The 57,671-nt window shown below is 46.0% G+C and carries 57 protein-coding genes (2 of these 57 cut by a window edge); 29 read left to right on the top strand and 28 right to left on the bottom strand.

Annotated features, from left to right (window positions below):
* On the top strand, positions 1-2,351 hold the 3' portion of the coding sequence (locus ACQSGY_RS22675) for an Ig-like domain-containing protein (protein WP_427180901.1). The gene continues 22 nt to the left of window position 1, outside the view; the window shows 2,351 of its 2,373 coding nt (coding positions 23-2,373); its start codon lies off the left edge, out of view; the stop codon is at positions 2,349-2,351.
* Positions 2,352-2,483: 132 nt separating this feature from the next.
* Here the strand turns inward: ACQSGY_RS22675 and ACQSGY_RS22670 are convergent, their stop codons facing one another.
* The 4 genes from ACQSGY_RS22670 to ACQSGY_RS22655 form a co-directional block, all read right to left on the bottom strand.
* Positions 2,484-3,029 carry a chromate transporter gene (locus tag ACQSGY_RS22670; protein ID WP_188593682.1) on the bottom strand — a complete coding sequence of 182 codons (546 nt, stop codon included), beginning with the start codon at positions 3,027-3,029 and terminating at the stop codon, positions 2,484-2,486.
* A gap of 1 nt (position 3,030) precedes the next feature.
* On the bottom strand, positions 3,031-3,618 hold the full coding sequence (locus ACQSGY_RS22665) for a chromate transporter (RefSeq protein ID WP_188593681.1): 588 nt from the start codon (positions 3,616-3,618) through the stop codon (positions 3,031-3,033).
* A gap of 12 nt (positions 3,619-3,630) precedes the next feature.
* Positions 3,631-4,125: an Lrp/AsnC family transcriptional regulator gene (locus ACQSGY_RS22660; protein ID WP_145406387.1), complete on the bottom strand. Its 495-nt coding sequence runs from the start codon at positions 4,123-4,125 to the stop codon at positions 3,631-3,633.
* A gap of 244 nt (positions 4,126-4,369) precedes the next feature.
* Positions 4,370-4,540, bottom strand: coding sequence for a hypothetical protein (locus ACQSGY_RS22655; RefSeq protein ID WP_188593680.1), 171 nt, complete (start codon positions 4,538-4,540; stop codon positions 4,370-4,372).
* A 170-nt stretch (positions 4,541-4,710) separates the two neighbouring features.
* Here ACQSGY_RS22655 and ACQSGY_RS22650 point away from each other — a divergent pair, with 170 nt between their 5' ends.
* From ACQSGY_RS22650 to ACQSGY_RS22640, 3 genes are all read left to right on the top strand, one after another.
* Positions 4,711-5,049, top strand: coding sequence for a hypothetical protein (locus ACQSGY_RS22650; RefSeq protein WP_427180898.1), 339 nt, complete (start codon positions 4,711-4,713; stop codon positions 5,047-5,049).
* A complete protein-coding gene (locus tag ACQSGY_RS22645) occupies positions 5,046-5,231 on the top strand; it encodes a hypothetical protein (protein WP_427180896.1) in 186 nt (61 codons plus the stop codon). Before ACQSGY_RS22650 ends, ACQSGY_RS22645 begins: the two co-directional genes overlap by 4 nt.
* Before the next feature lie 293 nt (positions 5,232-5,524).
* Positions 5,525-6,223: a copper amine oxidase N-terminal domain-containing protein gene (locus tag ACQSGY_RS22640; RefSeq protein ID WP_427180894.1), complete on the top strand. Its 699-nt coding sequence runs from the start codon at positions 5,525-5,527 to the stop codon at positions 6,221-6,223.
* A 150-nt stretch (positions 6,224-6,373) separates the two neighbouring features.
* On the opposite strand, the gene ACQSGY_RS22635 is transcribed toward ACQSGY_RS22640, so the two are convergent.
* The 4 genes from ACQSGY_RS22635 to ACQSGY_RS22620 all read right to left on the bottom strand — a co-directional run bounded on the left by ACQSGY_RS22635 (position 6,374) and on the right by ACQSGY_RS22620 (position 10,408).
* A complete protein-coding gene (locus ACQSGY_RS22635; protein ID WP_427180892.1) occupies positions 6,374-7,489 on the bottom strand; it encodes a PAS domain-containing sensor histidine kinase in 1,116 nt (371 codons plus the stop codon).
* A complete protein-coding gene (locus ACQSGY_RS22630) occupies positions 7,482-8,132 on the bottom strand; it encodes a response regulator (RefSeq protein ID WP_111272990.1) in 651 nt (216 codons plus the stop codon). Before ACQSGY_RS22630 ends, ACQSGY_RS22635 begins: the two co-directional genes overlap by 8 nt.
* 221 nt (positions 8,133-8,353) lie before the next feature.
* Positions 8,354-8,779 carry a GAF domain-containing protein gene (locus ACQSGY_RS22625; protein ID WP_188593675.1) on the bottom strand — a complete coding sequence of 142 codons (426 nt, stop codon included), beginning with the start codon at positions 8,777-8,779 and terminating at the stop codon, positions 8,354-8,356.
* 792 nt (positions 8,780-9,571) lie between these two features.
* Positions 9,572-10,408, bottom strand: a complete 837-nt coding sequence (locus tag ACQSGY_RS22620; RefSeq protein ID WP_427180890.1) for a hypothetical protein — start codon at positions 10,406-10,408, stop codon at positions 9,572-9,574.
* Between the two features lie 319 nt (positions 10,409-10,727).
* Here ACQSGY_RS22620 and ACQSGY_RS22615 point away from each other — a divergent pair, with 319 nt between their 5' ends.
* Positions 10,728-11,504, top strand: a complete 777-nt coding sequence (locus tag ACQSGY_RS22615) for a Crp/Fnr family transcriptional regulator (RefSeq protein WP_427180888.1) — start codon at positions 10,728-10,730, stop codon at positions 11,502-11,504.
* Between the two features lie 1,403 nt (positions 11,505-12,907).
* Here the strand turns inward: ACQSGY_RS22615 and ACQSGY_RS22610 are convergent.
* From ACQSGY_RS22610 to ACQSGY_RS22600, 3 genes are all read right to left on the bottom strand, one after another.
* Positions 12,908-13,435, bottom strand: a complete 528-nt coding sequence (locus ACQSGY_RS22610) for a GNAT family N-acetyltransferase (RefSeq protein WP_427180887.1) — start codon at positions 13,433-13,435, stop codon at positions 12,908-12,910.
* Positions 13,436-13,616: 181 nt separating this feature from the next.
* Entirely contained in the window at positions 13,617-13,772 is a 156-nt protein-coding gene (locus ACQSGY_RS22605; RefSeq protein ID WP_167434170.1) for a hypothetical protein, read from the bottom strand.
* A 148-nt stretch (positions 13,773-13,920) separates the two neighbouring features.
* Positions 13,921-14,226: a hypothetical protein gene (locus ACQSGY_RS22600; protein ID WP_427180885.1), complete on the bottom strand. Its 306-nt coding sequence runs from the start codon at positions 14,224-14,226 to the stop codon at positions 13,921-13,923.
* A 520-nt stretch (positions 14,227-14,746) separates the two neighbouring features.
* Between ACQSGY_RS22600 and ACQSGY_RS22595 the strand changes: the two genes are divergently transcribed.
* The 3 genes from ACQSGY_RS22595 (at position 14,747) to ACQSGY_RS22585 (ending at position 18,695) form a co-directional block, all read left to right on the top strand.
* On the top strand, positions 14,747-16,312 hold the full coding sequence (locus ACQSGY_RS22595) for a DUF6359 domain-containing protein (RefSeq protein WP_427180884.1): 1,566 nt from the start codon (positions 14,747-14,749) through the stop codon (positions 16,310-16,312).
* 386 nt (positions 16,313-16,698) lie between these two features.
* A complete protein-coding gene (cdaS, locus tag ACQSGY_RS22590; protein ID WP_427180882.1) occupies positions 16,699-17,334 on the top strand; it encodes a sporulation-specific diadenylate cyclase CdaS in 636 nt (211 codons plus the stop codon).
* 254 nt (positions 17,335-17,588) lie between these two features.
* Entirely contained in the window at positions 17,589-18,695 is a 1,107-nt protein-coding gene (locus tag ACQSGY_RS22585) for a Leu/Phe/Val dehydrogenase (protein ID WP_427180880.1), read from the top strand.
* A gap of 158 nt (positions 18,696-18,853) precedes the next feature.
* On the opposite strand, the gene ACQSGY_RS22580 is transcribed toward ACQSGY_RS22585, so the two are convergent.
* The 3 genes from ACQSGY_RS22580 to ACQSGY_RS22570 form a co-directional block, all read right to left on the bottom strand.
* Positions 18,854-19,993 carry an MFS transporter gene (locus ACQSGY_RS22580; RefSeq protein WP_427180878.1) on the bottom strand — a complete coding sequence of 380 codons (1,140 nt, stop codon included), beginning with the start codon at positions 19,991-19,993 and terminating at the stop codon, positions 18,854-18,856.
* Between the two features lie 85 nt (positions 19,994-20,078).
* A complete protein-coding gene (locus ACQSGY_RS22575; protein WP_427180877.1) occupies positions 20,079-20,591 on the bottom strand; it encodes a hypothetical protein in 513 nt (170 codons plus the stop codon).
* Positions 20,588-21,061, bottom strand: a complete 474-nt coding sequence (locus ACQSGY_RS22570) for an ATP-grasp domain-containing protein (protein ID WP_427180875.1) — start codon at positions 21,059-21,061, stop codon at positions 20,588-20,590. Before ACQSGY_RS22570 ends, ACQSGY_RS22575 begins: the two co-directional genes overlap by 4 nt.
* Positions 21,062-21,073: 12 nt before the next feature.
* On the opposite strand from ACQSGY_RS22570, the gene ACQSGY_RS22565 reads away from it, so the two are divergent.
* Together ACQSGY_RS22565 and ACQSGY_RS22560 are read left to right on the top strand one after the other, a co-directional pair.
* On the top strand, positions 21,074-21,547 hold the full coding sequence (locus ACQSGY_RS22565) for a hypothetical protein (protein ID WP_427180873.1): 474 nt from the start codon (positions 21,074-21,076) through the stop codon (positions 21,545-21,547).
* Positions 21,544-21,954: a DUF2000 family protein gene (locus ACQSGY_RS22560; protein WP_427180871.1), complete on the top strand. Its 411-nt coding sequence runs from the start codon at positions 21,544-21,546 to the stop codon at positions 21,952-21,954. The genes ACQSGY_RS22565 and ACQSGY_RS22560 overlap by 4 nt, the downstream gene beginning before the upstream one ends.
* Positions 21,955-22,194: 240 nt before the next feature.
* Here the strand turns inward: ACQSGY_RS22560 and ACQSGY_RS22555 are convergent, their stop codons facing one another.
* Entirely contained in the window at positions 22,195-23,415 is a 1,221-nt protein-coding gene (locus ACQSGY_RS22555) for an MFS transporter (RefSeq protein ID WP_427180869.1), read from the bottom strand.
* A gap of 364 nt (positions 23,416-23,779) precedes the next feature.
* Here ACQSGY_RS22555 and ACQSGY_RS22550 point away from each other — a divergent pair, with 364 nt between their 5' ends.
* Complete coding sequence (locus ACQSGY_RS22550; RefSeq protein WP_427180867.1) at positions 23,780-24,361, top strand: TetR/AcrR family transcriptional regulator; 582 nt, start codon at positions 23,780-23,782, stop codon at positions 24,359-24,361.
* Between the two features lie 114 nt (positions 24,362-24,475).
* Here ACQSGY_RS22550 and ACQSGY_RS22545 read toward each other — a convergent pair whose 3' ends face one another.
* Positions 24,476-25,600, bottom strand: a complete 1,125-nt coding sequence (locus tag ACQSGY_RS22545; protein ID WP_216518503.1) for an LLM class flavin-dependent oxidoreductase — start codon at positions 25,598-25,600, stop codon at positions 24,476-24,478.
* Positions 25,601-25,894: 294 nt separating this feature from the next.
* Here ACQSGY_RS22545 and ACQSGY_RS22540 point away from each other — a divergent pair, with 294 nt between their 5' ends.
* Together ACQSGY_RS22540 and ACQSGY_RS22535 are read left to right on the top strand one after the other, a co-directional pair.
* Complete coding sequence (locus tag ACQSGY_RS22540) at positions 25,895-27,289, top strand: helix-turn-helix domain-containing protein (RefSeq protein ID WP_427180865.1); 1,395 nt, start codon at positions 25,895-25,897, stop codon at positions 27,287-27,289.
* 246 nt (positions 27,290-27,535) lie between these two features.
* Entirely contained in the window at positions 27,536-28,558 is a 1,023-nt protein-coding gene (locus ACQSGY_RS22535) for a helix-turn-helix domain-containing protein (protein ID WP_427180863.1), read from the top strand.
* 439 nt (positions 28,559-28,997) lie between these two features.
* Here the strand turns inward: ACQSGY_RS22535 and ACQSGY_RS22530 are convergent, their stop codons facing one another.
* The 4 genes from ACQSGY_RS22530 to ACQSGY_RS22515 form a co-directional block, all read right to left on the bottom strand.
* On the bottom strand, positions 28,998-29,786 hold the full coding sequence (locus tag ACQSGY_RS22530) for a hypothetical protein (protein WP_427180862.1): 789 nt from the start codon (positions 29,784-29,786) through the stop codon (positions 28,998-29,000).
* A 54-nt stretch (positions 29,787-29,840) separates the two neighbouring features.
* The gene (locus ACQSGY_RS22525; protein ID WP_427180860.1) at positions 29,841-31,169 is read right to left on the bottom strand and encodes an RES family NAD+ phosphorylase; all 1,329 of its coding nucleotides are present in this window, start codon (positions 31,167-31,169) and stop codon (positions 29,841-29,843) included.
* Between the two features lie 145 nt (positions 31,170-31,314).
* A complete protein-coding gene (locus tag ACQSGY_RS22520; protein ID WP_427180859.1) occupies positions 31,315-32,055 on the bottom strand; it encodes a hypothetical protein in 741 nt (246 codons plus the stop codon).
* A gap of 45 nt (positions 32,056-32,100) precedes the next feature.
* Positions 32,101-32,721 (bottom strand): SH3 domain-containing protein, encoded by a 621-nt coding sequence (locus ACQSGY_RS22515; protein WP_427180857.1) that lies wholly within the window; start codon positions 32,719-32,721, stop codon positions 32,101-32,103.
* 521 nt (positions 32,722-33,242) lie between these two features.
* On the opposite strand from ACQSGY_RS22515, the gene ACQSGY_RS22510 reads away from it, so the two are divergent.
* The 14 genes from ACQSGY_RS22510 (at position 33,243) to ACQSGY_RS22445 (ending at position 47,520) form a co-directional block, all read left to right on the top strand.
* Positions 33,243-33,878 (top strand): ABC transporter permease, encoded by a 636-nt coding sequence (locus ACQSGY_RS22510; RefSeq protein ID WP_427180964.1) that lies wholly within the window; start codon positions 33,243-33,245, stop codon positions 33,876-33,878.
* Between the two features lie 370 nt (positions 33,879-34,248).
* Positions 34,249-34,437, top strand: coding sequence for an aspartyl-phosphate phosphatase Spo0E family protein (locus ACQSGY_RS22505; protein WP_229729946.1), 189 nt, complete (start codon positions 34,249-34,251; stop codon positions 34,435-34,437).
* A gap of 412 nt (positions 34,438-34,849) precedes the next feature.
* Complete coding sequence (locus ACQSGY_RS22500; RefSeq protein WP_427180962.1) at positions 34,850-36,142, top strand: ABC transporter substrate-binding protein; 1,293 nt, start codon at positions 34,850-34,852, stop codon at positions 36,140-36,142.
* Complete coding sequence (locus tag ACQSGY_RS22495; RefSeq protein ID WP_427180855.1) at positions 36,114-37,400, top strand: ABC transporter substrate-binding protein; 1,287 nt, start codon at positions 36,114-36,116, stop codon at positions 37,398-37,400. Before ACQSGY_RS22500 ends, ACQSGY_RS22495 begins: the two co-directional genes overlap by 29 nt.
* A 944-nt stretch (positions 37,401-38,344) precedes the next feature.
* Positions 38,345-40,222, top strand: a complete 1,878-nt coding sequence (locus ACQSGY_RS22490; protein ID WP_427180853.1) for a cache domain-containing sensor histidine kinase — start codon at positions 38,345-38,347, stop codon at positions 40,220-40,222.
* 5 nt (positions 40,223-40,227) lie between these two features.
* Positions 40,228-41,004 (top strand): response regulator transcription factor, encoded by a 777-nt coding sequence (locus ACQSGY_RS22485; RefSeq protein WP_427180851.1) that lies wholly within the window; start codon positions 40,228-40,230, stop codon positions 41,002-41,004.
* A gap of 102 nt (positions 41,005-41,106) precedes the next feature.
* A complete protein-coding gene (locus ACQSGY_RS22480) occupies positions 41,107-42,402 on the top strand; it encodes an ABC transporter substrate-binding protein (protein ID WP_427180850.1) in 1,296 nt (431 codons plus the stop codon).
* Positions 42,403-42,731: 329 nt separating this feature from the next.
* Complete coding sequence (locus tag ACQSGY_RS22475) at positions 42,732-43,625, top strand: hypothetical protein (protein ID WP_427180848.1); 894 nt, start codon at positions 42,732-42,734, stop codon at positions 43,623-43,625.
* A gap of 77 nt (positions 43,626-43,702) precedes the next feature.
* Positions 43,703-44,536: a carbohydrate ABC transporter permease gene (locus ACQSGY_RS22470; RefSeq protein WP_427180961.1), complete on the top strand. Its 834-nt coding sequence runs from the start codon at positions 43,703-43,705 to the stop codon at positions 44,534-44,536.
* Positions 44,529-45,374, top strand: a complete 846-nt coding sequence (locus ACQSGY_RS22465) for a carbohydrate ABC transporter permease (protein ID WP_427180959.1) — start codon at positions 44,529-44,531, stop codon at positions 45,372-45,374. The genes ACQSGY_RS22470 and ACQSGY_RS22465 overlap by 8 nt, the downstream gene beginning before the upstream one ends.
* Positions 45,375-45,379: 5 nt before the next feature.
* A complete protein-coding gene (locus tag ACQSGY_RS22460; protein WP_427180846.1) occupies positions 45,380-45,550 on the top strand; it encodes a hypothetical protein in 171 nt (56 codons plus the stop codon).
* A gap of 50 nt (positions 45,551-45,600) precedes the next feature.
* Positions 45,601-45,741, top strand: coding sequence for a hypothetical protein (locus ACQSGY_RS22455; RefSeq protein ID WP_427180844.1), 141 nt, complete (start codon positions 45,601-45,603; stop codon positions 45,739-45,741).
* Between the two features lie 55 nt (positions 45,742-45,796).
* On the top strand, positions 45,797-47,152 hold the full coding sequence (locus ACQSGY_RS22450; RefSeq protein WP_427180842.1) for an FAD-dependent oxidoreductase: 1,356 nt from the start codon (positions 45,797-45,799) through the stop codon (positions 47,150-47,152).
* Positions 47,153-47,325: 173 nt separating this feature from the next.
* Positions 47,326-47,520, top strand: coding sequence for a hypothetical protein (locus ACQSGY_RS22445; RefSeq protein WP_427180840.1), 195 nt, complete (start codon positions 47,326-47,328; stop codon positions 47,518-47,520).
* Between the two features lie 188 nt (positions 47,521-47,708).
* On the opposite strand, the gene ACQSGY_RS22440 is transcribed toward ACQSGY_RS22445, so the two are convergent.
* From ACQSGY_RS22440 to ACQSGY_RS22425, 4 genes are all read right to left on the bottom strand, one after another.
* Positions 47,709-48,359 carry an amino acid ABC transporter permease gene (locus ACQSGY_RS22440; protein ID WP_216518457.1) on the bottom strand — a complete coding sequence of 217 codons (651 nt, stop codon included), beginning with the start codon at positions 48,357-48,359 and terminating at the stop codon, positions 47,709-47,711.
* 393 nt (positions 48,360-48,752) lie between these two features.
* On the bottom strand, positions 48,753-49,475 hold the full coding sequence (locus ACQSGY_RS22435) for an amino acid ABC transporter permease (protein WP_427180838.1): 723 nt from the start codon (positions 49,473-49,475) through the stop codon (positions 48,753-48,755).
* Between the two features lie 33 nt (positions 49,476-49,508).
* A complete protein-coding gene (locus ACQSGY_RS22430) occupies positions 49,509-50,351 on the bottom strand; it encodes a transporter substrate-binding domain-containing protein (protein WP_427180836.1) in 843 nt (280 codons plus the stop codon).
* A gap of 70 nt (positions 50,352-50,421) precedes the next feature.
* Positions 50,422-51,150 carry an amino acid ABC transporter ATP-binding protein gene (locus tag ACQSGY_RS22425; protein WP_216518453.1) on the bottom strand — a complete coding sequence of 243 codons (729 nt, stop codon included), beginning with the start codon at positions 51,148-51,150 and terminating at the stop codon, positions 50,422-50,424.
* Between the two features lie 420 nt (positions 51,151-51,570).
* Here ACQSGY_RS22425 and ACQSGY_RS22420 point away from each other — a divergent pair, with 420 nt between their 5' ends.
* Positions 51,571-53,184, top strand: a complete 1,614-nt coding sequence (locus ACQSGY_RS22420; RefSeq protein ID WP_427180834.1) for a glycoside hydrolase family 28 protein — start codon at positions 51,571-51,573, stop codon at positions 53,182-53,184.
* A 123-nt stretch (positions 53,185-53,307) separates the two neighbouring features.
* Here the strand turns inward: ACQSGY_RS22420 and ACQSGY_RS22415 are convergent, their stop codons facing one another.
* A complete protein-coding gene (locus ACQSGY_RS22415; protein ID WP_216518449.1) occupies positions 53,308-54,159 on the bottom strand; it encodes a helix-turn-helix transcriptional regulator in 852 nt (283 codons plus the stop codon).
* Between the two features lie 293 nt (positions 54,160-54,452).
* Here ACQSGY_RS22415 and ACQSGY_RS22410 point away from each other — a divergent pair, with 293 nt between their 5' ends.
* A complete protein-coding gene (locus ACQSGY_RS22410; RefSeq protein WP_111269332.1) occupies positions 54,453-54,911 on the top strand; it encodes a cupin domain-containing protein in 459 nt (152 codons plus the stop codon).
* A gap of 414 nt (positions 54,912-55,325) precedes the next feature.
* On the opposite strand, the gene ACQSGY_RS22405 is transcribed toward ACQSGY_RS22410, so the two are convergent.
* The 3 genes from ACQSGY_RS22405 to ACQSGY_RS22395 form a co-directional block, all read right to left on the bottom strand.
* Positions 55,326-56,003: a VOC family protein gene (locus ACQSGY_RS22405; protein ID WP_427180831.1), complete on the bottom strand. Its 678-nt coding sequence runs from the start codon at positions 56,001-56,003 to the stop codon at positions 55,326-55,328.
* Between the two features lie 22 nt (positions 56,004-56,025).
* Positions 56,026-56,907, bottom strand: coding sequence for a LysR family transcriptional regulator (locus tag ACQSGY_RS22400; protein WP_289376028.1), 882 nt, complete (start codon positions 56,905-56,907; stop codon positions 56,026-56,028).
* Positions 56,908-57,545: 638 nt separating this feature from the next.
* Positions 57,546-57,671, bottom strand: the final stretch of a protein-coding gene (locus tag ACQSGY_RS22395) for an aldo/keto reductase (RefSeq protein ID WP_427180829.1). The gene runs 702 nt beyond the window's last position; only the last 126 of its 828 coding nucleotides appear in the window; the start codon falls outside the window, past its right edge — the gene reads right to left on this strand; it ends in the stop codon at positions 57,546-57,548.

The following is a 57,671-nucleotide window of genomic DNA, read 5'->3' as shown; positions in this document are numbered from 1 at the left end:
AGTACATGGTAATGATGCTGGTGTTGATGCTCACTATTTCCAACGTAGGCTTGGCCGCTGCGGCAGAGAAGGAACTGTCCAAAATTGTAGTTTCTAAAAATGAAATGTCGCTCGAAGTCGGCGATTCCGGGTCGGTGACGGTAACGGGGGTATATTCGGATAATACCTCAGCGAACGTTACGATCAGCTCATCCTGGACGAGCAGTGATACTTCGGTAGCAACTGCATATAATGGCTCGATTACAGCCAAAAAAGAAGGCACAGCAACAATTACAGTGGCGTATCAGGGCCAAACTCAGCCTGTTCAAATTAAAGTAACGAAGAAGGTTAAAGCTCTTTCGAAAAGTGTGCAAAATGTTGAGCTCCGCACAGGGGAAAGCAAAGACATCGTCTTGACTGCGACGTACAGCGATAATACAACGAACAACGAGGCAGCGAGCAGTGCCGAATGGTCGACAAGTGACGAGAAAGTTGCCACCGTTGTTAACGGTAAGGTTACTGGACAAAGCGCGGGAACGGCTGTCATTACTGCCAAACTGGGAAGCCAGAGCGTAACCTTGGACGTCAGCGTAGAAGTGGTTAAACGTGTAGACGTAGACAAGAAGCAGGTGAATCTGCTGCTCAACAAAAGCGAAGTTGTGAAATTGACGGCTACTTATCCAGACGGGACAACGAAAGATGTAACCGACCTGGCGGAATGGACGTCGAGCAATGAGAAGGTTGCAGATGTGCTGAAGGGCAATATTACAGGTTACTCGGCAGGCTCTGCTGTTATTACAGGGAAATATGGTACCAAGTCCGTATCAGTAGATGTGGATGTAGATCAGACGAGCAAGCTGAGCGTAGAGAAACAGAGTATTTTCTTCCGCTTGAGCGAGAGCAATAAAACAGCCAATGTTGTTGTGACGGCTTCATATCCAAACAGCAGTGATGTGAATGTAACCGATCAGGCGACATGGACCTCCAGCAACGAGAAGGTTGCGACGGTGTTCAAAGGTCAAATTACGGCAGTGAGCGCCGGATCAACGACGATCAAGGCAACCTATAGCGGTAAAACGGTGGAAGTCACCGTGGATGTTGACACCGCGAGATATCTGGATATCAAAGATGTGAATGATAAGCTCGCCATGAGTGTTACGGGCGACAACAGAACGAAAAAACTGACGGCGAATGCTGAATACATTGATGCGAGCAAGGAGGATGTTACGTCCAAGGCGACATGGACCTCGAGCGATGCAGAAATCGTATATGTGTCGGGTGGCGAACTGATTGCTTATAAATCAGGTACGGCTACGATTACAGCAGCATATGGCGGTAAAACGGTGAAATTCACAGTTAGCGTAGACGTTCCAGACAAGTATGAGATGGACAAAAAGAAAGCAACCGTAGCTGTAGGTGGAACCACTTCTGCCAAAGTGCTTGCACTGTATGGTGAGACCTCCAAGGATGTATCCGAGGATGCAACATGGAGCAGCAGCAGCGAGAAAATCGCTGAGGTAGACAGCAAAGGGGTTATTACAGGTGTAGCAACAGGGAAAGCGACGATTACGGCCAAAATTGAAGGTAAAACGTTGACACTCCCGGTTGAGGTGGGCATGGCAAGCGGTCTGGAGGCAGATGTAAACTTTGTTGTGCTTTCGGCAAAAGAAACTCAAACCGTTATTCTGACAGGTACAGATGGTGACGGTAATACAAAGGATGTCACAGCAGATGCGACCTGGAAATCCAGCAATGCCCGCGTAGCGGATGTAAAAAAAGGTGTGATCACAGGGAACAGCAGTGGTAAAGCCAACATTACAGCTGAATATGGCTCCCAAAAAGTTACGATTCAGGTTGAAGTAGATGTAATCTCACGAATCACAGCCTCTGAACCTGCACTTTCCCTCAAATCGGGCGATACGGTTGATCTGAAAGTAACGGCTACCCTGGGTGATGGCAGTGAACGTGATATTACGGACAAGGCCGAATGGAAAACGAACAGTTACAAGGTTGCTCAAGTGACCAAAGGTAAAGTAAAAGCATTAAATTCAGGGAAAGCCAAGATTACAGCGAAGTATGGCGGCAAAACGGTGACGATTGCGCTGGATGTAGATACACTGAAATATTTGCAGACCGACAAAGTCACATTGACGATGAAGGCTGGCGATAAAGCGACAGTTGTGGCTACAGCAACGTATGTGGATGGAAGTGAGGCTAATGTATCCAAGCCAGCACTTTGGACATCCTCCCGTATTGCGACTGCTTCCGTTAAAGATGGTGTGATTCAGGCGAATGGGAAAGGGAAAGCAACGATTACGGTTTCCTATGCAGGGGTAAAAACAAAGGTTACCGTAGTGGTTGAAGCGAAGTAACTTTGCCTTACAAATGTTATTATGTAAAGTCAAAAAAGGTGATATCCGCATTCGAGCGGATATCACCTTTTTGTATGATGCTGATGCATGTGACTTGTCTTTATCAAAATTAAATGAAGTGATGTATCCCTGTTACATCGTATGCGACAGCACCAAAGCACCATAGGCAAAAGCAATAAGAATAAGAATCGCAGGATGCAACTTGGTTTTGGTCATGACCCAAAGCGAGATGCCTGCAATAATTAGTGTTTGCCAGATACCAATGGAGTCTGTAGATACTTGGCCGAATTCCCAGGTGAGCAGAATCATAAGCACGGCAATGACGGGCTGTACAAGCAATGTCATGCCTTTGACTTTAGGCGAGGTGCGATGTTTGTTTAATAAACGCAATAATAAAATAAGTGCAGCTGCCGACGGTACAATCGTAGCAAAGCTGGCGATGAAGGCACCGAACCAGCCTGCGACATGGTATCCGACAAATGCAGCGATTTTGGTCGCAATCGGCCCGGGAAGTGCATTGCCGATCGCGAGGACGTCCCCGAACTGTTCCGTGGTCATCCAGTGGTAGTGATTCACAATCTCTTCCTGCATCAACGGAATGGAAGCGGGGCCACCGCCATATCCCAGAATGTTCGCTACGAAAAATCCCCAAAATAGTTCCCACCACGTCTGAAGCATCCTACGATACCTCCTTGTCAGAGTTACCTTTGGATTTCAAGCGCTGAACGAGACCAAAATGGAAGAAGCCATAGACCAGGAAAGCTGTAATGACCAATCCAGGGTGCACATTCAGCAACTGCAGCGCCGCAAAGGCAATTATGCCGAATGCAATAGCGAACCATTTGCCAAGCCCTTTCCAGGCTTTCATTGCAAATTCATAGGCCATCATGCCGAGCATCACAAAAATAACAGGTCGGACTGCGGCGACCATGCCCGCTACAATTTTGGATTCGCGCAGCGCGTACATCGAACCCAGCAGGGCAATAATCGCAATGCTTGTCGGCAAGATGTGAGCAAGTACGGCGACAATAGCGCCCAGCACACCTTTGGTTTTATACCCAAGATAAGCAGCCATCTTGGTAGCAATGGGGCCCGGCAGTGCGTTGGCAATCGCCAGAATCTCGCCGAATTCATCATCGCTGACCCATTCATAACGGGTAACGGCTTCATAACGGATGAGTGGAATAACTGAAGGGCCACCGCCATATCCCAAAATTCCGGTTCGCATCATGCCTGCCACGAGACCGTTGTAATCTTTCCAACTCATGCTGATATCCTCCTAGAGTCTCATGCCCATTCGGCTTTTGTACCGTTTCAAGAGCAGCTGTGATTCAACTTTGACGATGCCGGGCATCTGATAGAGCTTCTCCAGCAGGAACTGCTCCATCTCTTCCATATTTGCGAAAATACCGTGCATATGCAGAGTGCTTGGGCCTGTCATATGATAGAGGCTGGTGACGGCCGGCTCTTCATCCAGCATCTCCGCAACCTCGTCCAGAAAGCGCGGCTCTACATCCACATTAAAGAAGGCAGACACCTGAAGTCCGACTTTGCCAGGATTGATGACAACAGTGAAGCGTTCAATGATGCCTTTTTCCGACAATGCATTGATACGTGCCTGTACTGCGACGCGGGATAGACCGATCTGTGTACCGAGGTCGGTGTAGGAGATTCGGCTATTCTCATGCAGGGCGGCGATGATTTTACGATCCATCTCGTCCAGATTATACATCTGCGGAATTTCTCCGCCTTTGGAGGAACGTCGTTGTGACATATTTATGGAACCACCTTTTATATTTTCCTGTATGCAATAGCATTGCAGCATTCATAGTGTAATGACGAAACGTAATCGTAGTCAACCAATTTTATTGAAATTGTTGAAGATGCACGATATATTCCCTTCATTTTGTTGTGAGTGTGCTTGTTACTGCGAATTCAGGATTTTAGGTGATCCCAGTTTACAAACAGCTTTTCGCGATAAGTACAGTTAGAACCGGTTGTTTTGACATGATTTTTAATTAAGGATCTGTTTTTAAGTCTTTAATTAAATCAATCAATTCTTTTAATGTTCGATCTAGAATATCAAACTTCTCTTTGATACTGTCCATAAGATATTTTAGCAACATAAAAGTAATGACAATTGGAAATCCAAAATTGGGGATGAGTTGAATAAATGTATCGATATCCATATGTAATTCCTCCTCTCTTCTCATAAATATAGGAAAAAAACACGAGAATTTTACAACTTTTAACTGGAAGAAAAACGGAGTTTTTCATATAATTATATAAGAACAAATGTTCTTGTTTTTTGTTTTTTTGGTAGTAGAAGTGCTCTTCTTTTTACCTATATAGTGAGGTGATGTCTTTGGAGATAACGAAAGAAAGATGTAGATCTGAACTTCAGAAAATGGCCTGGAGAATGCAATACAGAGCAAAAGTAACTAGAAATAGAGAATTTGGAATGGTTTATGATTCAAGCACTATTAATTCTTTTGAGGATGATGCCGTATCCAGAATGTATGTCGAAGAGATATGTTCACTTATTCCATCAGATGTAGGGAAGAGAATCATTCATGATGTTTACCTTTGTGGTAAGTCAGAAAAAGAGATTTCAGCAGACCTACAAATTTCTCAACAAGGGGTAAATAAATGGAAAAGGAAAACATTGAATATTCTATTGAAGAAATTGAGTTCATGAATCTTGTAGAACAATTTAGAAATGGGGACGATTCATCTTTTATAGCTATACTGGGTCTTTTTGAAGAAGAGATGGAACAAATGGCTAAATATATACGTATGCCAAAAGAGGATGTTATGCAATCCTTACGACTAGGATTGTTAGAAATGTTAATTAGCCATTCAGCAGATAGTAAGTTATAGGGTGAGTGAAGGGAGGGTATGGTCGGTTTCAATAGTTTTACATAGATACAGTTAGTCATGATATTCTTTGTTTTAGTGACAACAGCAGCCTCTCTAGTCTTGTAATTTTACTTTTTCTAAACATGAGACACATTCATAAATCTCCCCATATGGTGGAGATTATTTTTGTTTGGATTGGTTTTATTGTCTTCTCTCTTCTGCTTCATAGCATAAAGCAAAAAATAAAAAGTTAAAGGTGTAACTTATTTGGGGATTTAGCGTTTATAATGATGAATGGGAGGGATTTCAAACATATGAAAAAAAAGATTTTTTTTTCAGTATTAACTACTGTTGCGGTGATGTCAGGAGTGCTAGGTTCAGCATACGCAGCAGGAATGATTAAATTGAATGTGAACGGAACCCAGTTGCAAACGGATGTAGCTCCGAAAATGGTGAACAACCGTGTCATGGTTCCGATCAGTTTTGTGTCGAAAGCGCTGGGTGCATCGGTCTCATGGAACGATAAAACCCAAACGGTTTCCATCAACACAACGGGCATCCCTTACGAAAATGTGTGGGATGAGAACATGAAGGATATTGGTCCCTTTGGATTAGCAGGTATTAATAATACAGTGCAAGTTTTCATGGCTGGAATGGATACGGGAATTGAAGATCTTCTAGAGAAATCGACGCTCAATATGGATGTGGATCGTTTGAAGCAAGATCACTTCTCTATGGGGCCAACGATGTTATCTACCAAGATTCTGGATATGAAAACTCTTAAAAAAAATGGTCAGACTCCGGAGTATTTAGTTAGAGTAGGTATTCAAGCAGGAGGAGATGAACTAAGAGTTGAGTATTGGGATCTAACTGTCAAACTGGCTCCATACGTGGATAATGGAACAACCGTCTCGACTGGAGGAAAGATGGAGTATGTAGTTACCAAACGGGAAGTTGTGAAATCTGTTCCAGTAAGTGTTCAACGTGTGTTTCCTGGGTTTACGTTAGAGTAAGAGTATACATAGGTATATACGTACGTGAAGGAAGATAGAAAGAAAACAAAGAGAGACGGTGGTTAACCACCGTCTCTCTTTGTGCAATCTTATAGGTTGAAATGCATCACATGTATTCTTTGTCTTGCTGAACATTTTTAGCGCAAAGCCTTATGCACGTGCAGTCTTGGGCAGCAGCAGCGTCACCGTGGTCCCTTCGCCGGCTTCTGACGATACACGCAGCGTGCCTCCGGCTCCACGCGCACGCTCCTCCATACTGAATAATCCAACTCCGTGCCCGGCATTATTTTTGTTGAATCCGGCACCTTGATCTTCAATAATGACGAGAGTAAGGTCTGCTGTATCCTCGACGGTGACACGTGCTTCCGATACATCAGCGTATTTGGCTATGTTCGTTAACGCCTCCTGAATAATACGGTAGATGGCAATCTCCTTGTTCATGTCCAGACGTTTGCGCAAGCTGCATTCAAGCTCAACCTCAATACCGTAATGACGGGTATAGTTCTCAATATAGGTTCGGATAGCAGGAACAACGCCCAGATCATCGAGCACAGATGGTCGCAGCTCCCAAGCCATGCCGCGCACATCCTCCATAATGCGGGTGACCTGCTGTCTTAATGCCTCCACCCCTGGATTGGCCTGATCGGCCAGCAGACGGTCCATCTGAATGACAAGGGAGAACAGGCTTTGGCCGATTCCGTCGTGAAGCTCCCGTGAGATGCGGCGGCGCTCTTCTTCCTGAATGTTCATGACCTGAGACATCATCTGCTGCAGCTCGGCCTCGACCTGCTTCAGCTTGGTGACCTCACTCCGTACAGCCAAGTATTGATAAGGTTCGCCGTCATTATCAATGAAAGGCACAATTGTCGTGTTTACCCAGTAGAAGCTGCCGTCTCTCGCCTTGTTTCGAATCTCGCCATGCCAGACCTTGCCCGAAGAGATAGTATCCCATAGCGTCTTCATAAAGGTTTTGCCGTGATACCCCGAGTTAATAATGCGATGGTCCTGACCAATCAGTTCCTCGCGGGTATATTGTGAAATCTCGCAAAATTTATCATTCACATACTGGATTTTACCTTTACGGTCGGTCAGCGCGACGATGGAGGACTCATCCAGTGCAAATTTCAGATCACTCAGCTGATGCAGCGAACCTTTTAATTTACTGCGAAACTCATTATCGGAGATGTGCTCGTCAATTTCGCTAAGCAGAAGCCGCACCGGCTGGTCGGCCAGTCCGCTGAGTCTGTTTTTGCGCGGTTTATTCAAAGTTTAACAGCCCCTTTTTCATCGCAAACTTCACAAGCTCTGGTCTTGTGCGCAGGCCAAGCTTTTCCATCAGATTGCTTTTGTGGGATTCAACGGTTTTGACACTAATCACCAGATGCTCGGCAATTTCCTTGTTGGCATACCCTTTGGCAATCCAGGCCAAAATTTCTTTCTCCCGATCCGAAAGGGTGTCGTATGGCCCGGCATTTTCCTGTTTGGCTTTGTCCAGATACTCACTCATCAAACGTTTGGTTGCACTCGGGTACAAGTAGGCGCTTCCGTCTGCTACAGAACGAATGGCAGCGAGCAATTCTTCGTGGGGCGCACTCTTGAGAATATATCCCGAAGCTCCTGCATGAATTGCGCGGAACAGATACTCCTCATCATCATGCATCGTTAGAATCAAAATGGCGATATCCGGCATTAATTTTTTCAACTCGGCTGTCGCGGTCAAGCCATCCTTGCCCGGGGGCATGCTGAAATCCATCAGGACAACATCCGGATTCAGCTCCTGTGCTTTGGCAATGGCTTCGTCACCATCCGCAGCGTCTCCAACAATATGTATATCGTTCTTGCCTTCAAGCAGGGCAATCAGCCCGGAGCGTACCACGACATGGTCATCTACAACTAATAGTCGAATCACAACTGTTTCCCCCTGTCCGCTTCCTTCATCTACATCTATCATACCAAAAAAAAGAGACGCTTCAGAGGTTAATCTCCGAAAAGTCTCCGCGTAATGTGTAATACAGGTCCTGTCATGGTGTAATACAGTTCATGTAATGTTGATATACAGGTAACAATTGAGAGCCTGACCTGGGCCGTGGTTTCTAAGATGGGCAGGCAAGGCAGCTTATATGTTAGAGCTCATACGTACTGCTCCATTTGTCTGGCGGCCTGCTCTGTCTGCATAACCATCTCGGGGGAAAAGGTACATGGCGTTCTGCTTCCAACAAGCAGTACACCGCTGGGCAGGAGGCCTTCCCGGAACAGAGGCACGGCTATAGCACATACCAGTCGTTCAGCAAGCATAAGCGGGCACCGATCCGGGGTGAATTCACCACGGGACCGCTCATCCAGCATCACCGTACGCCCGGTTCTGAGCGCCGTGCCCACCAGATCTTGTCCAGGGCGCATCGTCATACGTTTCACACGTTCATTGGTTGCCCCGAACGTATATTTCCAGCGCAGCATGGACCCCGACACGCAGGCCATTCCGCAAAAATCACCGGCGGTGTTCTGACACAGGCCGCTCATCATCTCCTGAACGGCAGATGAGACTTCATCATGCATGAGGGACACTTCCTTTTTCGGGTCAAATTGACGGTCTTTACGTCACTCATCTTTTTTTTAAAGTTTATTATGATGTTCGTTCATCGTTCTGACTACATATAAGTAACCTTATATCAAGGCTCGTTTGATCGAAGAAAAGCATACAATCAGGTTATTACGATGTTAGTTCTATTGTAGTCGGTTTTGTTAACCTTGTAATTCAGGGAAAACCCCTATTTACGTTCTGGAAAATGCTGAACCTGGGCTTTGCATTTGTATGATTCCGGGTGAGGTGAGGATGAAGGATAAACGTGGGGATAAGGTTTCAAACTCAAAAAAACAGCCGGCATATCAGCCAGCTGTTTCAGTATAAGAGTGCGTCCAGAGATATGTCAGAGTGTGCCTCATGACCTTCTGCTCGTATATTAGCAAATTAACAATGTGTCGTAGTTCGCCTCACCAGATGCTCCACATGTAGACCAATCGTGACCATCTGCGGCTAACGAATCGAGGAGAGCTTATTTGGTGGTTTTTAGCACATGTGAAAGTGTAACGATTCTGAGAAACGCTATTTCCCCGATTTTCCTCAAAAAGGTGGCTGTATCAGTTTTTTTTAGTGAAATAGCGTCTCTGGAAATCGTTAGAATTCTAGACTGCTGAAATATCGCTAAATAGGGCTTCTGGGAATCGTTAAAATTTCGACTGCTGCTTCAGTGACTTTATGGCGGACTGTCATTACTATACGAGCCCCCAGTCGCACCGCGAGCATACCAGTAATCCAGCGTTTCTTTTCTACTATAGAAGAAATTCCCTCTATACCGTAAAGGTGTCCAGTAGAGCAGGCCATATCGGGAAGGCTTCACGACACGCCGGACATGTCGTTGTGCCAGCCAAATAAGGAAGATGTGCCGCCAGCGTCTGATCTCCAATCCGAGACGTTTGCTTAGCTAATGCTTTTGTTTCTGGATCATCCTCCAGTGATGATGCCGGAGTGATGGTATAAGGCTGCTGCTCGGGGTTAAATACAGGATCATGTTCGTAGGCCTGAAGGGGTGCGGTCTTGTCTTCCTGTGGCCATATATATACATCCTCCCCACAGGCCGGACACACTGTGACATATTCCTCGCCTTCAATAAACGTTAATAGCATATTCGCTACATTACAGGATTGGTGAAATGCTGCATCCGCAATGAGGAGGTAACGTTTCTCTATGTCATCTGCGGATGACTGAGCAGCATAGTCCAGAACCTCATCTGTCAGCGATTTGATCTGATCAATGGCCTTCATATAATCATTGTACATCCGGGTACAGCTGGCGCTACCCACCACATCAGCCAGTTCTCCCCACGATTCGGGGAATGGGTCCTGGTGCTGCTCATCACGGCTTGCTTCGATGATGCCGCAGTGGATAAACAGGTTTGTGCGTACCTCGATATCTGTGACTGAGCTGGCGAGCTGTGCAAGAAACGGCATCACAGCGTAGGTTGCTGTATAGATTGAGTTTTGATGAAATAAAAATTCCTGAAACAGCTCGTCAAAAACCTCCTGGCTGTATTCCTGCTCTAGCTGCTGTAACAGCTTGGGTACGTTTTCTGCGGAGCCATAAGGGCCTGACAGCTTGCCCCAAACATCACTATCCCACGTTAACACATGATTTCCTCCATTTCGAGAGTATACAAGCCTTGCATGATTGCTCAAGATATACAAGCGTTTACATGTATGCTATCACCGTACCTCAAGATTGACAATTACAGATTGGAATCAGCTGATTGACGGTTACAGAGTGGAGGTTTGGAGGTGGATGCTTATATGAAGGCAGCGTGCATTTTGCCGTTATGGGCAAGTTGTGACTTTTCTCACAGCGAATTCGGGGAGTTTCCCGGCAAAGATCAGGTAATCCCCCGATAACCTTTTGCAGTCTTTCACGGTATGATGGAATCATAAGGAATCACCGAGGGGGACGAAAATAATGGGTACAGTATTTGTGGAAAGAGCAACCCGTAAGGCAGAACAGACACATGCGGAGGCGGACAAAATGACTCAAAAAACAGGCGGCATCCTGTCGTTCGTTACACCGGAGCAATGGAATATGATTGAAGAGAAAATGCAGCCTAAACGGGTAAAATCGGGATACAGTCTCTTTCTGGAAGGCGATGAAGCCGGATATTTGTACTACATTCGTTCGGGACGGGTGAAGCTGACCAAATCGACGGAGGATGGGAAAGAGATCATTCTGTCGATTCAGCAAAGCGGTGATCTGATTGGTGAGTTTGGCGGAATAGGTGGAATGAATCACAGTTATAGTGCGGAGATGGCGGAAAAAGGAGAACTGGCCATCATCTCGTTGACGGACCTTGAGAGTGTGCTGAGCAAAAACGGAGAGCTGGCGCTTAAATTTCTACAATGGATGGCGCTCGCACAGCGCATCACACAGTCGAGATTCCGCGACCTGCTGCTGTATGGCAAAGCAGGGGCACTTGCTTCGACCCTCATTCGTGCCAGCAACACATATGGCAAAATTACACCAGATGGCATTGTGCTGGAGATGAAGCTGAACCACACAGAGCTGGCTGAGATGATCGGAGCAACTCGGGAGAGTGTTACACGTATGCTGGGTGCCTGGAAGGAGCAGGGGACTCTGGATATGCTGGACGGCAAATTAATGATTCGGGACATGGCTGCGCTCCGCTGCATGTGCGGATGTCCTTCGTTCCCAAGCTGCCCGAAAGAGCTGTGCCGACTGTAGTGGGAAGCCTAAGCTAGAGCGAAGCTTAAGTTAGGATGAAGTCGAGGGTAGCTGGGTAATATGAAGAAAACGGCAGTAGAGTGAATGTAAGCTGAGCAGATAGAATGAGCGTCAGATGGGCTTATAGAGCGGATAGTGTGGATAGATGAGTAGAGAAAATGCGGATAGAGAAATAGAGAGAATGCGGACGGATAAATAGAGAGACGGCAGGATAAATAGATAGATAGATTACCGGTCGATAGAAAAAATGCGGGTTGATCGAAAGAACTCAGCCAGGATGGATATAGAGAGTGCGGATAGAACAAAAGAATGTGGGTCGATACAAAGAATGCAAAGGCTCGGCACAGAGAGAACGTGGGGAACTAAAGAGAAGTAAGATGGACAGCGTCCAGAGTTCGGTGCAGATTGAGTAGATGACTCAGAACTTATGGACCGCAGGAGATTGAAGGGGAGAAACCGGAGCGGAATGGTAAAGGATGAAGTAGCTAGCGCTGTTTTGTCCTTTTTTTCTGTATGCTTGGGTATGATCTAACATTTCAAACGTTTCAAGACACAACAGCCCCGTAACTTGGATGTATAGCAGCTAAAATGTGTCGAAACTCGAGCATACCAGTAATCCAATGTGTCAAAGTTGCCCTCACCAAATGCTCCACATGTAGACCAATCGTGATCGTCTGCGGCTAACGAATCGAGGAGAGCTTATTTGGTGGTTTTTAGCGCATGAGAAAATGTAACGAATCTGAGAAACGCTATTTCCCCGATTTCCCTCAAAAATGTGGCTTTATTAGGTTTTTTTAGTGAAATAGCGTCGCTGGAAATCGTTAGAATTCTAAACTGTTGAAATATCGCTAAATAAGGCTTCTGGGATTCGTTAGAATTTCGACTGCTGCTTCAGTGACTTGATGCCGGACTATCATTACTATACGAGCCCCACGTCGCACCGCGAGCATACCAGTAATCACATTACATCAAGCCGCATCCTGTTGAAAAGCCAGTTACTGTACGGGCACAACGTCGCACCAGCCGCGAGCCATCGCAGTAATCACATTACATCAAGCCGCGCCCCGTTGAAAAAGCCAGTTACTATACGAGCCCCACGTCGCACCGCGAGCCATCGCAGTAATCACATTACATCAAGCCGCATCCCGTTAAAAAGTCAGTTACTGTACGGGCACCACGTCGCACCAGCCGCGAGCCATCGCAGTAATCACATTACATCAAGCCGCGCCCCGTTGAAAAAGCCAGTTACTGTACGGGCACCACGTCGCACCTGCCATGAGCTCCAAGTCGCACCGCGAGCCCATCATAGTAACGGATCGCATTGAGTCACACTCTAACAGCATACCTGGTGCACAGGCTGCATAGCGCTCACTCAGGTAGCTTCAGTTCACGCTGCGTTAAGTTTATTCCAGTTCCCGATCCAGCATGGAGTAGAGCACAGAATTATGGTACGAGCCTTTGTAGAACCAGTGCTCGCGCAGCACACCTTCACGCTGCATGCCAAGGCGCTGCATTACCCGCTCGGATGCGGGATTCTCCGGGCGGCATTTGGCATAGATTCGGTGCACGCCAAGCTGCCTGAAGCCAAAGTGAAGCAGTGCGCGGCAGGCTTCAGTCACATAGCCTTTCCCATGATAGGCGGGGTGTAAGACATAGCCAATCTCGGCATTGCTTTGTTCCACAAGGTGCAGCCCTGCACCACCGATGAGCAGGCCTTCTTTTTTCAAAACAATTGCCAGCTCATATGCTTCCCTCGGTTCGGCCTGCTGCAAGCGAATTACATCTTGTACATAGGACCGTGTGTCCTCTTCGGTATTTGGTCCCCACGCGGTATGCGCTGTCACTTCGGGCATGGACGTGTACGTATGTATGGATTGCCAGTCACTTTCTACAATTTCACGGATGAGCAGCCTCTCGGTTTCCAGCTGCATTTTTACACGCTCCTTTAGCTCAATATTGGTCCTTGTTCTTCACTTTTATTCTATTTTATCGCACCCGATCCACGCAAAAAAGCCCATGATAGAATTCAAAGAGTGAATTCCTCATGGGTATCCAGATTAAGGTTAAGCCTTATATTGGAGTGCGCTTACCAATCTCTGCGCAGCGGTATGTTTATTGTGGTTGTTTGCACGTTGCTGCAGGATATGTGTAGGAAAGCTTGCGAATGATCTCCTTTTGCCATCTGGTATCACCCAGATTGGTTGCCAGGTTCAGAAGATCCAAATAATCGTCGAGCTGCAGATTAGCCTTTTGCAGAGTTGTGTTCATTCGATGTTCGTTCCCCTTTATCTATAAAGTCGTAAGCATGATCGCGGTCATTAGAACTGACAATGTAACGATAAACAAGCTCAATAATGATAATCATTATCACATATGTATTGTTTATTATGCATCGAACGTTGGTAAAATGCAATGCCTAACTGCCTCGGAACTCAACTTTTTTCGTTAAAAAGCTCATCCATAGCACGTATGGAATATATACACCCAGATAAGCAGCCGGGATCAGAAACCAGCCGTTCAGCAAAAAGTGGTGAATCTCTGTTGTGAATGTGGTCATATGAGCATTTGTTGCATAAACGTCGCTGGCGAGTACAGTGGCTGCACTGTAGAAGCATAGAATGGCAAGCAGATGGAACAGCCGGGCTGCCGGCTTGTATCGAAGTGCAATATAGGACATGACCAGTGGAACGATAATCAGAAGTAACAGAAAAAGCAGTTTCATATGGCATTCTCCTTCGAAATGAGAGGTTGTTCCAGTCGTTGAACTACAGATTTTACACAATCCACTCCGATGACAGAATAACCTGGAGAGTAGCGGTTACCCCCAGATTTTTTTCGATTCCCTTCTCTAAAGGGAAAAATCCGGTGATAAGCGTATGCTTCCGATGTAGCTTTCTTGCAGAAAGCCTTCAGGCGATCGCTACGCTTTTTCAGGTTTTTTCTGTCCTCTCCGTTAACGTATAAATGAATAGTTCACCTCTAAACAATAGTCAGTATCGACGAAGGAGAGCGGACTCAAACTTTTTTCAAAAATTTTACATAAACAAAGAGGAATTCATCATGTGAAGCATTAAATTAAAAAAGGGACAAGCTCAGGCTTGATCCATTGAATGCCGGAACGTAACAGGTCGATGAAGTAACACGTCAACAAACGGACGCTAAGTCCAAATAATCACCAAGTCAAACTAAACACATCACATCATGTACAGGCATCAAATGATACGGAGGAGGAGAATGGGTATATGAAAAAGGCATTTAGGCAGCACTGGATGGGGGCATTTCTGGTTTTTATCCTTATGGCAACAACGTTACTGGCTCCGGGTATTCAGGCTCCGGTTCAGGCGGCAGCACCACTTACTGTATCACAGGCCATTGCAGCTCAGAGCGGTGGAGGCACGGCAACTGTCGAAGGTTATGTGGTGGGACATGCAACCGGGTCGCTTACAGCCAAATTCACCTCTCCGTATGCCAATGATTTTAATGTGCTGATTGCGGATTCCGCTTCCGAGCGCTCAAACGCCAAGCTGCTGGATGTGCAGGTATCCTCTTCGTTCCGCGCGCAATACGGACTGGCCTCGAACCCGAGTCTGGTAGGCAAAAAAATTATCGTGACCGGAACACTTGGCGCTTACAACAGCTATGCCGGGGTCAAAAACCCAACATCCATCACCCTGTCTTCAGGAACAACCAATCCTGATCCGGAGCCGAACCCTGGCACTACCCTGCCGGATGGCACAGGCAAAAAAGTGCTGTTTGATAACACTCACGCCCAAACCGCAGGTGCAGCGGACTGGATTATTGACGGGGCCTTTTCAGACTTTGCAAATGGTTTGCGAAACGCAGGCTTTACCGTGGATCAGCTGGAACGCAGCATCCCGTATACATTTGGTGAGCAAGCGTACACCTATAATAAATTGAAAGACTATGACGTGTTTGTCATTGGCGAAGCCAACGTGCCATTCAAAGCGACAGAGCAGGCTGCGCTTCTGCAATATGTGCAGAACGGCGGAAGCATTTTCTTCATCTCGGATCACTACAACGCCGACCGCAACAAAAACCGCTGGGATTCCTCTGAAGTGTTCAACGGCTATCGCCGCGGGGCTTACCAGAATCCAGCAAAAGGCATGTCCTCTGCCGAGGCCGAATCACCAGCCATGCAGGGTGTGATCAGCTCGGACTGGCTCGGGACAAACTTTGGAGTCCGTTTCCGCTATAACGCTTTGGGAGATGTCAATGCAACGGATATCGTAGCACCATCCCAATCTTTTGGCATTACGACAGGTGTACAAGCTGTAGCGATGCATGCAGGATCAACGATTGCAATCATGGACCCGAACAAGGCCAAAGGATTAGTGTACGTGCCAAGCGGTGTGTCCAAATGGAATAACGCCGTGGATCAAGGAGTATATAATGGCGGCGGACGAGCTGAAGGGGCTTATGCGGCGATTGCAAAGGTAGGCGCAGGCAAGGCTGCATTTATCGGTGATTCCTCACCCGTGGAGGACGCAACGCCAAAGTATTTGCGTGAAGAGACTGGAGCAACGAAGAAAACTTATGACGGTTTCAAAGAAGTGAATGATGCAACCTTCCTTGTAAACACCGTGAAATGGCTGGCGGTTAAAGAAAGCTATACAAGTCTGTCCCAGGTATCAGGATTGACACTGGATACAGCCACAAGCTTGCTCCCCATGGAGACACCGGCAAACTCCACCGAACCGCAGCTTGAGCCTTGGGCCGCTCCGGCAGCAGGGTACAAGTGGTATGATCCAACGACATTTAAAGCAGGCTCGTATGGTAAAGCACAATAAAAAAGTGAGCTCGATGAATCCATTTGCAAACAAATTGCAAGAACATGTACAAGCAAGCTGTTGTAGTCCGCATTAAATTCGAATAAGGTGCTTTTTTTAGAAAAGTGTTGCCAGAAAGCCGGGGGAAGTTGTCCGGTTTTTTGGCTTTTTTCATCACATTTTCGACGAGCGGAGAGCATTATAACTATGATTGAAGTTTTAATCGCTGGGTTATCCCGGATTCTCTTTTTCCTGTGGAACGTCGCGCCGTAGCTCTGCATAAATTCTTGCTTTTGCGGGGAAGGTATGGATACTAATCATGGAACTCGAGAGTCCGGGCAAGCGATCCGAGCGCGGTGGAGTGTTGGCAGCAGACAAAGTACATCAAAAGAGGGAGGCGGCACAAGATGAATCAGCTTACAGGACGAGCAGACTGTGACAGTTCCGTGATGCGGCAGAAGCTGAAGGCAGACCTGCATCGTGTAGCAGAACGAATGAATCTGACGTTATCCCGTTTTGACAATGACAGTGTCTGTTTGCTGGCACAGTTCGCAGAGATCCGGGCCGAGATCAAGCACATTGAAGTGCTGGCTTCTTCATTTTATCTCGATTGTTACCTGTCTCCGTTTACGGAGAAATTTGCCGAGTTGACATCCAGTGTGCAGCATCTGTCAGACCGAAAATATGGAGCGCTTATTGTCATTGAACGGGAGGTTCCATTGGATACGATGATTCATTCGGGTGTAGCGGTGGATGCCAAAGTAACTCATGCCTTGCTGGAGTCTCTCTTTATTCCAGGCGCGCCATTGCATGACGGGGCCGTGCTCATTCGAGGCAATCAGATCGTATCGGCCGGCAATGTGCTGCCTGTATCGCAGGTTGACTCGCATGAACGAAAGCTGGGTACAAGGCACCGGGCGGCACTCGGATTAACCGAACTGACGGACGCGGTGGTGCTGGTGGTGTCGGAGGAAACGGGACAGGCTTCTTTTGCGGTGGATGGGGCGTTACATCCCATTAATGTGGTCGAAACATTGCCTTAACCTGTGGTTGGGCTAAATTGGCCAGAGTTGAGTTGAACGCAGTTGAGCGAGATATCATCAAATATTGGGAGGAGGTTCAGGCCGGTCGCGGAGTGACAGGAGGGACCTCTTTTTGCTATGGTGAGTTTTATTGAAGCGAACATAGTTATGTCCATTTTGCACAAACTGGGTGGATATGGGTACAATAGAGAGTGGAGCGTTCATAGGAAGTCCGCGATTTATCGCAAAAATGGTTTAGAGGAGACGGTTAACACATGAGTTGGTTTGAAGCAATGGAGCAATACGATTATGAGGAAATGGTACTCTGCCAGGATCGGAATTCAGGCTTGAAGGCCATTATTGCCATACACGATACAACCCTTGGACCTGCGCTGGGGGGTACACGGATGTGGACATACGCTTCGGAGGAAGCAGCCATTGAAGATGCACTGCGTTTGGCTCGGGGCATGACATATAAAAATGCAGTATCCGGCCTGAATCTGGGCGGCGGCAAGACGGTAATCATCGGAGATCCGCGTAAGGACAAAAATGAAGCGATGTTCCGAGCCTTCGGTCGCTACATTCAAGGGTTAAACGGCCGTTACATCACCGCCGAGGATGTGGGAACGACAGAAGAGGACATGAATCTGATCTACCAGGAGACCGATTATGTGACAGGCATCTCATCGAGCTATGGTTCATCAGGCAACCCATCTCCGGCTACCGCCTATGGCGTGTATCGCGGTATCAAGGCAGCTGCCAAGGAAGCATTTGGCACCGACCTGCTGGAGGGCAAAACGATTGCAGTGCAAGGTGTAGGCAACGTAGCGATGCATCTGTGTAAATATCTGCATGAGGAAGGTGCGCAGCTGATCGTCACGGATATTCATCAGGAGTCGGTGAAGCTGGCAGTGGAACGTTTCAGCGCCAAGGCCGTTGATCCGGCGGACATTACGAGTGTGGAATGTGATATCTATGCGCCATGTGCGCTCGGCGGCACGATTAACGATGCAACGCTCAAGACACTCAAGGCCAAAGTTGTGGCGGGCTGTGCGAACAATCAGCTGCTTGAGCCGCGGCATGGGGATGAGTTGTATCAGAGAGGTATTGTATATGCACCGGATTATGTCATTAATGCCGGCGGTGTGATCAACATCGCCGATGAATTGAACGGATATCACGCGGAGCGAGCTTGGGCGAAGATCGGTGAGATTTACAACACGCTGGAGAAAATATTCGAAAGCTCCCGTACCGAGGGCATCGCGACCTACATTGCTGCGGATCGGCTTGCGGAGCAGCGGATCGAGATGATGAAGAACACGCGCAGCACCTTTTTACAAAATGGTCATCACGCACTAAGTGCACGCAGACTGCGCAAATAGGTCTGGTTCACCCAGGCATCAAGGGACAATCCTGACCGTTTGGTTAAGCGAAAGAGACACCCGAAAAAAGAACTTTTTTTGGGTGTCTTTTGTGTATACGAAATCTAGCGTTGTTTCTTTGACTAGCATGATTGCTTGTTCTATATAATTTACACTATTTATTTACACGTTAACGGAGAGGACAGAAAAAACCTGAAAAAGCGGAGCGGTCGAGAGAAATCCGTTAAATCTCCCCTGGTGGGTGTCAGGTACACGTGAAGCGATATACAGATTGATATTGGTCTGCACCAGAATCTCTCCAATCGTCCACAGCACCGTGGATACCACGACGATCGCGAAATGAGGCCAATCCCCGAGCAGGTAGAGCGCACCAAAGCCGATCCCATAGAAGAGAGCGCCGAGTTCAGAGCGGTGATGCTGCGCGTAGCGGACAGCACTAGCGTGGTGAGAAGGATAACACTGATTGCGTTGATGGTCATCACAGAGCCATAATAAGCTGCGCCATGCTCGCCAAAGGTCTGATTCATCTGCAGCGGCAGGCTGAACGAATACTGCATGTAGATAAAGTAGTTAAGAAATGACACCACGATAAAAAATACAACGAGCGGATTTTTCAGCAGCATAGGAAATAACGGTGAAGGCAAGGGCTTTAATTCTTGCTGCTGTTGAGGCTGCTGTGCATGATGTGCCCGATTCTCAGTTGCCGTCTGCGCTGCTGGGTCACCCGCACCAACATGAACCTTCTTCCAGATCATGAAGGTAGAGATCAGAAATACAGTGCCAATGCTCAGAAAGACGATATGCACGTAATCTTTGATAAAAAAACCGGAAATAAGCGGCCCAAGCGCAATCCCCAGATTGGCTCCCAGATACATTAGGGAAAAGGCGGATTTTCGCTGCTTCTCTTCAGGGCACAGCTGAATAATTAAAGCGTTATATGCAGGACGTGTAATGCTGATGAAGAACATCACTGCAATCAGAAGATAACCGATGGTTATCGTGCCTGAGTAGAAGGAGCAGCTAATGATGATAAGGGCCGAGAGCACTTGCCCGGAGATAATAATCGTTTTTTTGCCCATCAGATCACTTAAATACCCGCCAAGCAGTACACCGGGGCCGCTGATCAAAGCTGCCATGGATACAAAGATGCCTGCACTGACCACACTCATACCCATCTGCAGAGTAAGCACCAAGGTAATGAGAGAGAAGATAAAATCTCCCATTCTGTTAATGGTTCGTGCCAGGCAGAGATAATAGATGTCGCGGCTGAGTCCCGCGTATGTTTTGAATAAAGACAATCGTTTCATTCCTCCTCAACAAAACCCCGATTCCATAAACAAACAAACGATAAAAGCGGGTCGCTCCCCGCATCTGTCCGTTATGTTATACGTTCTCGGGAACGGCGACCTCAATAACGAACCGATCATACATATCCACCAGCGTCTGGCATAATTCCTCGAACGAATCTCCTTCCACAATGGTGAACCCCGAGCGAGTCATCGTATCGTTGACATCTCCTGCGTGCTGTCCCACTTCATAGGAAACTTGAAAGTCAATAATGCCTGGCACATCCTGATAATCTTCTCTCCCGGAGATATGCTGGATTATCCCTGCGCGTGAGGGGAAGCAGATCATACCCGTAAATTTATTGCTGGTTTCCTGCCGGGTGAAGGTATACGTGCCAAGCTCCAGATCTGTAACCGCCTCAAAAAGATCTACACCGTGGGTGTTCTTGATACAAGGCGGCATGACATGCGAGCCTCCGATTCTTGCTCCGATCTCTCCGAAGACCACTTCTCCTTCCGGTGTGACGAACAGCTCGGCATGGGTTACAGATTGATTGATACCAAGCGCACTAATGACTTGTCTATTGACGTCCTGGATACGGAGGATCACATCGGTTTCTGCACCTTTGGGGAATGCAATGCTGGCCGGAGGCTTCTGCTGCGTCGCAATGTCCAGACAGTTGTAGAGGTACTGGGAAACGGAAGCAAAAACCACTTCTCCCCGGCACACAATGGAGTCACAATGGATTCTGTACCCTGAATGAACTCCTCCAGCAGATCTCGCTGCTGTTCTTTTCTTGTATACTGCAGGTAATGTAACAATTCTTCCATGCTGGACAGCTTGAACGTGTTAATACTTCCGTACCCGCTGAGCGGCTTCACAATGATGGGAAACCCATATGTAGCAGAGAAACGAAGATAGTCCTGCTGCTGTAGCGCAATGGCTGTTCTGGACGTGCGAATTCCGCGTTGCTGCAGCATTTGCTTCATAATCCATTTGTTGCGGACCGCCTCGGCCTGATTGCGCTGCATCTGGGCACATTGGGTGACGATGAAGGATTTCTGACCTGCAGCATGCATATTGCGAAAAAAATGGATAATTCTGATATGATTAAACCATACCCCGAGTTCGAAGTCGCTGCAGAAGGCCTGAAGTCAGGTGAGATTTCCTGTCTGCTGGTCCCTGGAGCGTATCCCAAGCTGAACAGCTTCATTATGGATTCCGATCTGGTGGTGTCCGAGAGCTTTGTAGAGAAAATTCCTGCTTTGGTGCTGTCGGGCTTTCATGCCATATGTCCAGAGCAGATTGATACCATTTTTCATCATCCGGCGACTACATACTTATTATCTGAACTTGATATCAACTATAGAGAGAACATCCCGGTATCATCGAACCCTGAGGCTTGCAGGAAAGTGATGCTGAATACAGAATCCTCCATTACGCTCACGAACCAGCTCTGTGCAGATCATTATGGACTGGTGACGTACGAAGTGCTGCGTGAAGGAATTCAAATGCCATGGGTATGTTTTACGAAAAAACCACAGAGGGTGAATGCACTCGTATGAAGAGAATCGCAATTATACTGGAAAAAAATCTGGAGCAGGGAGCCGCAGCCAACGTGGCGGCCCTGCTCATGGGACAAGCTGCCCTGAATGAACCGGGGTTATATTCAGATCAGCCTGTCCTGGATCAGAGCGGTGTTCAGCACGCAGGTATTCGATACAGCACCGTGATTCTGAAGGCGGGAGAGAATCAACTGATCAATCTGGTCAAAGCCTGTTCTGAAGATAACGACAGTTTGAGTCATCTTGTTTTCACACAGACGGGGCAATCCCTCAATAATGCCTTTGAACAATATGCAAATGAGATTGCAGCGATGGCATTGGAGGCCACCAAGGTTGTTGGCGTCATTGTGTGGGGAGAAGATAAGCTGGTTCGGGCAAAGACCAAGAAATTCAGTGTGATGAAATAAGAAGGTCTGGGGGATATGCTTCAACGTTTGGTACAACAGACAGGATGTTGCAGCTGGCTGGAACATAAGAGAGCAGATCAGATCATAACAGAACTAATCGGAACTAATCGGAACAGATCAGTGCGGCTTGACCGTGCGGGGTACAAATATAGCGAGAAGGGCAGAAGCTATCCTATGGATAGGCCTCTGCCCTTGCTTTGTATAAGGGAAAATTTTGTAGATGAATGCTCTGTACATAGGTTATGTGCTGCTGACAGTCGTTATCTTGGTCTCCGTGAAGTAGTATAGCAGAGCGAGCAGCGGCATGAGCAGACCAATCAGCGCCGTGAGGCTCCAGCCGCCATGTGCATAAGACCAGCTTCCGAGTGAAGAGCCGATGGCACCTCCAATGAAGAAGATGGACATGAACAGACCATTCACCCGGCCCCTTGCTTCGTTAGCCAGGGAATAGATTACCCGCTGACCGAGCACCAGATTGCCCGAAACAGCCATATCCAGGGTGATGGCAACGACGACCAGCAGAATTAATGAAGCTGTGGAATGGCTCTGGAACAGATAGGCTAGACCAAAGGAAGCTATAGCAATAACCATAGCGGCTCCCGTGAGCACCCGGGTAAAACCGCGGTCTGCCCATCTTCCGGCAATCGGAGCGGCGATTGCACCGCCTACCCCGGCCAGAGCGAACCAGGCAATACCTTGCTGGGACAGGCCGAAGTCGTTTGCCAGCCGGAGAGGCACTGTTGTCCAGAACAGGCTGAATGCACCGAATAAGCTGGCCTGATAGAATGCCCGTCGCCGCAGCATCGGCAGGGTACGAAGCAGTGTGCCAAGGGAAATCATCAACTGTCCATAGGACAGGTTTGGTTCAGGTCGCCGGGCTGGAAGTGCACGTGACAGAAGCAGCATAAGCAGGGCGATCACAACGGCGGAGAAGGCAAACACCGCCTGCCAGCCCAAAGCACTGGTGATAAAGCTGGCAACAGGGCGTGCGAGCATAATGCCGAGCAGCAGTCCGCTCATGACATTGCCGACGACCTGCCCACGCTGTTCTTCGGAAGTCAGGTACGTGGCATAGGGTACGAGAATCTGTGCCACAACGGACCCGATGCCGATGAGTAGTGAAGCCGTCAGGAAGAGGAAGGCACTGGTGGAGAAGGTGGCGGTGATCAGCGCTAGTACAAGGACAATGAGAAACAGTACCATCAAACGGCGATTCTCGATAATGTCGCTGAGCGGAACGATGAACAGCAGACCAATGACATATCCGATCTGCGTCAGCGTCACGATTAATCCGGCTGCAGCAGAAGAGAGACCTGTGGCGGTGCTGATCGGCCCGAGAACCGTCTGGGCATAATACAGGTTGGCTACAATCAAACCGCAGGAAGCGGCGAGCAGGAAAATAATCCAGGCAGGCACGGTAGTCTGAGTCGGGTTGGCACCTTGTTTCTGTTTCGTGTTCATAAGATCGACCTCCAATAAAAGTTTATGATGATTCAGTTGACATTTGTATCGCGAATTGCGGATGAGATGAAATAATGAACGTTCCGTTTACTAATTACATCTAAATAATATACGATACGTTTAGTATTGTAAATAGGCAACTACAGAACAAAGTAAACTTACATAATGATGACGGAAATATAATGACATTACAGGCAGCCTGGAAATGTATATTGGCGCTGCATTTTAGTATAATGAACGTATCGTATTTTTTTATTGGGGATAAAAGCGAATGGAAGGTTATTCTGTCATTGAAGTGGTTTGAAGTGGTTGTGTAAATACTTTAGTTGAGTTTACATAGATGATGACAATGGAGGGGTCTGCAATGACTGCAAAAAGAGGACGTCCCCGCAACACGGAAACCCAGAATGCCATTCTTGCGGCGGCCTATGAACTGTTGCTTGAGGATGGGTTCGCTGCGGTGACAATCGAGAAGATTGCCGAACGTGCACAGGTAAGCAAAGCAACGATCTACAAATGGTGGCCGAGCAAAGGCGCTGTTATGCTGGACGGGTATATGTCGGCGTTAACGGCCAGGTTACCTGTGCCGGATACGGGGTCTGTATATGAGGATGTGCGTGCTCATGCAGGGAACCTGGTTCAATTTTTGACAAGTGCCGAAGGGAAAGTCATTACACAGATTATCGGAGAGGGGCAGTCTGATCCCACCCTAGCGGAAGAATACCGAAGCAGATATATTCAGCCGCGCCGCCGCGAGGCATGGGGCATTCTGGAGAAGGGTGTGGCACGTGGCGAGTTGAAGCAGGGACTGGATATTGGACTGTATATCGACATGATCTATGGGCCTGTGTTCTACCGGATGCTGGTCACGGGTGAGCCGATGGATGATACGTTTGTGGAGCTGCTGCTAGGCGCGGTATTCAAAGGCATTGGGTCTGAGGCATAGCAAGAAGTGCAGCAGCATGTGATAAGTGAAGGAAGAGAAGAAAAGGAAAAGGAAAAGGGCAATACGGAGGGATTCCGAATTACCCGGGGAGCGGTTATGTGTGGCAGGGCGAAGTTATACCTGAAAGATCGGGGAGATGGCAGAGGGCCATATGTCTGTTGGTTTGGGGACGAAGGAGCCTTCGTGCTCGGTCAACAGGGGAGGATCATTCCACACTGAACTTGGCAGTTCGCGTCGTAATACAGGGGCCACTTCTGTGGCAAAACGTTCCACTTGCTCCAGCTGCTCGCTATGCGTGAGTCCGTCAACGCTTATACTGAGCACCTGGTGCCCGTAAGCGGCATGATAATCCAGAATTTTCGAGATCACCTGCTCCGGGCTGCCGATCAAAACCGGGCCGCGGGCAATGTTGTCCTCCAGATCCGTAAAAGGAGACTGGTTATGCTGTGCCGCAGCGGTGGCATGAAATGCTTCATAGTACGGCTTGTAGCGGCGAATGGCTTCTTCGCCCGTGCTCGCAAGATAGAGGCTGCCAGCACCAGAACCAATCACAGCTTGTTGTGCATCATGACCATAATAAGTGAGGCGCTCGCGGTAATGGTCGATCAAAGCTTTGTATTTGGCCTGAGGGTGGAAGGAATTCGAGGTAAAGAGCGGCTCACCATATTTGGCAGCCAGTTCTGTAGATAACGTGCTCGACGCACTGCCATGCCAGATCGGAATGGACTTTTGAAGGGGTCTCGGCCACGTGGTCACTCCATCAAGTGGAGGACGATATGTACCTTCCCAAGTGACATTCTCTTCCGACCACAGCCGCTTCAGCAGATGGTAGCGTTCATCCAGAGAGTCCCACTGCTGCTCTTCACGAATGCCAAACAGCGGATAATGACGCGGGTCATTGCCTTTGCCGATAATCAGCTCCAGCCTTCCACCCGATAACTGATCCAGCGTAGCATAATCCTCGGCAACCCGAACCGGATCAAGGATGCTGAGAACCGTAACCGTGGTCAGCAGACGAATCCGTGAGGTGGCCGCAGCAATCGCTGTTAACACAACGGGCGGCGATGAAGACAGAAAAGGTGCGCCGTGTCGCTCACCGATGCCGTAGGCGTCGAACCCCAGTCGCTCAGCGAGCTGAGCTTGCTGCAGGATGTTATGGAATTTCTGCTGAGTCGTCAAAACTTCCCCTGTGACGGCATTGGGTAGATTCATCATGAGGCTAAACAAGGCAAATTTCATTGAATGTACTCCCTTGCTTGTATAAAAGTGTCTGTCCGTGTTGTATAATCCTATTGAAATAGTAGGATATTGAAGTTGGAATAACTGTATCATGTTCCTGCTCATTCTTCTAATGGATTTTTTCTATAAGCAATTGGGGACTAAGCCAAACCGGAAATAGAGAAGGGGCTTTTCCTGGGAGAAAATTGTAAAATAATTGCCACGATTTTTATTGACCACTGTAAAATTTAGGATTAAAATTGGTGTAATCATATAAATTCAAATTTCTGGATTTTAATTGTGGAGGTGGGATACATGGAACCTGCAACTACGATACGCTCAACGATTGAGGATTACATCAGGAAACAGGGATATACCCTTCAATATTTTGCAGATATATCGGGAGTGAACGCCGGGACGCTAAGTGCAATCATTAAGGGAACTCGTCCCATCGCCATGGCGCAGCTTGATCTGATTACCCAGGGCATGAATCTGGAGGAAGGTTATTTCTACGAGACGTACGGTGCGGAGTGCTTCGTGGAATCGGCTCCCCACTGGCGAAGGCTTGAGCCTTTCCTGCAGCGCTGTGCAGAATTGGACAAGCTGGACTGCATCCAGCGGGTGATCCAACAAGTAACGGACGATCGCTCCTATATTTCGGAACTATTCGAGATGGCCGAAGGCATGCTGGAGCGCGGTCAGCAAAAAGCAGCCCGCATGTTATATGAATGCGTAGCCGAGTGCGAGAAATACCAGCATTCCGAGCGCCTGGCCCTCTGCCAGTATCGCATCTTCACCCTCTCGCTTGGTCAGAATCAGCATGATAACCTCCGTGCCGCCGTGCACTTCGAGCCGTATATTAATCGGCTGGATGAGGAGAGGCAGCTGGATGCGATAAGGGAGTTGGCTAATATGTATGGTAGCTTATGTTACTGGGATAAAGTACTCCATTTAGCTGGCGAACTATTACAACAAGTCAAATGTTTGGAACAATATAAAAATAAAAAAAAAGGAATGGACTATAATCGACTTTCTAAACACCCAATGTTTACTTATAAATACTACGCTTATTTAATGATGGCAACAGTATGCGGAGAACGTAAAGAATATGAAAAGGCATTGGAGTATACCGCTTTGTATTCCGATATAGTTATTGAAGACCCTACTTCAGAGGATCAACATTTTATAAAACGATTCAAAGATTGGGCTGAGGTAAATACTTATTTGTACAAACTAATGATAGGTGATAAAAATGCGTTGAATTCTTATCTCGATTTTATAGAAGTTAATGAAAACGAAACCCTTCTCGGACTTGTTAAAGTTATAGAAGCAGCTAATCAGAATAACTTCAATATTGATCAAGTTCTTAGAAGATTCGATCTTTTTATTTACAAGGTACTTAATAAACTTAGCTATCAAAATAGTTATAGTATAATGATAAAAAACGACCATTATATCAAATTTTTGGGAGAATTGGCCTTATACGAGTTGTCTAGAGAGAGGTATCAAGAAGGATTTAGGCATCTTCTTAATTGTTTAGTGGTTGCTAAGAAGGTTAACGATGACTCTACTATAATTTATTGTGTCAGTTTATTTGAAGAATATAGAAATCAGGCTTCTGAATCAACAGAATCACAGTATAAAAGTATTATTAAGGAGGTTTATGATCGATATGATAAAAAAAGCAGTGTTGGCACTAATGCTGTTTAGTTCCTTTTTGATGTTTCAATGCTCTACAGAAGGTGTAGAGACAATTATAACTTTACTTTCTAGTCATGGTTTTGGGGGATACTAAAAAATTCTATGTTTATTAATAGTAAGCGTGCTATTTCCATTTCGGAAATGGGACGTTTTTTTTATTTTATAATAGATTGACCTATGTAAAATACAGGATTAAAATAACATTTATTATATCAAATTGAATTATAAGTTATTTTTTATTTAGGAGGTGGAATAGTGAATTTAGCTCCTACAATAAGAGCACATATTGAGAAGTATATGAGAGAACAAAATCTCAAGTTGCAGCATTTTTCCGATATTACAGGAGTTAATGTTGGGACATTAAGTGCTATTCTTAAGGGTAGCAGACCAATGTCTATAAACCAACTGAATCAGATCACTTCTGCAATGGGATTAGAAAAGGGTTATTTTTATGAAACTTACGGAGTAGAATCCTTCATTGAATCATCGCCTCACTGGAGACGTTTGGAACCATACCTATACGAGTGTGCTGAACTAGGTAAATTGGATTGTATACAACAAGTTATTACTCATGTGACGGACGATCGATCCTATATAGAACAGTTATTTGAAGTGGCTGAAGACTTTTTTGCTAAAGGACTAAAAGAAGCAGCTCTTATTTTGTATGAATGTGTGGCAGACAGTGAGAAATATCAACACTCGGAGCGATTGGCCTTATGTCAGTACCGTATTTTCTTGCTTCATAAAACACTGAGCAAATTTGATAATCTTAAAGCGGCAATAAAGTTTGAACCATATATTGATAAATTGAATGAGGAAGTACAGTTGGACGCCATTAAAGATTTAGCTAACACATATGCTTCAATTAGCTTATGGGATAAGGTTCTGGAATTGGCTCAAGAACTGGAAAAGAGAGTTAACTTTCAGATTAAATTTCAAAATAAAAAGCATAAAACTAAAGGTAGGAAATCTTTTTATCCTCTATTTGTTTATAATGCTTATGCTAACCTGCTACAGGCTAATGTCTCTGAAGAGCGAAATCAATATGTACAGGCATTAAAGTACATAGATATATATGAAAATATTCTACATGAAATTAAAAATCCAACTAAAGAAGAACAAGATTTAAAAATCGCCAGGTTGGTAACCCGTGTTTGGCCCGATATATGCCCTTGGAAAAGTGATAGCCCTTCCCCTGCACACTCCCTAAACATACAAAACAAGCGGTTTGTATCGTCGCATAGAAACGATTATAGAAGAAAAGTCCGCTCTCCATAATGATTGCATACATACCACTCTTGCCTTTTTAGCAAAGCCTATTTTCTCACTAGTTGATTTACAATAACGATCCTTTACTAGCTGCTTCACATGTTCACGGTCTTGTAGATTCTTGGTGTAGAACTCATCGAGCATTACGCCTTTTTCAAATTGATCTCGTTCTGAATTATAATCAAATATGCGTATCCAATAATAAGTGGGCTGTTGCTGTTCTTGATTCATCGTCCATCCTCCAAATTTAATGTACTACTTCATTCTATTCACATTCTGAAAAAGTAAAGTTTTTTGATGATCTACCGAAATCTTTGCCTGATCGGTTTTGAATATATGTTCCCTGCAGCGATAGAAGTACGACAACGATGTCAAAAACAGAAAATCAAAGAGGCCTTCATAAAAGAAAAAAACACCCAACTTAGTGTGGGTGTCGCGGAAATGAAGATCAGCTATATTCATACACTTCAATCAAATCTAATCCTTCTGAAGATAGAAATCTGTTCATGGTATCCCTAAATTGATTGACCTTTAGAACTAAGGCTCTCTGAAGCGTACCAGAAATGGCTACCCCTTTGAGGCGATACACGGTTTTAGAAAACATCAACATTCTGAGACACCCCTCAAACTTATCTTCAGGAAATAACACGATAGGATATTGGGACAGACTAATCACATTTAAAAAATCACCCATTAGATGCTTCGGGTTTGTCTGATTTTCAATTTCTATGCCAAATAGATGTACCGGTCGATTAATATTGGGTTCAACGTACCCCTCAAAATTTATCAATTCTAGATTGGCATTAGATTGGCTACTCAGCTCCGTGAAAATCTCTTCGATGAAGTGACATTGGCTTAAATAATAAAAGAGACTTTGATTCTCCGGAAGACGATGAGTTGCCAGGCTCCGCCTTTTGGTGAGGATTGTTGGAGTAATAGCCAGATCAATCCTGGATGAATAAATGACCGTATTCTCATCTTCTTCGATTTCGGTCAAGTCTTTCTTCGTATAATAAGTGATTGGTTCAGAAAGACAGGATAGCCAATTTGAGTTTAAATCACAGCGATCCCTATCGATGTAGTCATCTGAAATACTCCCCAAAATAGCAGCATACTCTCCAGCTATACTCGTATATAAAGCAGGTTCAGAGACTTGTAAGTCATTAATCTTTTTGTAAAAGTAGGCGCTTAGCTTAACAGCGACATCTTTCTGAAAATAAGTAGTAGAAGAACTCACTCGGTTATCTCCTCTATCCCCTTCATTACATATGGAAAGGGCAATCGTGATAGTTTAAAAATACTTTGTTGGATCAAAGACATTTCTTGCTGGTTTCTTCTCTTGGTAATCAAGTCCAATTTTGATTCTAGGTTTATAGGTCTTCACATCGGGCTCTGCCGGTTCGAGATCCAGACCAGGCTCTATATTAAACAAAGCGTAATTGGTATACCCTTCCCGATCCTCTAATTGGTGAACACCGCCGTAGCTAACGCCATCATATCCAATGTCACTGCAACAAGCACCGATGTAGTTAGGTAGCAGGTATGCGGACTTTAACTGGTTGCTCTCTTCATTAAGTTCACTGAAGAAACCTTGGAATGCAGGATCAAACGAACCCAAATCAAAAAGCCGCAGCCTCTTTTTTGTAATCTTGAACGTGGCAATATCCAGCACCTGGTCATGTGCAGGATTAATTTCGTAAGGTACAGCTTCTACGTGATCTGAAACATACAAAACAGAAACACCAATAAAATTATACCGTCCGTGTGAAGTTTTCCCTTGGGGTGCCGACCACATTTGCTCCATGTCATATGGCTTCCTTGAATCAATTGTTCTTGTTCTGCCACGGTACAGTTCAATCTCATTCATACGAAGTGTTGCATATGCTTGGTCATTAAAGTGTTTTAGAAGTACATTGTAGATAGCTACACCTGTTTTATCTTTGTACGCTAAAAGTGGTTGCGTTCTAAGTGTTTCTCTAAAGGCTAACAGGTCTGATAGCGAAATCTCCTCTTCATATCGTTTAGCGAAATTGGAGAACTCCTCTGCATCAAATTCGCTATCTTCTCCATAGAAATAGTTTACTTCCTTTGTAGTATACACATCATGATTTGCTTTAAATATACCGCCACTCGGATTATTTCCAGTTTCAGGATCTCTTCCATAATGGCAACTCGGGCACTTCATTAAATCGAGAAAGGTTCCAATTAGGCTATCAGGAACTTCACACCACTCTAAATATCCAGCGGCATCATAAGAACTTCCACCCAAATCAATGGGGGAGCTTTCAAATTTGTCACTGTTATAACTCGCCTCCATGTATCTAAGTTCATTACCATGACAAAATTCGCAGCCACCAATATTTTTTGATAGCTCGTCTGCTAAACTGTACAACATCCGAATAGGTACCGTTATGGAATGATATGCTTCTTCAGGCTCAATTTCACTGTTGCAGACCTCACAGTCCGGAGCTTCATCATCTTCAAGCTCTGCTGGTTCAAAAATATAGTCCTGTACATATTTTTGATACGGCTCAATGGGATAGCTACGTAACTCAAAAAATTCAAAAATCTCATCCCCGCATGAAGAACAAACTGTACACCTCATTAAATCTAAAGCCATCAGTGAATCCCCTCTTATCCTTCTAAAATGATTGGAACCGAACAATATATTCTATTTTAATGTATGAGCATTTCATATGTATAGGCACGCATCAGCAAGAGCCAGCACTCATTAATGAGCGCTGGCTCTGCATGCTCCTCTTCAGTTATGAACCTTCAATCACTTTGTCTTCAATAACTGGAGCTGGAATTTCTTTAATTTCGACAGATTCTTCTGAAGTCATTTTTTGAATCTGCATTGGCATCGAATCCAGATACTTATATTCCTCCGTTTTGGTTGAGTTTGTTACAATTTCCCCATTTTTATCTTTCATAAAAATTTCACGTTTCGTAGGCAAACCTGTCTCTAAATCAATTGTTACTATTTCTTTATGGAGATCGTCTTCGGACACAGCTTGTTGTTCATTACTCTCTGCAAGAGAACGAGCTTGTGCTCCTTTAGGCTCCAGCACGGTCCAATTCTGCTTTTGTAACTCTTGTTTTGCATTTTCTAGCAGTGAAATCTGGAGCAACTTTTCATTTTCAGCTGCAATATTCTCAGGCATCGTCCAGGTATTCCCAACCAATTTTCCTGATTCAAAATCACGGCCGTATGAAGTGATTTTCTTCCCGCCATCTTCCACGATCAATTTGCTGTATATTTTGTTATCACGGTACTCCTCGGTGATTTCAGTCAAATTGACTCGATCTCGATAACGGACGATATACGATCCATCTTCTAACGTTTCTTTAATATACTCTACTTTGGCTTGAGTTGCTTTTTGTGCTGCGCTCTCAACGTCACTCTGAGCACTAACAACTGTCGGTTGGCTGAGATAGATATACCCCCCGACCGATGCAAAGGCTAGTGGTATAGTTAGTAGTGATGCCCAAATTTTTTTCTTCACAGTTCAGTTCCTCCTCTTATTGATTCAGTATATATTCTTGACGTATCATTCCGCTTTTAAGTTCCAGCCATTTACAAATCCGCTATAAAAATAACCTTGTGCATCGGAATCACCTTGAGAATCTTGCATCCTCCATGCATTAGGATTGCAAGGCGAAGCCTGTAATTCCGAATCAAAAGCTTGTAGGTAATAATTTTCCTGTGGGAAATGTCTAATTAAACCACTCAAATTGCTACAGTCACTCGTATACATGCTAGTTGCTCTACTGGTTTTAGCTACCGCTGCGTAATGGTAATTGAAAACCCTATTGCCTACATTATTATAAAATGCGGCCCACCCTGAAGCAGCATTAGCATAGTATCCGATGCTGGCACTTGGGTAATACAGTCGTGTCCATGTGAAATCACCACCATTTGTAACACCACAATCAGCAGTTGGACAATATTCCACCAGATCGGTTCCTTGGCTCACTTGGGCAATGACAGGGTATGCAGTTCCGGGGCCACTTCGAATGTTCAAACCTGAAGCTTTAACATCCCATACATTAACCTTTTTGCTGTACGATACCAGCCTAGCATCTGCTTTTCCTGTTGGTACATAGAAAGATACAAAAGCGAAGATGAATAAGATAAATAATTTACCACATAAGCTAGTACATTTTTGCACAACTACATTCTCCTTCCAGTTTTTAATTATTTGAATTTTATCATATACACACCTCAAATTTGTTACATTTTGTAATAAAACATCAAATTATAGAATCGATTACTTTTTCCCTTTCAGTATTCGGTTTCACTTTAGTGCTGCGATCCAAACCTCATGTTGATATTTTAACGTGTCTCTCTCTTCCTGGTATAGATCTCTTAAATAATCCAATCTACGATGCCCTTCCATCAAGTGAAAGGGTTCTCCCCATGAATTGAATTTCAAGTTATTCAGAACAATGATTGGTTCTGGCCATGTCCGATGCTCAAGCATATAATCCGCTAACCAATTTTCCATATCGTCTTCATTCTCGTAGACGTGATATCCCATACCTCCAAGTTCTTCACCATTAAATAGTCTGATATCATTATATATTTTATCACTACTCCACGATTCTTTTACGAATCTCAGATTTTCCATTCCTAATTGAATATATTCATATGACGGATTGTAATGTGAAGTGCGACACCTGCAGGAAATAACTGGCTTCTATAAATGCCCTAGGACCGATCGTAATCTCTATCATTGGTGCGCTGATATTTGGAATAGAATACCGCAGCTATACGCTCAGACAATTATGGGTTAAAGGCTTGACGCGTTTAGAAGTGCTGCTTGCAAAAGTTATGGCTATATTTACATTTATACTTTTGTTTATGTTGCTGACAATCCTTGTTGGAATGATGTTCAGCTATGTCACTCCAGCTGTTTTCGATCTTCCCATGGATTTAGTAAACACGAAAATAATAACGATTAAAGATTATTCTCTACAAATGTTAGGTTCTATCATAAGTCTATTATTGTGGGGGATGTTTGCAGGTTGCATCAGCGTTTTGATCAAAAGTTTAATGGCGGGCATCATCGTTGGTTTTATCTACCCAACCATTGAATCATCAGTGTTCCATAGTTGGTCTGTAGGGCAGTATTTACCTTTATTTATTCAAAAATCAATGCTCCCTATTTTATTTAGAGATACGGCTTATGGAGGAATTGTATCATTCTACGATATGCCTAACATTTATTCTGTAACTAAAAGCATGCTGTTTACCTTAGCGTATACAATGTTTTTCCTGTTAGTAACATGGGTTGCTTTAAAGAAACAAAGGACTCTCATGCCATAGATGCTTATACCACTTCCCTTGTGCTCCAAAAATGGGCTACAATAATTACCAGTAAAGAGTTAACTTATGCAACAAACTGTGCTAAACTGGAGATAATAAAAAAGAGCAAGGATGCGCTAACATCCCTACTCTTTATAACAGCCGCTTCTAAGGGCGGTGGCTGTGCATAGGTATCTGAAATAGACCATTACCTTAGCGGGGCGGTCTATTTCTTTTTGTTTTGATTATCAAACAATAAGGAGATTTGAATTAATTTAAATTTTATGAAACTACCTTGCAAACAATCATTTGACTTTGCAAAGGAATAAAATATGAATTTTTTGGCAATGTATCCTAAAATGATGTAGAAAGAAAGAGGGGGGTGCATGCTGTGAGTGAACCGATGCAGATCAAAGATCGAATTGAGCGAAATAGACAGGAGTTACGTCGCTTGGCGGAGAATCATGGCATGCAGGATAATAAAGTCCTCGAGCAGTCCATGGTTTTGGATGAATTGATCAATGAATATTACCGGTTTCAATATAAAAAGCGTTATATGAAGAGACAGCCGACTGCGTAATGCAGTCGGTTTTTTGATGTAATAAAAGGAATGCTTTATATGACTTAGCTCAGTTCGAGCCATCCGTTTTAATGAGTAGCTTACTTGGTAGCTTTCTACAGATACGGGGTACTAAACATTCTCCGCTGGATGATTTAATGGAATGTACAGATGTTTTTTGTTTTTCAAATTAAAGTATACAATTTATTTATTTTCTTGTGTGAAATATCGCCTCTTGGTTTATATATAAACTGTTTACAATAGGATTATTATTTAGATTTATTTATATTCAATGAATTATTTTATTCAAAAAAAACAAAAAAGGAAAATTACGAATAATAAAGTATATTATTAAGAAATTAGTTTTTTTAGAATAATCTATGTGTGGATGAATTGTCATGAAATAGAGGTGGGAGGAACCAAAGTGAAAGTGATGAGAGTTAATTTTTTGCTGTTGGTCATGCTCATGCTAATACTGACAGCCTGTAGTAACAAAGAAATAGAAGAAAGTAAAACCATTAAAATTTTATATAGTTCGTATGCTGATTTCAAAAGAGATTATGGAAGTGTAATTAATGAACAATCTAGTAATACAACTATAGAAATCATAGAGTATAAAAGTAGTTTAGGAGATGGCATATGGGATTCTATGAAATACATCCCTGTGAGTGGACAGAATTGGGACGTTAAAAAATACATAGAGATAGTTAAAAAGGAAAATCCAGACATTTTATTTTTCCCATCAGAGATCTTTTCAGAACTACAAAATGAAAATTTATTAAATGAGCTTAACATGTTATTTACAGAAGAAGATTTTACAACAGGGATTAATGAGAACTTATTAGCTACACTGAATGAAATGGGAGGGGGGAAGATTTATGCATTCCCTCAGGCTATGACGGCACAAGCATTATTTTATAATAAGGATGTATTCAAAAAGTATGGGATACCTGAACCAACAGATAAAATGACCTGGCAAGAATTATTGTTGTTAACACAACGTTTCGCAGGTATACCTGATCTCAAGGGTATGTACACTCCCTATTATGATTATGCTGATCTTTTAACTGAAATGGGTAAGGCAGATCAACGCAGATGGTATGATGCTTCACGCAATGAAATTCATCTTGGGACGGATTATTGGAAGCGTTTGATTTCTAATGAAGTAAGTGCATATTCCAGTGGTGGAATAGATGTGAATGGAGGGGTTCCAATTGATCTATTCATTTCTGGGAAGATTGCAATGATACTTGAAACTCCCTATTTTATGAGACAAATCCAGAGTAAGAATCAAGAGGTTAGCTGGGGGGTTGTAACAGAACCAGTAGGTACAGAAAATTCAGACATCAGTACAACTATAACTTATCCAATTCTGAGTGGAATAAGTTCTAATACTCAAAACTATGCTGCATCCTCTGAAATTTGGAAGCAATTAAACAGTAAAAAAACAGCAGAATTGCGTTCTAAATCAAGTATTGAAAAATTCACTATATCTGTAAGACAACTCAAGTCAGGTGACGATCAAGATGTTTTTTATCTCTTGAATCCATCGGTTAGTGTACTTACAGAGAGAAAATCTTTAAATGCGGAAGTGAAGCAAAAGACAGATATGATTATAAATAAAGGCTTACAAGATGCGATTATAGATTCAGGTAATTTAGATTCAATTATTGATAGAATGCAGGAGGAATTATCACATGCTTTATATACAGAAAAAGAAAAATAAAATGTTTGTTTATGTATGTGGTATTCTCATACTTAGTTTATTGACGAGCTGTGGTTTACTAGATAAATCTGTTGATAAAAAAGAGCCCGAAATGAGTATGGAACTCACTGTTTTGACTCCTCAAAGTGAGGAATCCTTTTACCAAATTTATGGAAATCATATTATGAGTAAATTCCCAAATATAACTTTTAAAGTTGTTTCATCTAACAATGATAGTTTATATGATTCAGATAGCTTTTTTGAACAGAGTCATCCTGACCTAGTTATTTCTTATCTACCAACATTCAGAGATCTACGTGATCAAGAACTTATTGAAAACTTAAGTCCTTTTGTTCAAGACTCCAACAACTTAGAATTGGATAAGTATTATAATCAGATGGAAAAGGTTCTCTCAAACGAATCTGGAGATCTCCTTGGATTGGCACCTCAGGTAGTCGTTTCAGGAATTTTTTACAATAAGAATTTGTTTGATTCTTTACAGATTGATTATCCAACAGATCAGATGGATTGGAACCAAATACTGTCCCTCTCAAGTCGATTTGCAAAGAGCGGATGGTTTGGACTTGAAGGTGGGGAAGCTACTCCTCAACACATAATTATGGCTATTTTGTCTACCAATAAAGTTAAATTAGTTGATGATCAAAAAAAAGAACTTCTCTTTAATAAGAAAGATTGGCTCACTATGATTGAACTTGTAATGAATTTGATGAAGCAAGAGAGTTTAGTTGAAGGCACTGGAGAACAGTTTTTAGAAGGTAGAGCAGCTATGTTATCTTCAAATATCAGTATCATACCTGAATTACAGAAAAAAAATGACTTTTCATGGGGAGTTACAAGCTATCCAGCCGATTCATTTAACCCTAACTTGAACTCAGGTCTGCAATTTAATCATGTGTTTGCCATAAACAAAGAATCATCAAACAAGCAAGATGTGTGGAATGTTATCGCTTACCTAATGAGTGAGGATTCGGTGGAGCCGCTTCAATCACAGGATTTAATAGGGAGTATATCGACCTTGAATTCAAGATTAGGCAATTACGGCGGCATTGAGATTAACCAACTAATTAATAAAACAATAGATACAAGAAGAGGGTATTACGATGATCTTTCGCAGGAATTTCAGGATGAATTTGGCGAAATGCTGAAATCAGTTTTGAACTCTGGTGTAATTAATGCCAAAAGTACAGAACAGGTCTATCAAGAAATAGTAAGTCAAGCAATTAATATCTATGCGAAGGAGAAACTAAAAAGTGAATGATCATAGAAAGTTTTTGAAGAGTGTAAACACTACTTACGAAATTGGAGAATACATTCCAATGAAGATTCAACTTTTCCAAAACAAAGATTCAATAGATATGTCTTGGATTCATGACACTTTATATGGGAGTACACTATTTTTTTTGAGTAGCGGCTGTAAAGCATGTGATATTGAACCTATAAAAAAAATAATGCAGTTTTTTATGAGGGCCCGACTCGAGAAAATGAAGAATATTGTATTGAATTTGAGATAATAAGGGATAGGTCAAGAATGATACCAATAGCAAAATAGAATGTTTTTCCTGATAAGCCTGGGAGATCAAGAAAAAATGGAAACCAAGAAGCCGACCGCAATGTTGTAGTCGGCTTTTCGTATTATCAGGTTAGTGGGTAATCGTTTTGATTTTGAAGGCTGAAAAGTATGCTGTAATAACTCCGAAACTGGCTGGAGTGATTGCAGCTTGAATGAACGAAGTTAGAGAATTTTATGGAAAAATCTCACGAATTTGTTCGTACTACTAGAAAAAAACGAGGTTCAGCCTATTAAATACATATAGCCATAGCCTCCATTCTGGTGGAGGTTATTTAGTTTGTTCGAAAAAAACATTAGCCAAACTGAAAATCTTTGATAAACATTGGCTAATTTGTTCCATACGGTATGCTAAACTCCCCCCCAAAAAAAATCCCACGTATCTGCCTCAATCTTCATCTCTTCTTGAAAATTCGAACCAAATCCAGAGCTTACAGGATAGCAAATGTGGCTCTAAACTGGATATGATGACCTCAATTTGTTTTGGAATGAAGCCATTAGAAAGAACCTTTTGAACGATAGATCGGATCAAAGCATCAGGTCTAAGCATCCGGGTTAAACCTCAGCGAAGCATCGGATTGAAAGATCTTATGGAATCACGGCAAGGTCTCAAACAGTTCAACGAGGAGGGATATATGAATATGATCAAAAGGATGCTTGACTATGTTTGGAGACTTCGTTCCATTTCAAAAAGCATGAATCTGCACTCCAGGCTGCTGCTTCTCTTCCTGGCACTGACGCTGCTGCCGCTAAGCTTGCAGGGGGTGATGAGCTACGCGCATTTTTCGCAGACGCTGGATCGCAAGACAGAGCAGTTTACCATCGATATGGTGCGCCAGATCAACACCAATCTGAACCGGATGCTCAAGGACTTTGAGCGTTTATCGCTCTTGCCGCTCTATGACCAGACGGTGCTTGATATCTTACGGGAGTACGACGGACCGATGGGTTCAGGGACGTGGGCGAAGTCGGATGATTATCTGAAAATGAAGCTGTACACGTCAGCTCAAGCCTATGACCGCCCGGAGATTCGGGGCATTCATCTGCTGAGCAACAGCGGTATTCTGTTCTCCAATCTGGACTCGCTCGCGGTGAAGCCGGTCTGGGACGGGAGTCGGGAGAGCTGGTTTGCCGAGCTTAGGGATACGGAAGGGAAGTGGCGCCTGCTTCCTCCGCATGTCCCCGGCTTTTACGCAGGTGAGCAGGAAGTACAATACATCACTGTAGGTAGAGAACTGCGTGATCCGGGCACGCTTCGGCGGCTGGGTTATATTTTGATTGATATTCGCCCGGAGGCCTTTGGGCAGCTGCTGTCCAATCTGAATTTTGAGCAAAAGGCAAGCCTGATGATTGTGGACAGCCAGCAGCGTCTTATTTTCGAGCGAGCTTCTACAGAAGGGCTGTTTGCTTACGGGCCTTTATTATCTCAGGGGAAATTTAAGAATGATGCAGATAACCAAAAGGTAGAACTGGATGGACAGTCCTATCTCCATGTAAGGCATGTCTCGGGGTATTCCGGGTTGTCGGTGATCAGCCTGACGCCCATAGCTGTTATACAGAAGGAATCCAGGGAGATGCTTACCTTCACCATGGGACTGGCGCTGTTATGTATGGCGGCTGTAGCGACCCTTGCTGTGCTGATATCTTACAGGGTTACCCGCCCGCTCATTCGCTTGAAGCATCACATGATTCGTGTGGAGCAGGGTGATTTCAGCCAGCGGGTTGCCCATTACAGCAATGACGAGCTTGGTCAGATCAGCCGAGGGTTTAACCGTATGATGGAGGAGATTCATCGCCTGTTCCGTGAAGTGTATTTACTCGAAATTCAGGAACGGGAGGCAGAACTGTCGGCACTGCAGAGCCAGATTAACCCTCATTTTATATACAACACGTTGGAGTCCATTAACATGATGGCTATCCGTGAGAGACATGCCGAGGTATCTGCAATGGTGACGGCGCTTGGCAAGCTGCTGCGATACACCATAGATAAGGCGGATCGCATGGTGCCCCTTCGGGATGAGCTGGCATTTGTCGATGCCTATGTGCGAATTCAACAGGTGCGTTACAACGGTGAACTGGAGATCATCTATGACATTGAAGAGGAGGTTCATGACTGTCCGATTCCCAAGCTGCTGCTGCAACCGCTGGTGGAAAATGCAATCTGCCATGGGATTGAAGGAAAGCTAACTGGCAGTAGCGAGGGCGGCATAATCTGGGTTTCTGCGGTGTTATTTGATCAGGAGCTGCTAATCAGTGTGCGGGATAACGGCAAAGGCATGGAGCAGGACGAGCTGGATCGCTTGAATGCTTCTGTCTCTGGACAGGTCATGGAGCAACCCCAACCCAGCAATTCTATTTTGCATCGCCACGCCGGGGATAGTCTGGGGCTGCATAATATCGCTCAAAGGCTTCGTTTGATCTATGGGGAAGACAGCGGACTAAGTGTTGATGGAAGCCCTGGACAAGGGCTGGTTGTGACATTAGCCATTCACCTTCAACCGAAAGGGGATTAGAACAGATGTATAAAGTGCTGCTTGTCGAAGATGAGACGGTGATCCGTCAGGGATTGCGGGAGCTGATTGTACAGGCCTCACCCCAATTTGAGGTGGTGGGGGAAGCGGCAAGCGGGGCCGAGGCGCTGCAGGTGCTGCGCTGCGAAGTGCCCGATGTATTAATCACCGATATCCGCATGCGCGAGATGGATGGGTTGACGCTGGTTTCGCTGGCAAGAGAGATGTACCCTGATCTGCTGATACTTATCATCAGCGGGTACGGGGAGTTTGAATATGCACGCAAAGCGATGGAGCACGGGGTATTAAGTTATCTGCTGAAGCCAATCGAACGTCATGAGCTGGTAAAATGTGTGCAAAAAATGCAATCGCTGCTCGACCGTAAATACGGCCGCTCTACACTTCCCATACCAGAATCCTCTTGCGCAGCAGAGCCGGATTACGGGGAACCTCGCAAAATTATTCGAAGCGTGAAGGAGCACATCCATCAGCACCCCGATGGTGATCTGCGGCTCCAGACGATGGCTGCGCTGGTCAACCTGAACCCGACCTATTTGAGCCAGCTGTTCAAAACCGAGACAGGCATCAATTACTCGGATTATATTGCGGATGCAAGGATGGAGCGAGCCAAATGGCTGCTGGTCAACACCGGACTCAAAATCTATGACGTTGCCCGGTTATCCGGGTACCAGAGTCCAAAGCATTTCATGCTGGTGTTCAAGCAGCAGATGGGGTGCACGGCAGGGGAGTATCGTGATGGATACAGCACGAAAAAACCTCTTTAAATTCCGTACCATTTCTGCAACTCACATGATTTAGGAGCAAGCAGCGCTTTCGATATACTGGGGTGGCACAGGAATACCATAACGTCCTTAAGGGGGATTTTCATGAAAAAAGCAGGACTGACGCTGATTCTCTTACTTATGATTACCGCGCTGATCGGGTGCACAAGCAGCGAAAAGGCGGGTAACTCTAACGCCTCTGGCGGAGAGAGCGACAAGGTAGAGCTGAAGTTCATGATGTGGGGCAACCAGGCACACATTGATGTGTACAACAAGCTGATCGATGGCTTTACAAAAGAAAACCCGGGCATCAAGGTAACGATGGAATCTGTACCCTTTGCCGATTATCAGCAGAAAATCTCAGTGCTTGCCGCTGGAGGTTCGCTTCCCGATCTGGCCTGGGTATCGGAACGCATGATACCACAGTTCAAGTCCAATCACATCCTGGCCGACGTGTCGGCGTTCAAGGATGATGCACAGTTCAAGCTGGACGATTACATTCCCAGCACGCTGGATCTCTTCCGTGAGGGAGATCAACTGTTAGGCTTGCCGTTTTCTACACCGCCGGTGGTGATGTTTTATAATAAAACGCTGTTTGACAAGGCCGGGCTGACCGATCCGAACACGCTGGCTGCCAAAGGAGAGTGGACGTGGGAGCAGTTTGAGGCATCTGCCAAAGCGATTACCAGCAAGGATGCGGCGAATCGCATCTATGGGGCTAACTTTTTTCGGGACTGGAAGACTTGGGCGGTGCTTTCCTCTTACTCCTGGTCGAATGGAAGCGGGCCATTTAATGAGGATATGACAGCGTTTACGTGGAATGATGAGTACGGTGTACAGACCTTTGCCATGCTGGAGCGTATGATGTTTACCGACGAATCCCACCCGAAAGCGGGAGAGCAGGTGAGCTTTGATGCTGGTAATGTGGGCATATTCTTCGATAACTACAGCTATGTGTCCAAAGCAAGGGAGATCAAGGATTTCGAATGGAGCATTGCACCTATGCCGTCCGGCTCACAGGGCAGTGTACCGATGCTGGGGCAGGCGGGGTATGCGATGTTTAACGATAGCAAACACCCGGAGGAGACGAAGAAGCTGCTGAAGTATTTTGCCAGTGAACAGGGCACTCAGGCCACCGCGACGTATTTTGTGCCTGCACGTACATCGGTGCTGAACTCCGACGCCTTCATCCAGCAGCCAAACAATCCGAGCAAGGAGCATATCGTGCAGGCTGTTATTGATGAGATGCCAAAAGCGCGGCTGATTCCGGGGCATATTCGCTGGCAGGATATTGATAATGCGGTGCTGCAAGGATTTGATCGGTTATTCGCTCGGACAGCGGCTCCCGAGGATAATCTCAAGCAGATGCAAGTTGAGGTACAGCAAATACTACAGGACTGAAAAGGCAGTGAATGCAGTGACAAGTCGTAGAAGAGACATAACTAGGACAAAACCGACAACCAACCAAACCAACAACTGTAACAGGGGAGAACAAGCAGGATATCGTGGAGAGATGAACAGATCGTAACAGACCGTAGAAGTGGTAACAGATCGTAAAAGATCGTAAAAGATCGTAAAAGGAAAGTGAGGAGCGGCCCGAGCGGACAAAGCCCGGCGCCTGTTATGCAAAAGATACAGCTGCCACAGAGGACGGAACAGACACAGCAGAAGAACAGACACAGAAAACGAGACAGACACAGGAGACGAAACAGGCACAGGAGGTGCAGGTTATGCAGAATTCGCAAAAGGTTGATCATCTCTGGGATAGAGAGGATATTTCAAAGACGGCGCGATTACAGACGATGCTGGCTCACAAGCCGCTGTCGCTCATCGTCAGTCTGCCCGGGAATGATCTCACACTGGCTCGGGCAGCATTGGAGGAAGGCGCGGATGCACTGAAGGTGCACTATAATGTGGGGCATCGCGCCAGTGGAAACCATTTTGGTCCATTGGATGAATACACCGAGGTATTTCGTGCGATTCGCTCGCAGTTCGAAGGACCGTTGGGCGTAGTGCCATCAGGGAGCATTGAAGGAACACGCAGGGAGGATGTGGAGCGCCTGGCCGGTCTGGGTTTTGACTTTTATTCGATCTATGCGCATCATCTGCCGTCCTTTATGCTGCATGATCCGGGGCTGGAAGCTACGTTTGCCATTAACGATGCTTATGATGTGTCTCTGGTGGAATCGACTGCACATTTTGGTTTTACTGCGCTGGAGGCCTCGATAGTACCGGGAGAAGAATACGGTACCCCGCTAAGCTTCGCAGATGTACTTCACTATAGGCAACTTGTTCTGAAGGCCGGGGTGCCGGTATTGGTTCCTTCCCAGCGCAAGCTGGTATCGGAGGATGTGCCCGTGCTGCATCATAGCGGCATCAAGGCTATTATGCTCGGGGCCATTGTCACAGGTAAGACGGAGGAGCAGCTGCGCAGAACCGTGAGCAGCTTCCGCAATGCGATAGATCGTCTGGGGCAAAAGGGACCTTCGGGATCGAAACAGTCTATTTCTGAATCGTTGGCTGCTGGTCATTCTGGCCCAAAATCATCTTTTGCTGGACATATGGACCCTTCTGATCCTGTGGAATTTTCGGAAAGATCAGGTTCAGGGAGGGACGGGTCGTGAGCCGCTCTAACAAGCTGAGGCGCGGAGGGCCGCTTGCCAGAGAGGCCCAAATTGCCGGGTGGCTGTTTATTTCACCGATGGTGCTGGGCTTTACACTGCTGCTCTTGTTTCCGATGGGGCTTGCTTTTTATATGAGCCTGACGGATTGGCCGCTGCTCGGGGATCATCATTTTATCGGACTGGACAATTACCGGGCTATTATGACGGACGCTATGTTCTGGGAAGTGCTTGGCAATACGGTTTACTTTACGGCAGGTCTGGTACCGCTGAATATTGCACTGGCTTTGCTGCTCGCTTTGATGCTTTCCAAAAGCATTCGGGGGATTGGTCTGTTCAGAACGGCTATTTTTGTGCCAGTCATGACGTCATTAATTGTCTGGGCCATCGTGTGGAAGCTGATGTACGCGACAGAGTCGGGGTTAATTAACCAGCTGCTGATGATGATTGGCATCAAGGGGCCAGCCTGGTTATACGATCCTAATCTGGCGATGCCGGCGGTCATCGTGACCAGTGTGCTAAAAAATGTCGGGCTGAATATGGTGCTGTTCATTGCAGCACTTCAGCAAGTCCCGCGTTCTCTGTATGAAGCGGCGACACTGGATGGCGCGGGCAGAAGGTCTTCTTTTTTCAACGTCACCCTGCCTATGATTACGCCGACCGTATTTCTGACCGTAGTGATGACCGTCATTGGCTCGCTTAAAGTATTTGGACAGATTTATGTGATGACCCAAGGCGGGCCGAGCAACAGCACGAAGGTTCTGGTCTATTATATCTGGGAAAAAGCGTTCAAGCTGTTTCAGTTCGGCTATGCCTCGTCCCTCGCATATGTGCTGTTCCTGATTGTCCTGATTCTGACGCTGCTGCAATGGCAGCTTCGAAAGAGGTGGGTATTTGGTGAAGGCGATGCCTAGTTTGACAGGCCGGAGGTTTGGTGCCGCTGCGGGCACATATTTTGTACTGACAGTGATTTCACTTATTATGATTGTTCCGTTGATCTGGATGATCTCGACATCCCTCAAGGAACCGCAAAACATATTTACCTATCCGCCGCAGTGGATACCGGACAGCTTGCAATTTCAGAATTATATCGATGTGTTTCGATTGATTCCATTTCACCGTTTTTACGGGAACAGTGTGTATATCTCTGCCTTAGTGGTGCTTGGGACGGTGTTTTTTGCCTCCCTTGCGGGCTATGCCTTTGCCAAGATTCCGTTTAAGGGACGGAATGTCGTCTTTCTCATTCTGCTGAGTGCAATGATGATTCCGCATGAGGTAACGGCGATTCCAATGTTCTTGTTTATGCGGCAGCTGGGCTGGATTGATACACATCTTCCGCTGATTTTACTGCCGATCTTTGGTGCTGGGGGTGTATTTGGCATCTTTGTGATGCGGCAGTTCTTCATCACGGTGCCTACCGAGCTGGAGGAAGCGGCCATGATTGACGGCTGCAGTCGGTATCGGATTTATGCGCAGATTATGCTGCCCCTGGCCAAGCCGGGGATGGCGACGCTGACTATTTTTACATTTGTGACGAGCTGGAATGAATTCTTTGATCCGTTGATTTTTATCAATTCGAGAGAGCTGATGACGCTGCCGCTGGGATTGTCCCTGTTTACGGATGAGGTGGGCACAGCCTGGCAGTATTTGATGAGTGCTACGGTGATGGCGACCGTGCCGCTATTGATCGTATTTTTCCTGGCGCAGCGTCGTTTCATTGAGGGTGTGGCGATGACGGGGCTGAAGGAATAGGAGAGATGACAGAATTGAAGAAGTGGATTGGAAGCACTGAAGAAGTAAGTGGATTTGCAGAGTTGATGGTAGGTGGATTGGAAGAATTGACGGTAAGCGGGGTGAGAGGATTGATAGTAAACGGAGTGAGGGGATCAAAGGGCAGTAGTCAGGATGTAGTTAGAAGACATGATTGAGGAAGTCGGTTAGGAAGGCAGGATCAAAGGAGCAGGTCAGGAAGGGAATCGTGAAGGAGTACAAGTCATTGGTGAGAAGTGGCAGCGGGGAACGGATGTATGCAAGTGAGCGCGACGCAAGCATCGAAATGAGGGGGCAGCATATCGTGAGCGTGCGGAGCAGTACATCCAGTGGAAGTAGAAGAAGCTGAAGTAGAGGAAGTAGGAGTAGGAGTAGGGAGTAGAAGTGGAAAGGGGAGGTAACATATGGGTGAGCATAAGCGTGTAAAAAGGGAGACAGCGGATGTAATCGTCGTTGGCGGTGGTCCAGCAGGGATAGCGGCGGCGATTGCCGCAGGAAGGCAGGGTGCTCGCGTTGTGCTGGTAGAACGCTACGGCTTCGTAGGCGGGATGTCAACGGCTGCTATGGTTTATCCATGGATGACGTTTCATACCGAACAGGGTGAGCAGGTCATTCGGGGGATTGCCCAGGAGATTGTAGATCGCTTGCAGGCATGCGGAGGTTCGCCGGGGCATCTGCGGGATACGGTGGGTTTTGTGCACAGTGTGACACCATATGATCCGGCAGTCTATCAGGTGGTTGCGTTAGAGATGCTGGAGGAAGCGGGTGTGCGGCTGTTGCTGCACAGCTTCGTGGATGGCGTTGCCGTGGTAGATGACCGGGTAGAAGCTGTGCGAGTGACGAGTAAATCCGGTCAGCTGGAGCTTCAGGCGGATGTATTTGTCGACGCAAGTGGTGATGCGGATGTGGCCTATCTGGCTGGCGCTGCGGTCGCACAGGGACGGGATACGGACAGTCAGTCTCAGCCGATGACCATGAAATTTCGCATGCGCGGTGTGAATCTTGAGCGTGTGAAGCAGTACATGCAGGAGCATCCTGAGGATTTTTACGAGAAAACGCCCTTTGCCGAGCTGGACACGATCCCGCTAACGGGTGTGAGCGGCTTCTACTCGCATTGGAAGAAAGCAGCGGTGCCGATTCAACGCGATCAGGTGTTATTTTTTACCGGTCCGGCTGAAGATGAGGTGTTAATTAACTGCACCCGGGTACAGGGGCTGGATGCTACAGATGTTACAGATTTGACAGTGGCAGAGCAGGAAGGACGAAAGCAGGTGTTACTAATTGCCGAGTTTCTGCGCCGTGACGTTCCGGGGTTTGAGCGGGCTTCCATCTCGGCTGTTGCACCGCAGATTGGTATTCGTGAATCCAGGCGTGTAATTGGGCATTATGCGCTGACGCAGGAGGATGTGGTTGCAGGTCGGAAGTTCGACGATGTGATCGCCAGAAGTGGCTACCCTGTTGATATTCATGATCCATCCGGGCAAGGCGTGACAGCGGCGTTTATCCAGGGTGACGGAGCGTATGACATTCCATATCGCTGTCTCCTTTCGCAAAATATAAGCAATCTGTTGGCTGCAGGACGCTGTATCTCTACGACACATGAGGCCCATGCGACCACCAGACTGACCCCAAGCTGCATGGCAACAGGAGAGGCCGCGGGCACAGCGGCTGCTTTGGCATTAAAGCTGAAGCTTGCTCCTGCAATGCTGCCCATATCGCTGTTGCAGACGGAGCTGCGACGAAGTGGTGCAGCGATCTGAGTTGTAGCGATGCGAGTTGTAGTGATCCGAGATAAGAACGAGATGAGAGCGGGATGAAAACGGGATAAACATGATGAGTGGTGTGGAATGGTGAGAGGCGGGAGGAGCTGAGGGAGGACGAGGTAAAGAATCAAGGAAGGAACGAATGAAGGAACGAATGAAGGAACGAAGGAATGAAGGAAGGAATGAGCAAAGAAGAAAGAATGAAAGAAGCAGAAAACGAAGGGAGGAAGAAGCAGAGAACGAAGGAAGAAACAATGAGCAAAGGAATGAGACAAGCGAAGAACGAGACAACCAGTGCAACCAGTGGGAGTAGCGGAACGCTAACGATTCCCAGAAGCCTTATTTGGGCAAAAAAGTGGGCATAAAAAATCTAACGATTCCTAGCAACGTTATTTCGCTGAAAAGTGGCCGAAACTCCTGTGAAATGGGGATAATCAGCGAAATAAGCTTTGTACGAATCGTTAGATTTCAAAACACCTGCAAACGGGCTAAATAAGGTCATCTCGAATCGTTAGAATTCAAGCCTGCTACCTTATCACCCTCTCCTTTCTCACTAGTTCATACGTGCTTCAAGCCTTCTTGCAACGATGGAGAGGGAGTAGTTGATGATGAAATAAAGCACTGCTGCCAGCAACAACGCCGGGATAATGTAATCGAAGCTTTGACCACCAAGGATCTGAACATTGCGCATCAACTCCGGCAAGGAGATAATGATGGCCAGTGACGTATCCTTGAGCAGTGAGATGAACTGGCTGACCATTGGCGGAGACATGCGGCGCAGAGCCTGTGGCATAATGATGCCGCTGAGTGTCTGCATGTAGCTTAGGCCGGAGGAACGGGCAGCTTCCACTTGACCGCGCTCTACTGATTTGAGCCCGCTTCGCACAATTTCTGCGATCATGGCGCCTTCAAACAGACTCAGTCCCACGACTGTGGACCAGAAAGCTGGCATTTTGATACCAAGCTGAGGCAGTACGATATGGATAAAAAAGATGATTAGCAGCAATGGCAGGTTCCGAATGGTGTCCACGATGATGGCGACAATCTGTGAAAGGACGGGAATACGTGTATAACGCAGCGTACCGAGCAGTGTACCTAGTATAAAACTGAATACAATGGATAACCCCGCGACTTGCAGGGTCACCCAAAATCCTTGCAGCAGGAAACGAAGGTTAGGCCATTCATAGGCCCCGCTGAAATCCATACATCAGATGCCTCCTTCGGTGAGCGATATCAATTTCGATGAGTGCCAAAGCGAAAGTCCAGATGGCGAATCGTTTAATTCAACAGATTGCAGCGGATGAACGGTATACCGATGACAGTCACTTGGATGAGTCAAAGATAGGCCAAAGATGAGCCAAAGATGGGCCTAAGATGAGTCAAAGAAGAGTCGAAACATGCTGTTCAGTGATGGAGTTGAGAAACGATGTCCAATGATTGACCACCCTTGATATGAAGCAGGGCACAGCGTGCAGCTCCCAGCACGCTGTGCGATAAATCGTAGCAACCTGGGATTGGAAGCAGGCGGCAGCGTAAAGAGCACTGCAATCATCCTCGATTTAGCCTCATAGCCTTATTCGTCATCGACCCATTCATCCTACATCGTAACCTGCCCCGCGGGTTTGTTCTTGCCAGGCTTGCCTTTGGGTCTGCGTGCCTCTGCATCACTCTGTCCAAATCTGCGTTCCATATAATGCACCAGAAAGCTGAGCGGTAAGGTCAGCGTTAGATAGAATAAGGCAACAATGGTGTATACACTTAACGGCTGGAACGTATCCGAGTTCACAATGTCGGCAAAATACATCAGGTCCATACCGGCTACAACCGCCAGGATGGAAGAGTTTTTGACCAGATTGATAAATTGATTGCCGATGGAGGGCAGTACAATTTTGATGGCCTGCGGCAGAATGACCAGGTTCATGGCCTGGATATAGGACAGCCCGGAGGACCGTGCCGCCTCCAGCTGCCCCCTCGGCACGGTCTGAATACCTGCCCGAATCGCTTCCGCGATGAAAACAGCTGTGTAGATCGTTAACCCCAGTGTGCCCGCCACAAATCCATCCAGAGATATACCCAGCGAAGGCAGTCCAAGATAGAAGAAAAACACAACCAGCAGCAAAGGAATGTTGCGGATAAACTCAACAAAGGCAGTACCAAACCAGTTCAAAGGTTTGACTGGCGAGATGCGAAAGATCGCTAGAATGGCTCCCAGCACAAAGCTGCCAATCAGGGCCATCACACTAACTTGAATCGTATTCAGAAATCCTTCAATAAACCGGTCGGAGTGCCTGAACAGTACGCTAAAATCCAATGTGCCCATAACAAGAGCCCCCGTTCTTCCAGTTTAAAAACGTTACTCAGGCTTGCTGCCCAGCCACTTCTCATGTAGCGTGTCATACTCGCCGCTGTCCTTCAGTTCTTTCAGCATTTTGTTAACCTCTTCGACAAAGGCCGTGTCTCCTTTACGGATTGCCATGCCATACGGTTCACTGGTAAAATTGCCGCCAACCAGCTTGTAATTGTTGTCTGACTGCTGCATACCGATCAGAATGATATTGTCGGTTGTCAGGGCTTCGCCTTTACCTGCTTTCAGTGCGGTGAAGGCATCCTGGTAGTTGTCGTACTCCAGCACCTCGGCCTTCGGTGCCTTTTCGCGAATGTTTTGTGCCGACGTGGAACCTTTCACGGCAAGCACCTTTACGCCATCCAGGCTCTCCAGCCCGACGATGTCACTGTCGTTTTTCACCAGCAAAGATTGTCCTGCCTCAAAATATACATCACTGAAATCGACCTGCTCCTTACGCTCATCCGTGATGGTCATCGTGGCAATGATAATGTCGATATCTCCGTTCTGCAGCATCGGAATACGTGTTTTGGATGTGACCTCCTTCAGCTCCACCTTTGTTTCATCTCCGAGGATTTGCTTGGCCAGCGCCTTCGCTATATCAATATCGAAGCCTTCCACATCTCCGCTCGCCGGATCTTTGAGCCCGAACAATTTGGTGTCGTATTTCACACCTGCGATGAGCTTGCCCCGTTCCTTGATCTGTTCGATCGTTCCTTTGGCTTGTGCATCGTCCCCGCCGCTTGCAGAAGGTGTATCTGTGCCAGAGTTACAGCCTGACAGAATAAGGGAGAGCATCAGAAGCATCATCAACGTCAAAGACGGCCATTTCAATATATTTTTTAGTTTCATCCGTTTAAGACCCCTTTCGAAATTAGATTAAATCCTGCGAAACAAGATTGAAATCCTCATGAACAGAAAATTAATGATGGATCAGACGGCTAAGGAACTGCTGCGCTCTTTCTTCTCTGGGATTGTCAAAAAACTCCGCCGCGGAGGCTTCTTCCACAATCCGGCCCTCGTCCATGAAAATAACCCGGTCGGCTACCTCACGGGCAAAGCCCATCTCGTGTGTAACCACAACCATCGTCATACCGTTATGGGCAAGGGAACGCATGACATCAAGCACCTCCCCGATCATCTCGGGATCAAGGGCTGACGTGGGTTCGTCAAAAAGCATAATTTTGGGCTCCATCGCGAGCCCTCTCGCAATGGCTACACGCTGCTGCTGTCCACCGGACAACTGGGAAGGGTAGCTGTCTGCTTTATCGGCAATGCCGACGCGCTCCAGATATTTCATGGCTGTTGCTGCTGCCTGGGCTTTGGGTTGTTTGCGTACTTTTACGGGTGCAAGAGTGATGTTGTCGATGACTTTTTTGTGGGGATACAGATTAAAATGTTGAAATACCATGCCGATGTCGCGGCGGAAGAGGTTGATATCCACCTTTTTCTGATGTAAGGGAATGCCGCTGACGATGAGCTCGCCGTCGCTAATGGTTTCCAGTCGGTTGATACAGCGGAGCAGTGTGCTTTTGCCAGAGCCTGAGGGTCCGATAATGACCACGACCTCTCCTTCTTCGATACGAAGATCAATATCTTTGAGGACGTGGAAATGGCCAAAATGCTTTTGGACACTTTTGAATTCAATCAAGAACACACACCCTTTCTACAATGGATAGTAAAAGGAATAAACAGGAAATATTGCAAAGTAGTTATTTAATCATACATAGTCATCCTGCCAATAGCAATTAGTCTGTGATAAAACATGACATAAGTAATGGTTTTTATAGGGCTATAGCCATTAAATACGTTATATATGTGTTAAGTAATCAGAAAACTTGTGACGAATCATGACAGAAAAATGAATCAATAGTTCTAAATGAATTACAAACATTGGAATTGGAGTATATTGTATACTTTAATTGGTGTCCTTTTTCTTAATCAGAAAGGCATATATATAACAAATAACATCAAGTTCACCCTGTACATGGCAAAAAAGCTCAACCTTGCACCAGCATGCCGTTGATATGATGGAACGAGATAACCACAGTAGAGAGGATGATTATGCACCATGAACATATATCAATCCCCAATGTCTGCAGGATCAGGCAGCGTGTCTGATATTCAGGCTTATGAAGTGACACTGCCTGTTATTCCTGAACGTGAGTATCACATTACGGAGTATGGTGCTGTTGGAGATGGCGTTACGGATAATACAGAGGCATTTCGCCTCGTTATAGCTGCATGTGCCGATGCGGGTGGAGGCCGAGTTATCATTCCTGCTGGAGTGTGGCTTACCGGTCCTATAGTGCTTCGTAGCCGGATTGAACTGCATGTAGAGGCCGGGGCACTGGTCACCTTCAGTCGGAATTTTGACCAATATCCGCTGATTGCATCAAGCTTTGAGGGCTGGCAGGCTGTACGCTGTCAATCTCCCATTGATGCCGACGGACTCGAAGATATTGCGATTACCGGGGAAGGCGTCTGGGATGGAGGCGGTGAAGCCTGGCGTCCGGTTAAACGCTCCAAAATGACGGCTTCCCAGTGGAAGAGATTGCTTGCTTCAGGCGGGGTTGTAGAACAGGCTGGTGAAGACGAACAGATCTGGTGGCCTTCACAATCTGCGCTTGATGGCGTAGCGCTTGCCGAGAAGCTGCACAGGGAGAAGGTTCTTGATGTCGCTGCGTATCAAGGCATTCGGGATTTTCTGCGTCCAAACATGGTCAGTTTGCGCCGCTGCATACGGGTTTTGCTGGACGGGCCGACGTTCCAGAACTCACCTGCCTGGAATCTGCATCCTTGGGCATGTGAGCATGTAACCATTCGTAATGTGAGTGTACGGAACCCATGGTTTTCCCAGAACGGAGACGGGCTGGATATTGAATCCTGTCGTCATGTTCTGGTGGAGCAAAGTGTATTTGATGTGGGTGATGATGCGATCTGCATGAAGTCAGGCAAGGATGCGGAGGGGCGTGAGCTTGGAGTGCCTTCGGAATACGTCACAATTCGGGATTGCACGGTGTACCATGGTCACGGCGGTTTTGTGATCGGAAGTGAGATGTCGGGCGGGGTCCGGCATGTACGGGTGATGGATTGTACGTTTATCGGTACGGACATCGGTCTGCGTTTCAAGAGCGCACGTGGGCGCGGCGGTATTGTAGAAGATATTCAGATCGAGCGTATCTATATGAAGGATATCATTATGGAAGCGATCTCGTTTTCCTTTTTCTATGCCAATCAGGAAGGTTCTGCACGGGGTGGTGATCTGGCCCAGGAGGTCAGTGAAGAGACACCGATCTTCAGAGACATTCGAATCTCGGATGTGGTCTGTGCTGGTGCCGATACGGCTCTGTTTGTCAGCGGGCTGCCAGAGATGCCTCTGGATAGTGTGAGCATTGAAGGTTATAGTGTTGAAGCTCGCACCGGTGTCCAGTGTGCCCAGGCCAAACATTTGCAGATTACGAATCTTCAGGCCCGTATTACGGAAGGCCCCCTGATTCATCTGCACAATTGCAAGGGTGCGGCACTGGAGGGCATTCACGGAGTGGGAGCCGATGGCAGGCTGCTGCTGGTAACCGGGCTTGATTCTGCAGGTATTGTATGCCGGGAAGCTGATGCAGATACCGAAGGTCGGCAGATCTCGGTGGGGCCGGAAGTACGAAATGGCGTTATCATTCGCAGATAAATGCTTCATCGTTGTAAATAAACAGCCGTAGCTCCAGAAGAGGGGTCGCTTCTTCGTGAGTGAAGAGCGGAATCTGCTGGAGCTTGGCTGTCCTTTTGATTTGTTCTTTAGATGATGTGCCGTTCACCGATGCTCCTTGCGATAACGAAGCGGCGTTGTGCCGGTGACTTGTTTGAATGTTTTGTTAAAATGGGCTGTATGCTCGAAGCCAACCTTCTCGGCAATGAATTGTACACGTTCTTGTGTCGAAAGCAGTCTTCGCTGTGCCTCACGCACACGCACAATCCGCAGGTATTCGCTGAAACGAAACCCCGTAAGACGGCTGAACATTCGGCTCAGATATGAAGGGCTGATATAGAAGCGGGCTGCCGTACCTTCCAGGGTAAGGGGTTCCGTATAGTGTTGGTTTACATAGGTTACAATCTCACTGATCTTGTCCTGCATCGGGTGCAGAGAGCCTGGGTTAGCTTCTCGCATAACCTCTTGCACTCGATGGATCAGAATAAGCAGCTGAGCTAGCAGGCTTCGGACAGCAATCTCGTAGTGAGGCCGCCGTTCCTTGCACTCCTGCAGCATCTTCCACAGAATACGTTCAATTTCAGGCTGATCAGACTCGGGAAGGCGCAGCAGACTGGAGCATTCGAATGGCAGCAGACCGCAGATTCCCAGCTCCATGCCTGTGGCAAAAGCAGGGGAGAATCCGACGAGTATCCGCTCGAAGCCAGGCTTGTTGCCTTTGGAGGTGGTATGTACATCATGCGGGTTGATGAGCACAAGATCGCCTTTGCGTGCAGGCAGAATCTGTCCATTCATGGAGTAGACCCGTTCTCCTTCAAGCAGATAATATAATTCGTAAAAAGGATGGGCATGAGGCTGCGGCATGGCGCTTCCGTCATGTCTTCGCATATGTTCTATGGTAAAAGCGTATTCACCGATTCGATATTTGGGTCCAATCCGATCTTCGATGAGACTCATTATGCAGCTCCTCTCTACTTCAGGGTTCAAGTCGTTTCTCAGGTTGATATCCATATCATAACGGAAAATTCACATTTTTGTAAACGCTATCATTAGAGGCTGCATGAATTTTGTAATACGAAAATGAATCGGGGAGCAGGTGAATCCTAACGGCTTATGTATAAGGGCTGCAGGTGCCAGGAAGCAGGTTGTCAAGGTGACAAATCGGGAATGTTGTTTTAGAGTAAGGAGAACGAGTTCAGACTCCAGATCGGGGGTCCCTCGAAAATGAGTTGGAAGGAAGGAAAGACGTTATGACAACACATGAATTATCACCGCTCGTCGCTGCACTTGATATGCAGCCGCACGTTGAAGGTGGTTGGTATAAGGAAGTTTGGAAGGCATCATATCAAATCCCGCAATCCGTTCTGCCAGATGCATACTCGGGTCCGCGTTTCTCGGCAAGTTCAACGTATTTCCTGCTGCATGCTCATGAAATCTCCGAGTGGCACACGGTGCTGTCGGACGAACTGTGGTTATGGCATAGCGGCAGTCCAATTGAGTTGAAATTGGGCGGCAGCGGCGAAAACCCTGAGAATGAGGAAGTGCTGGTTCTCGGTATGGATATCGCGGCAGGACAATCTCCGCAGGTGCTTGTTCCTGCGGGAGTATGGCAGACCGCACGTCCACTAGGTGATGAACCGGTACTGGTCACTTGTGTCGTTGCACCAGGTTTTCACTTTGATGATTTCAAGCTGGTGTCCAAAGGGTAAGCATATTTCGCACTCTAAAATAAAGATCCCGATTCCAGATGTTCGACATCTGAATCGGGATTTTTAAGCGAGGAGCGATTTATTTACTTTATAGATGCGAAGAACTGTGGGTTGGTGAAGAACTAAGAGAATATTGGTGCTATGATAAGGATTTTAGTAGCGCTGTTGACCCAATAGAAGGGCTAATGTGGGCTAAAACTTTATAACGATGTAAATGAACCATATGGTATTAATGAAGATGAAGGACGAATTTGGGAATACACGCATTTAATAGAGATAAGTTAAATGTGTTCGGATATTCAATTTCATCAAGACAAAATTAGGGACACGAAGACAATTATGTCATCAGGCCCCCTTTTTCGACTGTGAAAATAGCCAGTTGTTTACGATATAGTTAGCACATGACTCTCCAAATTAAATCGAAACAATTGAGTACAAACCATTCTGTAACGAAATGCTCCCAGTCTGCCCCGTTGCAACCTTTACCTCAGTGGCAAAAACACCAGGCATACGCCCGTCTGGGAACCAGGCCTTCTTCTCTTTATCGATGACAATAAACATGCCTTCTGCGTCACCGATCGGGGCAAATTGTTTACCGTCCCCGGCAAAGGGTTCAAGGTGATACTGTCCCTTCATTTGGCTTATGGTATCAGGAACATCATCCACAGGCAGACCAATCTCGCTAATGCATAGCAGCTGCCTGGAATCAAAGGCATCTTCGACTGCATTTTCCAACGAATGGTGAGCGATCAACTCCATCAAATTACCGCTTGGGTCATAAAAATAGCAAGCTGTTGCATCCCAGTAGGGAAAATAGAAATCATCCTTATCGTCCTTGGAAAGCAAAGAGATGTTTCGAGCTTGAATCCACTTCTTGGCTTCAGCGAGTTTATTTGTTGGAATCGTGAAAGCGACATGATAAAAGGGCTTTTCCTGACCAGAAGCCTCCTGTAATCCAAGGATGGAATCTCCTACGCGGAACGATACCGACGATGTACTCTCCTCCAGCAGCGCCAACTCCAATAACGTACCGTAAAACTCCTTCATGGCCTCTATTTGATCTGTCAACAAATTAACCTCTTTTATACGCATTCAAGTCACTCTCCTTCTAAACTTATTCTTGATTAAAATATTCAATGGTTTTCTCAATAAATGCTTTGGCAGATTGGGTCAGGTAACGGTCGGACCGATGAATGATCTCAAAGTGCCGGTAAGGAGCATCGTCCGAGATCCGTATGATGCGTAGTGCCGGTTCATTCATCGCCTTGATCAGTGGATATGGAAGCACGGTTCCGCCAACGTTAGCTTTGACCAGACTAATGATGGAAGTTGCCGAACTTGTCTCCATGATCGTATTCAGGGTAAAACCATATTTCCGGCAATAGCCATCCACCAGCTCTCTGCCTGTGAATCCTTCCGGGAACATCACCGTCTGGATATCATGCAGCTCCTTGATTCCAATCTCCTTTCGGTCGGCCCAAGCGTGGTTCTCGGAAACGACGAGTACGTATTCTTCACTGGACAAAGGAATACGGACAAGACGGTCATCAAGAGGAGAAGTTAGCTCAATTCCGATGTCTACTTCGTTATCCAGCACTTGATTTATTACGTAAATCGAAGAGACAACTTTTAATTTTACTTTGGGAAAACGGGCATGGAAATGAACAAGCAATGGAGTGAGACGGTAGTCCAAATCGGACGGTAGGACTCCAATCACCAGTTTGCCTCGCTGATCATTGCGGAATTCAGCTAACGCATCCTGGGTATTCTGTAAATGCCGAACCATTTGTACACAATGCTCCAGGAACAGCGTTCCCGCCTGGGTCATTACAATTTTTTTGCCTACCCGGTCGAACAGGGGGACACCTAATTCATCCTCCAACGCTCGAATTTGCTGGCTCAAGGTAGGCTGAGAAATGCCAATTTTGTCTGCTGCACGTGTGAAATGGAGTTCCTCACAAACGACGATAAAGTTCTCCATTTGACGTATTTCCATCTGCATCTCCTCAAATCATTGGTTTTTATAATCATTTTAATAAAAATGATCGTATTGTTCAATCATTGGGATGCTTATATACTAATCTTGCACTACAAAAAAATCAACAGTCTAAATCATTTAGTGAGTGCAACGATATCTTGAGGTGATCCATAGTGAAACTGTTATATATCGTCCTGGCACTTATTCTGGCTTCATTGAATTTGCGGCCGCCAATTACATCCCTTTCTCCGTTGATGAGTACCATACAGGGTGATCTTGGCATTAGCGGAAAAACCCCCAGTATGTTAACTACGCTTCCCGTATATGTATGGGCTTATTCGCTCTATTTTCCATAAAATTAAGCAAAAGATGGGGTAATGAGGGCGCAATTGTTTTGGCTTTAATCCTTATTGGGGGAGGTACGGCATTACGGCTGTTCGTGGGTAGGGGGTCGTTAGACTGATGAGAGGGCGAAATAGTTCTATGCTGACAAAAAAATAAAATCTCGAATCAGATGGAGGCACATCATCTTTTGAAGAGTTCTGCTATATTCTGCTATGACAGGGCAGATAACATACAAAAAACACCCGCTCTTACAGAAAGGAAGGCGGGTGTAATTACATCTGAGATGATAAAATCTAACACATCATTATAATTTAGAAATTAAAATTGTCGGGATCGGCACCAAAACGTTTATTCTCGTTCAGGCTGTTGATTTGTTCGATGTCTTCAGCAGTTAACTCGAAGTCATACAGCTCGGTATTGGCCCGAATACGCTCAGG

Origin of the sequence: Paenibacillus sp. TC-CSREp1 (assembly GCF_050171015.1) — a bacterium.
In the GTDB taxonomy this organism is placed as follows: Bacteria; Bacillota; Bacilli; order Paenibacillales; family Paenibacillaceae; genus Paenibacillus; species Paenibacillus silvae.
Note: the sequence above shows the minus strand (reverse complement) of the source record. Positions and strands in the feature narration are given on the sequence as shown.

Excerpts from the sequence above, each read along its gene's own strand:
- ACQSGY_RS22435 (WP_427180838.1), bottom strand. The coding sequence starts at position 49,475 with ATGGGCACATTGGATTTTAGCGTACTGTTCAGGCACTCCGACCGGTTT.
- ACQSGY_RS22420 (WP_427180834.1), top strand. The coding sequence starts at position 51,571 with ATGAACATATATCAATCCCCAATGTCTGCAGGATCAGGCAGCGTGTCT.
- ACQSGY_RS22475 (WP_427180848.1), top strand. The coding sequence starts at position 42,732 with ATGCAGAATTCGCAAAAGGTTGATCATCTCTGGGATAGAGAGGATATT.
- ACQSGY_RS22670 (WP_188593682.1), bottom strand. The coding sequence starts at position 3,029 with ATGCTTCAGACGTGGTGGGAACTATTTTGGGGATTTTTCGTAGCGAAC.
- ACQSGY_RS22480 (WP_427180850.1), top strand. The coding sequence starts at position 41,107 with ATGAAAAAAGCAGGACTGACGCTGATTCTCTTACTTATGATTACCGCG.
- cdaS (WP_427180882.1), top strand. The coding sequence starts at position 16,699 with ATGAATCAGCTTACAGGACGAGCAGACTGTGACAGTTCCGTGATGCGG.
- ACQSGY_RS22600 (WP_427180885.1), bottom strand. The coding sequence starts at position 14,226 with ATGAAACTGCTTTTTCTGTTACTTCTGATTATCGTTCCACTGGTCATG.
- ACQSGY_RS22430 (WP_427180836.1), bottom strand. The coding sequence starts at position 50,351 with ATGAAACTAAAAAATATATTGAAATGGCCGTCTTTGACGTTGATGATG.
- ACQSGY_RS22565 (WP_427180873.1), top strand. The coding sequence starts at position 21,074 with ATGGATAATTCTGATATGATTAAACCATACCCCGAGTTCGAAGTCGCT.
- ACQSGY_RS22400 (WP_289376028.1), bottom strand. The coding sequence starts at position 56,907 with ATGGAAATACGTCAAATGGAGAACTTTATCGTCGTTTGTGAGGAACTC.
- ACQSGY_RS22595 (WP_427180884.1), top strand. The coding sequence starts at position 14,747 with ATGAAAAAGGCATTTAGGCAGCACTGGATGGGGGCATTTCTGGTTTTT.
- ACQSGY_RS22490 (WP_427180853.1), top strand. The coding sequence starts at position 38,345 with ATGAATATGATCAAAAGGATGCTTGACTATGTTTGGAGACTTCGTTCC.
- ACQSGY_RS22585 (WP_427180880.1), top strand. The coding sequence starts at position 17,589 with ATGAGTTGGTTTGAAGCAATGGAGCAATACGATTATGAGGAAATGGTA.
- ACQSGY_RS22640 (WP_427180894.1), top strand. The coding sequence starts at position 5,525 with ATGAAAAAAAAGATTTTTTTTTCAGTATTAACTACTGTTGCGGTGATG.
- ACQSGY_RS22485 (WP_427180851.1), top strand. The coding sequence starts at position 40,228 with ATGTATAAAGTGCTGCTTGTCGAAGATGAGACGGTGATCCGTCAGGGA.
- ACQSGY_RS22540 (WP_427180865.1), top strand. The coding sequence starts at position 25,895 with ATGGAACCTGCAACTACGATACGCTCAACGATTGAGGATTACATCAGG.
- ACQSGY_RS22625 (WP_188593675.1), bottom strand. The coding sequence starts at position 8,779 with ATGCATGATGAAGTCTCATCTGCCGTTCAGGAGATGATGAGCGGCCTG.
- ACQSGY_RS22465 (WP_427180959.1), top strand. The coding sequence starts at position 44,529 with ATGCCTAGTTTGACAGGCCGGAGGTTTGGTGCCGCTGCGGGCACATAT.
- ACQSGY_RS22445 (WP_427180840.1), top strand. The coding sequence starts at position 47,326 with ATGAAGGAAGGAATGAGCAAAGAAGAAAGAATGAAAGAAGCAGAAAAC.
- ACQSGY_RS22450 (WP_427180842.1), top strand. The coding sequence starts at position 45,797 with ATGGGTGAGCATAAGCGTGTAAAAAGGGAGACAGCGGATGTAATCGTC.
- ACQSGY_RS22655 (WP_188593680.1), bottom strand. The coding sequence starts at position 4,540 with ATGGATATCGATACATTTATTCAACTCATCCCCAATTTTGGATTTCCA.
- ACQSGY_RS22610 (WP_427180887.1), bottom strand. The coding sequence starts at position 13,435 with ATGCAGCTGGAAACCGAGAGGCTGCTCATCCGTGAAATTGTAGAAAGT.
- ACQSGY_RS22495 (WP_427180855.1), top strand. The coding sequence starts at position 36,114 with ATGCTTTATATACAGAAAAAGAAAAATAAAATGTTTGTTTATGTATGT.
- ACQSGY_RS22410 (WP_111269332.1), top strand. The coding sequence starts at position 54,453 with ATGACAACACATGAATTATCACCGCTCGTCGCTGCACTTGATATGCAG.
- ACQSGY_RS22405 (WP_427180831.1), bottom strand. The coding sequence starts at position 56,003 with ATGCGTATAAAAGAGGTTAATTTGTTGACAGATCAAATAGAGGCCATG.
- ACQSGY_RS22570 (WP_427180875.1), bottom strand. The coding sequence starts at position 21,061 with ATGCATGCTGCAGGTCAGAAATCCTTCATCGTCACCCAATGTGCCCAG.
- ACQSGY_RS22525 (WP_427180860.1), bottom strand. The coding sequence starts at position 31,169 with ATGGCTTTAGATTTAATGAGGTGTACAGTTTGTTCTTCATGCGGGGAT.
- ACQSGY_RS22660 (WP_145406387.1), bottom strand. The coding sequence starts at position 4,125 with ATGTCACAACGACGTTCCTCCAAAGGCGGAGAAATTCCGCAGATGTAT.
- ACQSGY_RS22415 (WP_216518449.1), bottom strand. The coding sequence starts at position 54,159 with ATGAGTCTCATCGAAGATCGGATTGGACCCAAATATCGAATCGGTGAA.
- ACQSGY_RS22500 (WP_427180962.1), top strand. The coding sequence starts at position 34,850 with ATGAGAGTTAATTTTTTGCTGTTGGTCATGCTCATGCTAATACTGACA.
- ACQSGY_RS22460 (WP_427180846.1), top strand. The coding sequence starts at position 45,380 with ATGACAGAATTGAAGAAGTGGATTGGAAGCACTGAAGAAGTAAGTGGA.
- ACQSGY_RS22605 (WP_167434170.1), bottom strand. The coding sequence starts at position 13,772 with ATGAACACAACTCTGCAAAAGGCTAATCTGCAGCTCGACGATTATTTG.
- ACQSGY_RS22560 (WP_427180871.1), top strand. The coding sequence starts at position 21,544 with ATGAAGAGAATCGCAATTATACTGGAAAAAAATCTGGAGCAGGGAGCC.
- ACQSGY_RS22470 (WP_427180961.1), top strand. The coding sequence starts at position 43,703 with ATGGTGCTGGGCTTTACACTGCTGCTCTTGTTTCCGATGGGGCTTGCT.
- ACQSGY_RS22555 (WP_427180869.1), bottom strand. The coding sequence starts at position 23,415 with ATGAACACGAAACAGAAACAAGGTGCCAACCCGACTCAGACTACCGTG.
- ACQSGY_RS22440 (WP_216518457.1), bottom strand. The coding sequence starts at position 48,359 with ATGGATTTCAGCGGGGCCTATGAATGGCCTAACCTTCGTTTCCTGCTG.
- ACQSGY_RS22665 (WP_188593681.1), bottom strand. The coding sequence starts at position 3,618 with ATGAGTTGGAAAGATTACAACGGTCTCGTGGCAGGCATGATGCGAACC.
- ACQSGY_RS22545 (WP_216518503.1), bottom strand. The coding sequence starts at position 25,600 with ATGAAATTTGCCTTGTTTAGCCTCATGATGAATCTACCCAATGCCGTC.
- ACQSGY_RS22650 (WP_427180898.1), top strand. The coding sequence starts at position 4,711 with ATGTCTTTGGAGATAACGAAAGAAAGATGTAGATCTGAACTTCAGAAA.
- ACQSGY_RS22615 (WP_427180888.1), top strand. The coding sequence starts at position 10,728 with ATGGGTACAGTATTTGTGGAAAGAGCAACCCGTAAGGCAGAACAGACA.
- ACQSGY_RS22645 (WP_427180896.1), top strand. The coding sequence starts at position 5,046 with ATGAATCTTGTAGAACAATTTAGAAATGGGGACGATTCATCTTTTATA.
- ACQSGY_RS22550 (WP_427180867.1), top strand. The coding sequence starts at position 23,780 with ATGACTGCAAAAAGAGGACGTCCCCGCAACACGGAAACCCAGAATGCC.